This is a genomic window from Actinocorallia populi, assembly GCF_002995495.1.
In the GTDB taxonomy this organism is placed as follows: domain Bacteria; phylum Actinomycetota; class Actinomycetes; order Streptosporangiales; family Streptosporangiaceae; genus Actinocorallia; species Actinocorallia populi.
Map to the genome: position 1 here is coordinate 446,044 of NZ_PVZV01000001.1, position 55,006 is coordinate 501,049.

The 55,006-nt window shown below is 71.2% G+C and carries 57 protein-coding genes and 2 pseudogenes (2 of these 59 running past the window's edge); 27 read left to right on the forward strand and 32 right to left on the reverse strand.

What is annotated here, in order from left to right; translation table 11 throughout:
* Positions 1-169, forward strand: the 3' end of a protein-coding gene (gene wecB, locus C2865_RS02220) for a non-hydrolyzing UDP-N-acetylglucosamine 2-epimerase (RefSeq protein WP_198652825.1). Its footprint begins 965 nt before the window's first position; 169 of the gene's 1,134 nt are visible here — the last part of the coding sequence; its start codon lies off the left edge, out of view; the stop codon is at positions 167-169.
* Positions 170-195: 26 nt separating this feature from the next.
* Complete coding sequence (locus C2865_RS02225; protein ID WP_198652826.1) at positions 196-882, forward strand: 3-keto-alpha-glucoside-1,2-lyase-like domain-containing protein; 687 nt, start codon at positions 196-198, stop codon at positions 880-882.
* 62 nt (positions 883-944) lie between these two features.
* On the opposite strand, the gene C2865_RS02230 is transcribed toward C2865_RS02225, so the two are convergent.
* The 3 genes from C2865_RS02230 to C2865_RS02240 form a co-directional block, all read right to left on the reverse strand.
* Positions 945-1,436, reverse strand: coding sequence for a carboxymuconolactone decarboxylase family protein (locus tag C2865_RS02230; RefSeq protein ID WP_106396576.1), 492 nt, complete (start codon positions 1,434-1,436; stop codon positions 945-947).
* Between the two features lie 219 nt (positions 1,437-1,655).
* On the reverse strand, positions 1,656-2,039 hold the full coding sequence (locus C2865_RS39185; protein ID WP_157963522.1) for a hypothetical protein: 384 nt from the start codon (positions 2,037-2,039) through the stop codon (positions 1,656-1,658).
* A gap of 44 nt (positions 2,040-2,083) precedes the next feature.
* A complete protein-coding gene (locus tag C2865_RS02240; protein ID WP_157963523.1) occupies positions 2,084-2,977 on the reverse strand; it encodes a hypothetical protein in 894 nt (297 codons plus the stop codon).
* Positions 2,978-3,161: 184 nt separating this feature from the next.
* Here C2865_RS02240 and C2865_RS02245 point away from each other — a divergent pair, with 184 nt between their 5' ends.
* The 3 genes from C2865_RS02245 (at position 3,162) to zwf (ending at position 6,737) form a co-directional block, all read left to right on the forward strand.
* The gene (locus C2865_RS02245) at positions 3,162-3,569 is read left to right on the forward strand and encodes a RidA family protein (RefSeq protein WP_106396578.1); all 408 of its coding nucleotides are present in this window, start codon (positions 3,162-3,164) and stop codon (positions 3,567-3,569) included.
* 97 nt (positions 3,570-3,666) lie between these two features.
* Positions 3,667-5,373 (forward strand): glucose-6-phosphate isomerase, encoded by a 1,707-nt coding sequence (gene pgi / locus C2865_RS02250; protein ID WP_106396579.1) that lies wholly within the window; start codon positions 3,667-3,669, stop codon positions 5,371-5,373.
* A complete protein-coding gene (zwf, locus tag C2865_RS02255) occupies positions 5,370-6,737 on the forward strand; it encodes a glucose-6-phosphate dehydrogenase (protein WP_106396580.1) in 1,368 nt (455 codons plus the stop codon). The genes pgi and zwf overlap by 4 nt, the downstream gene beginning before the upstream one ends.
* Before the next feature lie 58 nt (positions 6,738-6,795).
* Here zwf and C2865_RS02260 read toward each other — a convergent pair whose 3' ends face one another.
* Positions 6,796-8,244, reverse strand: coding sequence for an ATP-binding protein (locus tag C2865_RS02260; RefSeq protein ID WP_106396581.1), 1,449 nt, complete (start codon positions 8,242-8,244; stop codon positions 6,796-6,798).
* 205 nt (positions 8,245-8,449) lie between these two features.
* On the opposite strand from C2865_RS02260, the gene C2865_RS02265 reads away from it, so the two are divergent.
* The gene (locus C2865_RS02265; protein ID WP_106396582.1) at positions 8,450-8,881 is read left to right on the forward strand and encodes a Fur family transcriptional regulator; all 432 of its coding nucleotides are present in this window, start codon (positions 8,450-8,452) and stop codon (positions 8,879-8,881) included.
* A 32-nt stretch (positions 8,882-8,913) separates the two neighbouring features.
* Complete coding sequence (katG, locus tag C2865_RS02270; RefSeq protein ID WP_106396583.1) at positions 8,914-11,142, forward strand: catalase/peroxidase HPI; 2,229 nt, start codon at positions 8,914-8,916, stop codon at positions 11,140-11,142.
* A gap of 122 nt (positions 11,143-11,264) precedes the next feature.
* Here katG and C2865_RS02275 read toward each other — a convergent pair whose 3' ends face one another.
* Positions 11,265-11,699: a hypothetical protein gene (locus C2865_RS02275; RefSeq protein ID WP_106396584.1), complete on the reverse strand. Its 435-nt coding sequence runs from the start codon at positions 11,697-11,699 to the stop codon at positions 11,265-11,267.
* Between the two features lie 26 nt (positions 11,700-11,725).
* Positions 11,726-12,544, reverse strand: a complete 819-nt coding sequence (locus C2865_RS02280) for a protein phosphatase 2C domain-containing protein (RefSeq protein WP_232835298.1) — start codon at positions 12,542-12,544, stop codon at positions 11,726-11,728.
* A gap of 130 nt (positions 12,545-12,674) precedes the next feature.
* Between C2865_RS02280 and C2865_RS02285 the strand changes: the two genes are divergently transcribed.
* The 4 genes from C2865_RS02285 (at position 12,675) to C2865_RS02300 (ending at position 15,737) form a co-directional block, all read left to right on the forward strand.
* On the forward strand, positions 12,675-13,520 hold the full coding sequence (locus tag C2865_RS02285) for a metalloregulator ArsR/SmtB family transcription factor (RefSeq protein WP_106396586.1): 846 nt from the start codon (positions 12,675-12,677) through the stop codon (positions 13,518-13,520).
* Positions 13,517-14,119 (forward strand): dihydrofolate reductase family protein, encoded by a 603-nt coding sequence (locus C2865_RS02290; protein ID WP_106396587.1) that lies wholly within the window; start codon positions 13,517-13,519, stop codon positions 14,117-14,119. The genes C2865_RS02285 and C2865_RS02290 overlap by 4 nt, the downstream gene beginning before the upstream one ends.
* Positions 14,120-14,245: 126 nt before the next feature.
* Positions 14,246-14,563, forward strand: coding sequence for a GNAT family N-acetyltransferase (locus C2865_RS02295; RefSeq protein WP_198652828.1), 318 nt, complete (start codon positions 14,246-14,248; stop codon positions 14,561-14,563).
* 250 nt (positions 14,564-14,813) lie between these two features.
* On the forward strand, positions 14,814-15,737 hold the full coding sequence (locus C2865_RS02300; protein ID WP_157963524.1) for a hypothetical protein: 924 nt from the start codon (positions 14,814-14,816) through the stop codon (positions 15,735-15,737).
* Positions 15,738-15,749: 12 nt separating this feature from the next.
* Here C2865_RS02300 and C2865_RS02305 read toward each other — a convergent pair whose 3' ends face one another.
* Entirely contained in the window at positions 15,750-16,235 is a 486-nt protein-coding gene (locus C2865_RS02305; RefSeq protein WP_232835299.1) for a GbsR/MarR family transcriptional regulator, read from the reverse strand.
* 86 nt (positions 16,236-16,321) lie between these two features.
* On the opposite strand from C2865_RS02305, the gene C2865_RS02310 reads away from it, so the two are divergent.
* Together C2865_RS02310 and C2865_RS02315 are read left to right on the forward strand one after the other, a co-directional pair.
* On the forward strand, positions 16,322-17,251 hold the full coding sequence (locus tag C2865_RS02310; protein WP_106396590.1) for an ABC transporter ATP-binding protein: 930 nt from the start codon (positions 16,322-16,324) through the stop codon (positions 17,249-17,251).
* A gap of 32 nt (positions 17,252-17,283) precedes the next feature.
* Positions 17,284-18,129, forward strand: coding sequence for an ABC transporter permease subunit (locus C2865_RS02315; protein WP_198652829.1), 846 nt, complete (start codon positions 17,284-17,286; stop codon positions 18,127-18,129).
* 139 nt (positions 18,130-18,268) lie between these two features.
* On the opposite strand, the gene C2865_RS02320 is transcribed toward C2865_RS02315, so the two are convergent.
* The 14 genes from C2865_RS02320 to C2865_RS02385 all read right to left on the reverse strand — a co-directional run bounded on the left by C2865_RS02320 (position 18,269) and on the right by C2865_RS02385 (position 31,192).
* Entirely contained in the window at positions 18,269-18,730 is a 462-nt protein-coding gene (locus C2865_RS02320) for a spore-associated protein A (protein ID WP_232835300.1), read from the reverse strand.
* 81 nt (positions 18,731-18,811) lie between these two features.
* Complete coding sequence (locus C2865_RS02325) at positions 18,812-19,789, reverse strand: NBR1-Ig-like domain-containing protein (protein ID WP_106396592.1); 978 nt, start codon at positions 19,787-19,789, stop codon at positions 18,812-18,814.
* Between the two features lie 256 nt (positions 19,790-20,045).
* A complete protein-coding gene (locus C2865_RS02330; protein ID WP_106396593.1) occupies positions 20,046-20,810 on the reverse strand; it encodes a hypothetical protein in 765 nt (254 codons plus the stop codon).
* Positions 20,783-21,049, reverse strand: a complete 267-nt coding sequence (locus C2865_RS02335; RefSeq protein WP_106396594.1) for a hypothetical protein — start codon at positions 21,047-21,049, stop codon at positions 20,783-20,785. The genes C2865_RS02330 and C2865_RS02335 overlap by 28 nt, the downstream gene beginning before the upstream one ends.
* 242 nt (positions 21,050-21,291) lie before the next feature.
* Complete coding sequence (locus C2865_RS02340) at positions 21,292-22,071, reverse strand: hypothetical protein (protein WP_157963525.1); 780 nt, start codon at positions 22,069-22,071, stop codon at positions 21,292-21,294.
* A 272-nt stretch (positions 22,072-22,343) separates the two neighbouring features.
* Positions 22,344-23,243 (reverse strand): helix-turn-helix domain-containing protein, encoded by a 900-nt coding sequence (locus C2865_RS02345; RefSeq protein ID WP_106396596.1) that lies wholly within the window; start codon positions 23,241-23,243, stop codon positions 22,344-22,346.
* A gap of 117 nt (positions 23,244-23,360) precedes the next feature.
* Entirely contained in the window at positions 23,361-24,179 is an 819-nt protein-coding gene (locus C2865_RS02350) for an SAM-dependent methyltransferase (RefSeq protein ID WP_232835301.1), read from the reverse strand.
* Positions 24,180-24,531: 352 nt separating this feature from the next.
* Positions 24,532-25,557 carry a hypothetical protein gene (locus C2865_RS02355; protein ID WP_106396598.1) on the reverse strand — a complete coding sequence of 342 codons (1,026 nt, stop codon included), beginning with the start codon at positions 25,555-25,557 and terminating at the stop codon, positions 24,532-24,534.
* A gap of 149 nt (positions 25,558-25,706) precedes the next feature.
* The gene (locus C2865_RS02360) at positions 25,707-26,255 is read right to left on the reverse strand and encodes a hypothetical protein (protein ID WP_106396599.1); all 549 of its coding nucleotides are present in this window, start codon (positions 26,253-26,255) and stop codon (positions 25,707-25,709) included.
* Positions 26,252-26,704 (reverse strand): hypothetical protein, encoded by a 453-nt coding sequence (locus C2865_RS02365; protein ID WP_106396600.1) that lies wholly within the window; start codon positions 26,702-26,704, stop codon positions 26,252-26,254. The genes C2865_RS02360 and C2865_RS02365 overlap by 4 nt, the downstream gene beginning before the upstream one ends.
* 28 nt (positions 26,705-26,732) lie before the next feature.
* Positions 26,733-27,512, reverse strand: coding sequence for a hypothetical protein (locus tag C2865_RS02370; protein WP_106396601.1), 780 nt, complete (start codon positions 27,510-27,512; stop codon positions 26,733-26,735).
* A gap of 25 nt (positions 27,513-27,537) precedes the next feature.
* Positions 27,538-28,068, reverse strand: coding sequence for a hypothetical protein (locus C2865_RS02375; RefSeq protein WP_106396602.1), 531 nt, complete (start codon positions 28,066-28,068; stop codon positions 27,538-27,540).
* Positions 28,069-28,109: 41 nt separating this feature from the next.
* Positions 28,110-29,654, reverse strand: a complete 1,545-nt coding sequence (locus C2865_RS02380) for a phenylacetate--CoA ligase family protein (RefSeq protein WP_106396603.1) — start codon at positions 29,652-29,654, stop codon at positions 28,110-28,112.
* Positions 29,651-31,192, reverse strand: coding sequence for a pyridoxal phosphate-dependent decarboxylase family protein (locus tag C2865_RS02385; RefSeq protein WP_106396604.1), 1,542 nt, complete (start codon positions 31,190-31,192; stop codon positions 29,651-29,653). Before C2865_RS02385 ends, C2865_RS02380 begins: the two co-directional genes overlap by 4 nt.
* 733 nt (positions 31,193-31,925) lie before the next feature.
* On the opposite strand from C2865_RS02385, the gene C2865_RS02390 reads away from it, so the two are divergent.
* Complete coding sequence (locus tag C2865_RS02390; protein WP_106396605.1) at positions 31,926-32,114, forward strand: hypothetical protein; 189 nt, start codon at positions 31,926-31,928, stop codon at positions 32,112-32,114.
* 188 nt (positions 32,115-32,302) lie between these two features.
* Here the strand turns inward: C2865_RS02390 and C2865_RS02395 are convergent, their stop codons facing one another.
* Positions 32,303-33,058 carry a helix-turn-helix domain-containing protein gene (locus tag C2865_RS02395; RefSeq protein WP_106396606.1) on the reverse strand — a complete coding sequence of 252 codons (756 nt, stop codon included), beginning with the start codon at positions 33,056-33,058 and terminating at the stop codon, positions 32,303-32,305.
* 221 nt (positions 33,059-33,279) lie between these two features.
* Between C2865_RS02395 and C2865_RS02400 the strand changes: the two genes are divergently transcribed.
* The 4 genes from C2865_RS02400 (at position 33,280) to C2865_RS02415 (ending at position 36,742) form a co-directional block, all read left to right on the forward strand.
* The gene (locus tag C2865_RS02400; protein WP_106396607.1) at positions 33,280-33,939 is read left to right on the forward strand and encodes a DUF4097 family beta strand repeat-containing protein; all 660 of its coding nucleotides are present in this window, start codon (positions 33,280-33,282) and stop codon (positions 33,937-33,939) included.
* 28 nt (positions 33,940-33,967) lie between these two features.
* Positions 33,968-34,906, forward strand: coding sequence for an ATP-binding cassette domain-containing protein (locus C2865_RS02405; RefSeq protein WP_106396608.1), 939 nt, complete (start codon positions 33,968-33,970; stop codon positions 34,904-34,906).
* Positions 34,903-35,676: an ABC transporter permease gene (locus tag C2865_RS02410; protein WP_106396609.1), complete on the forward strand. Its 774-nt coding sequence runs from the start codon at positions 34,903-34,905 to the stop codon at positions 35,674-35,676. Before C2865_RS02405 ends, C2865_RS02410 begins: the two co-directional genes overlap by 4 nt.
* 139 nt (positions 35,677-35,815) lie before the next feature.
* Complete coding sequence (locus tag C2865_RS02415; protein WP_157963526.1) at positions 35,816-36,742, forward strand: PfkB family carbohydrate kinase; 927 nt, start codon at positions 35,816-35,818, stop codon at positions 36,740-36,742.
* A 15-nt stretch (positions 36,743-36,757) separates the two neighbouring features.
* Here the strand turns inward: C2865_RS02415 and C2865_RS02420 are convergent, their stop codons facing one another.
* The 3 genes and pseudogenes from C2865_RS02420 to C2865_RS02430 all read right to left on the reverse strand — a co-directional run.
* The gene (locus C2865_RS02420; protein WP_106396611.1) at positions 36,758-37,192 is read right to left on the reverse strand and encodes a hypothetical protein; all 435 of its coding nucleotides are present in this window, start codon (positions 37,190-37,192) and stop codon (positions 36,758-36,760) included.
* Between the two features lie 34 nt (positions 37,193-37,226).
* Positions 37,227-37,940: an ABC transporter permease gene (locus C2865_RS02425; RefSeq protein WP_106396612.1), complete on the reverse strand. Its 714-nt coding sequence runs from the start codon at positions 37,938-37,940 to the stop codon at positions 37,227-37,229.
* 59 nt (positions 37,941-37,999) lie between these two features.
* Positions 38,000-38,647 (reverse strand): annotated as a pseudogene (locus tag C2865_RS02430) (ABC transporter ATP-binding protein); the annotation flags it as partial.
* 112 nt (positions 38,648-38,759) lie between these two features.
* Between C2865_RS02430 and C2865_RS02435 the strand changes: the two are divergent.
* Both C2865_RS02435 and C2865_RS02440 read left to right on the forward strand, forming a co-directional pair.
* Complete coding sequence (locus C2865_RS02435; protein ID WP_198652830.1) at positions 38,760-39,824, forward strand: sensor histidine kinase; 1,065 nt, start codon at positions 38,760-38,762, stop codon at positions 39,822-39,824.
* Positions 39,821-40,477 (forward strand): response regulator, encoded by a 657-nt coding sequence (locus C2865_RS02440; protein ID WP_106396614.1) that lies wholly within the window; start codon positions 39,821-39,823, stop codon positions 40,475-40,477. Before C2865_RS02435 ends, C2865_RS02440 begins: the two co-directional genes overlap by 4 nt.
* Positions 40,478-40,495: 18 nt before the next feature.
* On the opposite strand, the pseudogene C2865_RS02445 reads toward C2865_RS02440, so the two are convergent.
* Positions 40,496-40,747: pseudogene (locus C2865_RS02445) on the reverse strand (permease-like cell division protein FtsX); the annotation flags it as partial.
* Positions 40,748-40,885: 138 nt separating this feature from the next.
* On the opposite strand from C2865_RS02445, the gene ggt reads away from it, so the two are divergent.
* On the forward strand, positions 40,886-42,676 hold the full coding sequence (ggt, locus tag C2865_RS02450; RefSeq protein WP_106396616.1) for a gamma-glutamyltransferase: 1,791 nt from the start codon (positions 40,886-40,888) through the stop codon (positions 42,674-42,676).
* Here the strand turns inward: ggt and C2865_RS02455 are convergent.
* The 3 genes from C2865_RS02455 to C2865_RS02465 form a co-directional block, all read right to left on the reverse strand.
* The gene (locus tag C2865_RS02455; RefSeq protein WP_106396617.1) at positions 42,663-43,823 is read right to left on the reverse strand and encodes an FAD-dependent oxidoreductase; all 1,161 of its coding nucleotides are present in this window, start codon (positions 43,821-43,823) and stop codon (positions 42,663-42,665) included. The two genes, ggt and C2865_RS02455, sit on opposite strands and share 14 nt — an antisense overlap.
* An 81-nt stretch (positions 43,824-43,904) precedes the next feature.
* Positions 43,905-44,495, reverse strand: a complete 591-nt coding sequence (locus C2865_RS02460; protein ID WP_106396618.1) for an NADPH-dependent FMN reductase — start codon at positions 44,493-44,495, stop codon at positions 43,905-43,907.
* A 171-nt stretch (positions 44,496-44,666) separates the two neighbouring features.
* Positions 44,667-45,290 carry a TetR/AcrR family transcriptional regulator gene (locus C2865_RS02465; protein WP_110554864.1) on the reverse strand — a complete coding sequence of 208 codons (624 nt, stop codon included), beginning with the start codon at positions 45,288-45,290 and terminating at the stop codon, positions 44,667-44,669.
* A gap of 280 nt (positions 45,291-45,570) precedes the next feature.
* Between C2865_RS02465 and C2865_RS02470 the strand changes: the two genes are divergently transcribed.
* Positions 45,571-47,064, forward strand: coding sequence for an LVIVD repeat-containing protein (locus tag C2865_RS02470; protein ID WP_106396620.1), 1,494 nt, complete (start codon positions 45,571-45,573; stop codon positions 47,062-47,064).
* Entirely contained in the window at positions 47,061-47,684 is a 624-nt protein-coding gene (locus C2865_RS02475; protein WP_106396621.1) for a DUF305 domain-containing protein, read from the forward strand. The genes C2865_RS02470 and C2865_RS02475 overlap by 4 nt, the downstream gene beginning before the upstream one ends.
* Before the next feature lie 57 nt (positions 47,685-47,741).
* On the opposite strand, the gene C2865_RS02480 is transcribed toward C2865_RS02475, so the two are convergent.
* Positions 47,742-48,335 carry a TetR family transcriptional regulator gene (locus tag C2865_RS02480; RefSeq protein WP_106396622.1) on the reverse strand — a complete coding sequence of 198 codons (594 nt, stop codon included), beginning with the start codon at positions 48,333-48,335 and terminating at the stop codon, positions 47,742-47,744.
* A gap of 110 nt (positions 48,336-48,445) precedes the next feature.
* Here C2865_RS02480 and C2865_RS02485 point away from each other — a divergent pair, with 110 nt between their 5' ends.
* Complete coding sequence (locus C2865_RS02485) at positions 48,446-49,867, forward strand: MFS transporter (RefSeq protein ID WP_232835302.1); 1,422 nt, start codon at positions 48,446-48,448, stop codon at positions 49,865-49,867.
* Positions 49,868-49,916: 49 nt separating this feature from the next.
* Positions 49,917-50,594 carry a response regulator transcription factor gene (locus C2865_RS02490; protein WP_106396624.1) on the forward strand — a complete coding sequence of 226 codons (678 nt, stop codon included), beginning with the start codon at positions 49,917-49,919 and terminating at the stop codon, positions 50,592-50,594.
* Positions 50,595-50,598: 4 nt separating this feature from the next.
* Here the strand turns inward: C2865_RS02490 and C2865_RS41290 are convergent, their stop codons facing one another.
* On the reverse strand, positions 50,599-51,138 hold the full coding sequence (locus C2865_RS41290) for a superantigen-like protein SSL4 (protein ID WP_157963527.1): 540 nt from the start codon (positions 51,136-51,138) through the stop codon (positions 50,599-50,601).
* A gap of 58 nt (positions 51,139-51,196) precedes the next feature.
* Here C2865_RS41290 and C2865_RS02500 point away from each other — a divergent pair, with 58 nt between their 5' ends.
* Positions 51,197-52,558, forward strand: coding sequence for a sensor histidine kinase (locus C2865_RS02500; RefSeq protein ID WP_106396626.1), 1,362 nt, complete (start codon positions 51,197-51,199; stop codon positions 52,556-52,558).
* A 98-nt stretch (positions 52,559-52,656) separates the two neighbouring features.
* Positions 52,657-53,634: a lytic polysaccharide monooxygenase auxiliary activity family 9 protein gene (locus C2865_RS41295; RefSeq protein ID WP_106396627.1), complete on the forward strand. Its 978-nt coding sequence runs from the start codon at positions 52,657-52,659 to the stop codon at positions 53,632-53,634.
* Positions 53,635-53,720: 86 nt separating this feature from the next.
* On the opposite strand, the gene C2865_RS40460 is transcribed toward C2865_RS41295, so the two are convergent.
* On the reverse strand, positions 53,721-55,006 hold the 3' portion of the coding sequence (locus tag C2865_RS40460) for a serine/threonine-protein kinase (RefSeq protein ID WP_232835303.1). Its footprint extends 163 nt past the window's final position; 1,286 of the gene's 1,449 nt are visible here — the last part of the coding sequence; its start codon lies beyond the right edge, outside the window; the stop codon is at positions 53,721-53,723.

Consider the following 55,006-nt stretch of genomic DNA (forward strand, 5'->3'; position numbering starts at 1 on the left):
CGACGCCGCCGTCCTCTACGATGAGGCCACCAGACTGCTCGACGACCACGACCTGTACGCCGGCATGGCCAACGCGGTGAACCCGTTCGGCGACGGAAGAGCCGCCGAACGCATCATCGCCTCGCTGGCCCGCGACCACGGCGCCCTGCCCGCAGGAGCGCTGACCTGATCCGACCACCGACCGTCAGGCGACCCTTGAGCGTCCCCGAAGGCACCCGTCACCGGCGCGCGACGCGTCGGCGCTGGCCTTTCCTCCTGGGGGCGCTGCTGATCCCGGTGGTGGTGTGGCTGCAGCCGTTCACCCGCGACGACGGCCCGCCGGGGGCGTTCACCCGCTGGACGGACGGCACCGTGCACGGGCCCTGGCGGTCGGTCTTCGACGGCCACGGCCGCAACGGCATCCGCGACGGCGTCATCGGCATGCGGCCGATGCCGCCGACCCGGCCCGACGAGACCCACGCGGGCCTCGTCGTCTCCGTCGCGAGCCACGCCGACCTCGACTTCGAGCTGGAGACCCGGACGATCGAGGCGCTGCGCAAGCCGCAGGGCAACCCGTGGGAGGTGTCCTGGGTCGTCTGGGCCTACACCGACCCCGAACACTTCTACTACCTGGCGCTGAAGCCGAACGGCTGGGAGCTGGGCAAACGCGACCCCGCCTACCCGGGAGGGCAGCGCTTCCTCGCGACCGGCCACCGCGCCTTCCCCCCGGGCGACTGGTACCGGGTGAGGATCGAGCAGCGGGGCGCCACCATGAAGGTCCACGCCGAGGGCGACGAACTGACCTCCTTCACCGACGGGGAACGCCCCTACCCGTCCGGCTCGGTCGGCATGTACACCGAGGACGCGGCCGTGGAGTTCCGGAACATGCGGTTCGGCGACTGAGAGCCGCGGCCTCGCACGGAGGCGGGAGCGGAGCACGTGCTCCGCTCCCGCCTCCGTCCGGGTCAGTCCCGCCACTGCTCGGCGGGGGACACGCCGGGAAGGGGCCTGCCGATGAGGGCCAGGGGCAGGAAGAAGCAGACCTGGCCGATCGCCATGATGAGCGTGGCGAGGGCCTTGTCGTCGTAGTGCTCGCACGCCTGGGCGTACAGCTCGTCGGGGACGCGCTCGCCGTGCGGGGCGGGGGTGAGGACGGCCTCCACCAGTGCCAGCGCGACGCGTTCGGCGTCGGTGAAGTAGGGCGCGTCCCGCCAGGAGGCCACGGCGGTGATGCGCTCCTCGCTCTCTCCGGCCTTGCGGAGGTTGCCGGTGTGCAGGACGGTCAGGTAGGTGTTCGCGGCGATCTGGCCGGCGCGCAGCTGCACCAGGCTGACGGTGGTCTGCGGGATGGAGCCGTTCCCGGTGGCCTTGAACAGGGCTCCGGCGACCTGCCCCAGTTCGGGGACGAGCACGGCGGGGTTGGGCAGGCGGGACTGGAGGGTCTTCTGCGCGGTCATGGTGTCTTCCTTTTCACTGTCTCGGTCGGTGTCACTGCTCTGACGGATCCCGTGGAGCGGATGTGACCGGACGGCCCCGACCCCTGCGGTTTTTTTGGAATCCGCTGGGCACCTCGTGCGGCCACGACGAAGGCGGGCGGCGTCCGGTCACCTGACCGCGCCGTCCCGCCTCGTCGTGCCGACGCGCCCGCGGCGGATGCCGTGGGCGTCTTCCCCGCGCTACTCGGGGCTGTCCGCGCTGTTCGGGCTGTCCGCGCTCCTGGGCGAGTCGGCGCTGTCCGGCCCCTCGGGCGAGGCGGCGCTGTCGTTCCCCGCCGGGGAGTCCGCGGACGCGGTGGAGGCGGCCGAGTCGGCGGACGTGGTGGAGTTCGCGGAGGCGGTGGAGTTCGCGGAGGCGGTGGAGTTCACGGACGTGGTGGAGGTCGCCGAGGCCGGGGAGTCCGCCTGCTGCTGGTGGTCGACCAGCTGGATCTGGGCGGGGGCCTTGCTGTCGTTGAGCGACACGTCGTCGGCCGAGGCCGAGGCGGCCATAGCGATCACGCCTCCCGCACCGGCGGCGACGGTCGCGACGACGAACCAGGAGCGCTTGTTCTCGGGAGCCATCGTTCGGGGTTCCTTTCCTTGGGGTTCTTCGGGGTTTCTCGGGTTCATGCCGCGAGGAGTCCTTCGCCGCGGCACCAGCGTCCGGCGAGCGCGAGCCGTCGCCCGAGCACCGCACGCCAGTCGGGGTCCTGCACCCGGTGCGCGCCGGTGGCCAGCGAGAGCACCACCGCGTCGGCGACCGCGTGCGCGGTGGAAGCCGCGTCGGGCAGCACGCGGGACACGACGTCGGCGTAGTGCCGTGCCTTGTCCGCCCAGTCGGGCCGTACCGTGTGCTCGGCGAACGCCGCGGGCAGCTCCCGCAGCACGGCCACGAGTTCCGCCGGATCGAGTTCGTCCGGGTCGCCCTCCAGCAAGATCCGCCGCAGCGGCCTGCCGCCGAGACCGGCCAGCACGAGCAGGCCGTCGTCGGTCCAGCCGAGGCTTTCCGGGGCGCGCCCGCCGGTGGCGGCGCGGTGCAGCCGGTGCACCGCCTCGACCCGTTCCGGACGCAGCACCTTCACGAACACGCTCGTGCGCGGCGTACGGACCTCTATCACCGCCCGGCGCAGCGGCCGGTACGCGCGCACCGACAACCGCGGCTCGGCGGCGTCCAGGCCGAGCCGCGTGAGCAGCGAGCGCATGCGCTCCGCGTCGAACGCCCTGGGCAGGCCGGGCAGCGCGGGGTCGTACGGGAACCGCCAGACGCCGATCTCGTGCACGCCGTCCGACATGCGCAGTGCCCCACGCGCCCGGCTCGACGTGCCGGCGCCGAAGGTCTCGGCGGTCCGGCGTCCGTCGGGCCACTCCACGTCGACCTCGGCGGCGACGGTGGTGGCCGCGCGCTGCACGTCGAGATACGTGGTGCGGGCCCCGCGGGCGGCGCCGCCCGCGGCCTCGGCGGCGGCCGCCCACAACCGTCCGAGTTCCCCGCCGTCCGGCGCCCATCGCGTTTCGTCCATGGACCAAACGATGGCGGCGCGGGGTGAGCCCGCCGTGAGGCGGCGATGAGGGCGCTCTCATGGTCCGCTCCCCGCGCGAATCAGGAGGTCAGCGGCCGTGGCCCCGTCCGGTGGCACCAAATTGCATAGCATTGCTATGGTTTAGTGGAGCGCGCGCCCGCGGGCTCGGAGACGAGGAGGAACCATGGCCGTCACCCTGATGAACCCCGACGGGCTGCCCAAGCCCGAGGTCTACCGGCAGCTGTCCGTCGCCACCGGCTCGAAGCTGGTGTTCGTCGCCGGCCAGGTCGCCCGCGACGCCGACGGGAACAGGGTCGGCGAAGGCGACCTCGCCGCCCAGGTCGAGCAGTGCTACCTCAACATCGCCACCGCCGTGGCCGCGGCCGGCGGCTCCTTCGACGACGTGGCGAAGCTGACCGCCTACGTCGTCGACTGGACCCCCGACAAGATGCCCCTGCTGGGAGAGGGGGTCGCCCGCGCGGCCGCGAAGCTGGGAGTCGACCCGACCAAGCCGATCACGCTGCTGGGCATCGCCGCGCTGGCCGAGCCCGACCTCATGGTCGAGATCGAGGCCACCGCGGTCATCGACTGAACGCGGCGCGGTCCGCTCCCGGCCGGTGCCGGGAGCGCCTCACGGCGTCCGGGCGCACGGTGGCGCATGGTGGCCTGGTTTCCGAAGATGACCCGTGATGAAGTCGGGTAGGAGATCATGGCGATCTATCGGGAAAAGACGCCGGTCCGGACGAACGGGCGCGAGGGGGGAAGCCGTGGACGACATCACCCGGAGCAAGGAATGGGCGGGGTTGCGGGAGCACCACCGGCAGATCGAAGGGAGGACGCTGCGCGAACTGTTCGACGAGGACCCGGGACGCGCGGAGCGGATGACCGCGACCGCGGGCGACCTGTTCCTCGACTACTCCAAGCACCGGGCCACCGGGGAGACCATCGGGCTGCTGATGGGGCTGGCCGAGCGGGCCGGGCTGCGGGAGGCCGTCGACCGGATGTTCCGCGGCGACCACATCAACGTCAGTGAGGACCGCGCCGTCCTGCACACCGCGCTGCGGCTGCCCGCCGACGCCGTGCTGAACGTCGACGGGCAGGACGTGGTGGGCGACGTCCACGCCGTCCTGGACCGGATGAGCGCGTTCGCCGAGCGCGTCCGGTCGAAGGAATGGCGGGGGGCGACGGGCGAGCCCATCGCCACCGTGGTCAACATCGGGATCGGCGGCTCCGACCTGGGGCCCGCCATGGCGTACGAGGCGCTGGCCGACTACGCGGACGCGGGCGTCGAGGCGCGGTTCGTCTCGAACATCGACCCGGCCGACATCGAGGGCAAGCTGCGCGGGCTCGACCCGGCCACCACACTGTTCGTCGTCAGCTCCAAGACGTTCACCACGATCGAGACGCTCACCAACGCGCGGGTCGCCAGGAAGTGGCTGGTCGGCGCGCTGGGCGAGGACGCGGTCGGCAGGCACTTCGCGGCCGTCTCCACCAACGCCGAGAAGGTCGCCGAGTTCGGCATCGACACCGCGAACATGTTCGGCTTCTGGGACTGGGTCGGCGGCCGCTACTCCTATGACGGCGCCATCGGGCTCTCCCTGATGATCGCCGTCGGGCCGGAGCGCTTCCGGGAGATGCTGGCCGGGTTCCACGAGATCGACGAGCACTTCCGCACCGCGCCGTTCGAGGCGAACCTGCCGGTCCTGATGGGCCTGCTCGGCGTCTGGTACACCGACTTCTTCGGCGCGCAGACGCGGGCCGTGCTGCCCTACGCCCAGCGGCTGCACCGGTTCCCCGCCTACCTGCAGCAGCTCACGATGGAGTCCAACGGCAAGTCGGTGCGGGCCGACGGGACGCCCGTCACCTGCGACACCGGCGCGATCTTCTGGGGCGAGCCGGGCACCAACGGCCAGCACGCCTTCTACCAGCTGCTCCACCAGGGCACCCGGCTGGTCCCCGCGGACTTCATCGGCTTCGCCGAGCCGTTCGCCGACCCGGCCGGCATGCACGACATCCTCACCGCCAACCTGCTGGCCCAGACCTCGGCGCTGGCCTTCGGCAAGACGGCCGAGGAGATCGCGGCCGAGGGCGCTCCGCCCGAGCTGGTCCCGCACAAGGTGATGCCGGGCGACCGGCCGTCCTCGACGATCCTCGCGCCGAAGCTCACCCCGCGCGTCCTGGGCCAGCTCGTCGCGCTGTACGAGCACATCGTGTTCGTCGAAGGGACGATCTGGGGCATCAACCCCTTCGACCAGTGGGGCGTCGAGCTCGGCAAGAAGCTGGCGCTCGGCCTGGAGCCCGCCCTCACGTCCGGGGAGCCGGCCTCGGGCTTCGCGGACGCCTCGACCGAGAACCTGGTCCGCCACTACCGGCGACTGCGTGGGAGACGGATATGAACCAGCAGCGAGCGGACGCGCTCGTCCTCTTCGGCATCACCGGCAACCTCGCCTACAAGATGGTGCTGCCCGCCCTCTACCACCTCACCGCCGCCGGGGTGCTCGACCTTCCGATCGTGGGCGTCGCCAAGACCGACCTCGACCTGGCCGGGTTGCGGGACCGGGCCCGGCAGGCCTGCGGCGACCGGGTGGACGAGGCGGCGTTCGCGAAGTTCGCCGGGAACCTGAGGCTCGTCGCCGGCGACTACGGGGACGCCGCCACCTTCGAGGCGGTCCGCGCGGAGACGGAGGGCGCCGGGTTCCTCACCCACTACCTGGCGATCCCGCCGTCGCTGTTCGCGACCGTGGCCGAGGGCCTGGCCGCCGCCGGACTCCACCGCGACGCCCGGCTCGTGGTGGAGAAGCCGTTCGGCCGCGACCTGGCCTCCGCGCGCGCCCTCAACGCCGAACTGCTCCGGTACTTCGACGAGGACCACCTCCGGCGCGTCGACCATTTCCTGGGCAAGGAGCCGATCGAGGACCTCCTGGTGTTCCGGTTCGGGAACATGTTCCTGGAGCCGATCTGGAACCGCCACTACGTGCGCAACGTGCAGATCACCATGGCCGAGGACTTCGACGTCGCCGACCGCGGCTCGTTCTACGACGCCAACGGCACCGTCCGCGACGTGGTGCAGAACCACCTCCTGCAGATCCTCGCCATCCTCACCATGGACTCCCCGCCCTCGACCGACGCCAGGGCGTTCATCGACGAGAAGTGGCGCGTCCTGCGGGCGGTGCGGTCGATCGACCCCGCCGAGACCGTCCGCGGCCGGTACTCCGGCTACCTCGAAACCGAGGGCGTCCGCCCCGGCTCGACCACCGAGACCTATGTCGCGACGCGCCTGCACATCGACAACTGGCGCTGGGCGGACGTGCCCTTCTACATCCGCTCGGGCAAGGCCCTGCCCGTGACCGACCTGGAAGTGGTCGCCGAACTCGCCGCCCCGCCGGTCGCCCTCTTCGAGGGCGACCTCCAGCCGAACCTGATCAGGTTCCGCATCCAGCCCGACGCGGGCATCACCCTGGACGTCCTGGTCAAGGAACCCGGCCGCGACACCACCCAGCGCATCCCCCTCCACGTCGACTTCACCAAGGTCCTCGGCCCCATGGAAGCCGCCTACCAGCGCATCCTCGCCGACGCCGTCAGCGGCGACCCCCGCCGCTTCGTCCGCTTCGACCTGGCCGAGGAGTCCTGGCGCATCGTCCAGCCCCTCCTCGACCACCCCGCCCCGCCCCTCCCCTACGAGAAGGGCACCTGGGGCCCCGAGGCCGCCGCCGCCCTCGTCCCCGACGGCTGGCACTCCATCTCCACCACCTTCGACTGAGCGGCGTGGTCGGCGCATACGGCATTCCACCCGAACCAGGAGCGGCGGTCCTGAGACCTCAGGGCCGCCAGGCGCCGATGACGTCCTGCGGCGTCCAGAGGAGATCCACGGCGTCGGTGTCGACGTCGGGGCTCAGGCCGTTGAGGGACGCGACCACCAGACCGGTCGTGGCCGGATCGTGGCCGGGGACCTGGGGAGCAGTGCGGTGCAGCGCGGCCAGGTCGTGGGCGTCGAAGGGGGACGCCAGCCATTTGATGGAACCCGCGAAGAAGATCCGGGTGGCGAGGGGCGCACGGTCGGCGCCGATCAGGTCGATCTCGGGATCGAACTGGCGGTTCCACCAGCCGCCGACTGCCTCCGCCTCCGGCCAGGGCAGGTGTCCCGACAGTGCGGCCAGCTCGAGGGACTGCCTGATCAGTGGTTCCACGGCGCGCCCCCGCCATGCCGTCCAGCGCCGATCGATCAGTCGGCGCCCTCCTTCGGGCCTTCCTCTGCGGGCCTGTTCCTGTACGGCCCGCAACATTCCGAGGTAGAGCCGGAGGTTGCTGTCGGCCAGATGGTAGAGCGCCGGTCTGCCCGGCCTGGTCGATACGGGCTCGTTCAATACCAGGACACGCTTCTCCTCTGTCAGGCGGCGGAGCAGCGGCGAGAGGGATCCCGACGGCAGAGCGCCCTCTCGGCCGCCTGCCGCAGAGGCGATGTTGGCATGGGTCCTGTCACCCGCTCCGACCGCTTCCAACACTCGCCGGGAGGCGTCGGGGTTGGGAAACTCCGACATCAACGCGGTCTCCGGGATGCTGAACACGGCAGCGGCAGGATCTTCGGCTTCCCGGCGCAGGAAGTCCAGTGCCGGTGTTCCGCGCGGCCAGGTCCGGACGATACCCGGCAGGCCGCCGGTGACCAGATGCGCGTCGATCGCGCCCGGGGCGTCGAGCTCGAGGGCTTCCGCGACGTCGGCGGGCGTCAGCGGACCGAGGATCATGTTGTCCGCGCGGCCGAAGAACGGGCGGTCGTAGGCGGTGAGCCGCTCCATCATGTGCAGGTCGCTGCCCAGCAGGAGGAGCAGCACCGGGCGGGACGACAGCAGACGGTCCCAAGCGGTCTGCAGCGCGCCGTCGAACAGCCCGTCCTGCTCCGAAAGCCACGGAAGCTCGTCGAGGACGACCACGCAGGGACACGCCGGCAGAGCCGCGGCCAACACCCGAAACGCGTCCGGCCAGCTTCCCCCGACCGATGTGGGCACCATGCTCGACTCTGCCGGAAGCGCCGACTCCCTCAGGTCCCTCAGGAACGACCCCACCGCCTCGACTGGCGAGGCTCCCTTGGTCGCAGACGAGAACATGTAAGGGACCCCGGCCCGGTCGCAGAATTCCTGCACCAACCGGGACTTGCCCACCTGGCGGCGTCCACGCAGAGCGACGGCGACTCCCGACCCCGCGTCCTCCACCCTCCGCAGCCGTTTCGCCAGCAACGCCAGCTCTGGTCCTCTGCCGAAGAAGCCTCTCACAACGCCCCCTGTCTATGTAGATGCAATCTACATAGACAGATTCTACATAGATGAAGGCTACATAGACGGGATCTACATGGATGGTCCGTTGTCGTGGTCGACGGCGCGCGGCGGGTCAGGGGGTGGGTCTCGATCGGTACGGTGGCCAAACTTGGCTCGTTCATTGTCTTGTGTAAGTCGTGTTTGTGGGGATAGGTTCTGCGCCATGAACGCATTCCGGGCCTCGTCCGTCGCCGAGGAGCTGCGCGGGGCGGGCCTTCGGGTCACGGCCGCGCGTGTCGCACTGCTCGAGACGGTCCGGGAAGGGGGCCACCTCGATGCCGAGGTGATCACCTCCGGGGTGCGTGAACGGGTGGGGCACATCTCCCGGCAGGCGGTGTACGAGGCGCTGAACGCGCTCACCGCCGCGGGGCTCGTGCGCCGCGTCGAACCGCCCGGCAGCCCCGCCCTGTACGAGGGGCGCGTCGGGGACAACCACCACCATCTGGTGTGCCGGTCGTGCGGCGTCGTCGTCGACGTCGACTGCGCGGTCGGCCACGCCCCCTGCCTGACCGCGTCCGACGGCCGCGGCTTCTCCATCGACGAGGCCGAGGTCGTCTACTGGGGCCTGTGTCCCGACTGTTCCAGCGCCCCCTGAACACAGTCATCCCTCCTTCCGGAAGGACCCCCATGTCCGAGAACCACGACGCGATCGTCACCGACGACCAGCCCCAGGAGACCGGCGGCTGCCCGGTCGTGCACCGCACCCCGCACCCGACCCAGGGCGCCGGGAACCAGCGGTGGTGGCCGGATCGGCTCAACCTGAAGATCCTCGCCAAGAACCCGGCCGTGGCCAACCCGCTCGGCGCGGACTTCGACTACGCCGAGGCGTTCCAGAGCCTCGACCTCCCCGCGGTGAAGCGGGACATCGCCGAGGTGCTGACGACCTCGCAGGACTGGTGGCCCGCCGACTTCGGCCACTACGGGCCGCTCATGGTCCGGATGGCGTGGCACAGCGCGGGCACGTACCGCATCTCCGACGGCCGCGGCGGCGCCGGCGCCGGCCAGCAGCGCTTCGCGCCCCTCAACAGCTGGCCGGACAACGGCAACCTCGACAAGGCGCGCCGCCTGCTGTGGCCCGTCAAGAAGAAGTACGGCCAGAAGATCTCGTGGGCCGACCTCCTGATCCTCGCCGGCAACGTCGCCCTGGAGTCGATGGGCTTCCAGACCTTCGGTTTCGCCGGCGGCCGCGAGGACGTGTGGGAGCCCGACGAGGACGTCTACTGGGGCCCCGAGTCCGTCTGGCTCGCCGACGAGCGCTACACCGGCGACCGCGAGCTCGAGAACCCGCTCGCCGCCGTCCAGATGGGCCTCATCTACGTCAACCCGGAGGGCCCGAACGGCAACCCGGACCCGCTCGCCGCGGCCCGCGACATCCGCGAGACGTTCCGCCGGATGGCGATGAACGACGAGGAGACCGCCGCGTTGATCGCCGGCGGCCACACCTTCGGCAAGACGCACGGCGCGGGCCCGTCCGAGCACGTCGGCGACGACCCCGAGGCCGCCCCGCTCGAGCAGATGGGCCTCGGCTGGAAGAGCACCTACGGCACCGGCAAGGGCGGCGACGCGATCACCAGCGGCCTCGAGGTCACCTGGACGAACACGCCGACGACCTGGGACAACAGCTTCCTCGAGATCCTGTACGGCTACGAGTGGGAGCTGTTCAAGAGCCCCGCCGGAGCGCACCAGTGGCGGCCGAAGGACGGCGCCGGGGCGGGCACCGTCCCCGACGCGCACGACCCGTCGAAGAGCCACCAGCCGACGATGCTGACGACCGACCTCTCGCTGCGCTTCGACCCGGCCTATAAGCAGATCACGCGGCGCTGGCTCGACCACCCCGAGGAGTTCGCGGACGCGTTCGCGCGGGCGTGGTTCAAGCTGACCCACCGCGACATGGGCCCGATCGCGCGCTACCTCGGCCCGGAGGTCCCGTCCGAGGTCCTGCTGTGGCAGGACCCGCTGCCCGCGCTGGACCACGAGCTCGTCGACGCCGCGGACGTCGCCTCCCTCAAGGAGCAGGTCCTCGCGTCGGGTCTGACGGTGTCGCAGCTGGTGTCCACCGCGTGGGCGTCGGCCTCGTCGTTCCGCGGCAGCGACAAGCGCGGCGGCGCCAACGGCGCGCGCATCCGTCTCGAGCCGCAGCGCGGCTGGGAGGCCAACGACCCCGACCAGCTGGCGTCGGTGCTGCGTGTCCTGGAGGGCGTCCAGGAGACCTTCAACGCCGCCCAGACCGGCGGGAAGCGGATCTCGCTCGCCGACCTGATCGTGCTGGCGGGCGGCGCGGCCGTCGAGAAGGCCGCCAAGGACGCCGGTCACGACGTCCAGGTGCCCTTCACGCCGGGCCGCGTGGACGCGTCGCAGGAGCAGACGGACGTCGAGTCGTTCGCCGCGCTCGAGCCGACCGCCGACGGCTTCCGCAACTACCTCGGCAAGGGCAACCGCCTCCCGGCCGAGTACCTGCTGCTCGACAAGGCGAACCTGCTGAACCTCAGCGCCCCCGAGCTGACCGTCCTCGTCGGCGGCCTCCGCGTCCTGGGCGCCAACCACCAGCAGTCGGCCCACGGCGTCCTCACGGACACGCCCGGGACGCTGACCAACGACTTCTTCGTCAACCTGCTCGACATGGGCACGGAGTGGAAGTCGACGTCCGCGGACGCGACCGCCTTCGAGGGCCGCGACTCGGCCACCGGTGAGCTCAGGTGGACCGGCACCCGCGCCGACCTCGTCTTCGGCTCCAACTCCGAGCTGCGCGCCCTCGCCGAGGTCTACGCCAGCGACGACGCGAAGGAGAAGTTCGTCGGCGACTTCGTCGCCGCCTGGGCCAAGGTCATGGACCTGGACCGCTTCGACCTGTCCTGATCCCCATGTCCAGGCCGGCCCGGCCCGGCGACCTGACGGCGCCGTCCCCCGCAACGCACTCCGCGGGGGACGGCGCCGTCCTCGTTGCCGCGCGTCTGCTCACCGTCGATTCCGGTTTCTCGCTACGAAACCCTCGGCGGTCGTGGTGGCGCCGCTTCGTAGGAGCGGATCACCCGGGCGGTCGGATCCGGGGCTTCGGGGTCTCGCAGGCGGTCGGTGCACAGGAAGTCGTCCAGTTCGAGCGCGTGCTCCCGTTCGCTGATCAGGAAGGTCCCGCCGACGAGCTGCGGATCCCAGCCCTGCGACAGGGCGTAGTCGATGATCGCCCGTATGTGCCGGGGCTCGGGATAGGCGTTGTCGGTCGCGCAGGCGCCCCAGGGGGTGCCCCAGGCCTTGGACAACAAATCGACCTGCAGTGCGCGGCTGTTCTTTCCCGCGCCCCATATCCGCACGCGGATGCATCGGTGGCAGTCGCCCTCACCCTGTACGTGAAGGATCTGCGCCCGCCACACGTACTCACGCCCGTGGGCATGCAGCTTCCTCAACCTCGTACGCATGTCGCATCACCTTGTCCGTGCCGAAATCAGTCCTGGAGCGTCCAGTGAACCGCGGTCGCGTCATCGCGCCTCTTGGGCCGCGGCCACCGTTTTCCGTCCGGGTCGGTCGCCTCCGCCTCGCGGGTTCGCCGGATCAGTCCGGCCGGTCCTTCCCGTGTGAGCACGTCCAGTGCTCCCGCCCAGGTGCACAGGCCGAACAGGTCGACCAGCCGGGTCGCTCCGTCCGTCATCGCCGACACCGAGACCACGTCCGCCAGAGGCAGCGCGCCGGTGACCGCCTCCCGGGCCGCCGCCGGTTGCGTACTCGCGACCCAGAACCCCTCCGTCCGGTTCCGGTAAGCGGCGAATTTCTCCACTCGTGACAACGACGCGAAGGAACGTACGTCACTGCCGATCGGCGCGATCTCCTCGCCTGTATCGATCCGGCGCCGCAACACCTCCAGCCGATCGTCGATGACCGCCAGCGGCTCACCGGAGGCGCGCCCCAGGAGAACCATCGCGTCCGCCAACACCAGATATTCGAGTCGGTCGCCGGTCGCTCTGGCGACGGCGACCGTCGCCGACGGCGAATGCGGACTTCCGACGTCGCACGTGTCGCCGTGCGCCAGGACGACACGCTCGATAGCGCTCTCCAACGCCTCGGCCAGCGTCGACGACCGGTCGGTGACCGCCCCTGCCAGGAGCCCGCCGAGGGTCCGCGCGTACCAGGCGACCGAATGCGAGCATCCCGACTCCCATCCGGCCGGTGCGCTGGCCCCGTCGATGACGACCACCGCACCGGGCAGCACGGCCGCGAAATCCTCGTTCTCCCGGTCCGGCTCGCCCGGCTCGGTCCCTACCGCCACTCTCACTCCGGCCACTCCCGTCGGTCGTGCCTGCGCCCCCGCCCAGCCTGCCCGAGGCGCGTACGACACGACGGGGACGGGCCCTACATATTCCTTGACACGAATATTCTCCATGGAGAATACTTTCCGCATGGACGCACTCCTCACCGCACTGGCCGACCCGGCCCGCTGGCGGCTCGTGAGCCTGCTGGCCGAGCGGCCCCGCCCGGTCGGCGTCCTCGCCCGGCTCGCGGGGGCCCGCCAACCGCAGACGACCAAGCACCTGCAGGCCCTCGAACGCGCAGGTCTCGTCGTCTCCCAACGCACCGGCCAGCGCCGCATCTACGCCCTCCAGCCCGGCCCCCTGCGGGAACTGGCGGCCGTGCTCGACCGGCTCGCCGACACCGCGGACCAGGCCGGCGGCCCGCGCGAGACCTACGACCGCTACGGGCTCAGCCTCCACTCCGAGCGGCTCGCCGCGGAGGAGGCCGGATGGGCCGACGGCCGTTCGTTCGGTTTCCTCCGAACGCTGCCGGGACGCCCCGAACCGGTCTGGCGCCACCTGACCGAGGCCTCGCTGCTCGCCCGGTGGTGGACGCCCGACGGCCTCCGCGTCTCCGAGCTCGTCTTCGAGGCGCGACCGGGCGGGCGGATCGTCCACGAGTACCGCGATGCCGAGGACATCGACGGCTCCGACCCGGTCGCCGGGCGCGCCGAGGGAGTCGTCGAGGACGTGCGCCCCGGGGAACGCCTGGCCTACCGGCTCTCCCCGCTGCTCCCCGACGGCGGGCTCGCCTTCACCTCCCACATCGACATCGGACTCCGGCCCGCCGGCACCGGCACGGACCTCGACGTCCGCTGGCGGATCACCGACAGCACCGTCGCGTCCGCGGACTTCATCGCGGGCATCGAGATCGGCTTCGGCCAGAGCCTCGACAAGCTCACCGCGGCCCTCGCCGCGGACCCCCACGACACCGGCACGAGGAGCACGCAATGACGGAGCAGACCACCGGCCGCAGGGTGACCGCGAACATCGGCCTCTCCCTCGACGGGCGCTACAACGGACCCGGCGGGGCCGGCGACGCGGGCGCGATCGTCCGGTACGCGACCACCGACGTCGCGCGAGACCACCTCACCCGCATCTGGGAGGGCGCGACGACGGCGCTGCTCGGCCGGGTCAACGCCGAGGGGTTCCTGCAGTACTGGCCGTCGGTCGCCGTGGACGAGAACGCCGACCCGCGCGATCGCGGATACGCGAAATGGCTGGTCGACGTGGAGAAGGTGGTCTTCTCGACCACCCTGGCCGAAGCGCCGTGGGAACGCGCCCGCGTGGTGAACGCCCCCGTCGCGGACGTCGTCGCCGAGCTCAAGGCCACCGGCACCGGCGACATCCTCGTCAACAGCAGTGCGAGCCTCATCAAGGCGCTCCTGTCGGCGGACCTGCTCGACCGGCTGCATCTCATGATCACCCCCGAGATCGCCGGGGGCGGGCGGCGGCTGTTCGACGACGGCCTGCCCGCTTCGGGGTGGACGCTCGCCCACCAGGAGACCGGCGGGCTGGGCGAACTCGTCATGGTCTACGACCGGGCCCGCTGAACCGGCCGGTCGGGGCGGTCGCCCGCCCGCTCCCGCGGGGAGCCCTCCCGTACGGACCGGGGCCGCCGTGCGTCATCCCGGCGGGAGGGGGCAGGATGGTCGTTGTCGTCGTGAAGGAGAGATCAGTTGACCGACAACACCGGTGACGTCGTCATTTCCGACGCTCCCGAGCGGAACCGTTTCGAGGCGCACATAGACGGGGCCCTGGCGGGATTCGCCGAGTACATGCGCGGGCCGGAGCTGGTGGTCTACCCGCACACCGAGGTCGGCGGCGCCTACGAGGGGCGCGGCGTCGGCGGAAAACTGGCCCGCGCCGCGCTGGACGACGCCCGGACCCGGGGCCTGCGGGTGCTGGCCACCTGCCCGTTCATCGCCGCCTGGATGCGCCGCAACCCCGGTTACGCCGAGCTCGCCTACCAGTCGCGAAGCCACGTGAGCGACTGACAGAGCACCGCCGACGCGCGCCCGGCCCGCACAGTCCGTGCCCGCACCCGTCCTCCGGCACCCGTAAGAGCACCCGCTCAGCCGGAGGACGGCGATGTCCCGCCCAGAAGGCACAGTTCGTCGGCTACCCGTGGACCCGGTACCGGTCGATGCGACCTCTCCTTACCGACCCCTTGCCCCATGTTTCAGGCAAGCGTCATAAATCGAATACCCAGTGTAATACAATGCGTGCGCAAAGTAATGTTCGGTTGTGCCTACTTCTCACCACGAGGCGTTGCATCGCATCTTCCAGGAGGACACCCGGCTGCTCGGCCGCATCCTGGTGGACGTACTGCGGCTGAAGCTGCCGACGCCGGACAAAGTCGAGATCCTCAATGTCGACCTGACCGACCTGGAGCCGGTGGCCCGATGGCCCGACACCCTCCTGCGCGTCGAGTCGGCGGATGGACCACTCATCGTGATCATCGAGGCGCAGACGGATTCCTCGGAGACCAAGCGTCGCAGGTGGGCCAGGTATATCGCCCACCTCCAGGACGTCTACGACTGCGACGTCTCCCTCGTCGCCATCTGCCGCAAAGCGGCCACGGCCCGCTGGGCGGCCGAACCCTTCGCGATCGGACCGCGGGCCTGGCCGTCCATGGTGATCTATCCCATCGTCCTGGGGCCCGACAACATCCCTCTGATCACCGAGTTGGCCGAGGCGTCCCGCGACGTGCCCCTGGCCGTCCTGTCCGCTCTCATCCACGGCCGGTCCCCGCACGCGGATGCGATACTGGAGGTCCTGGCGACCGCGCTGACCACCATCGACACCGCCCAGGCCGTTCACCTGGCCGAATTCATCGAAGGCGGCCTCGGCAAAGGCCCGTCCCGTCAGAAGTGGAGGACTCTCATGGCCACCAAGCACTACCCCTACATCTCCGAAGTCCGCGCCCAAGGCCGTGAGGAAGGCCGTGAAGAGGGCCGTGAAGAGGGCCGTGAGGAAGGCCGCCAGGAGGAGGGGGTCAGGGTGCTTCTCCGGGTGCTCGGCAAGCGTGGGATCACGCTGTCCGGCGAGGAACGGGAGCGTGTCACCGGCTGCACCGACATCGAGCAGATCGAGGAGTGGCTGGACCGTGCCCTGGACGTCTCCACCGCCGCCGAACTGTTCGCCGGGAAGTCCTTCTCCCGGGAGTGATCCGCCTCCTCTTCAGTTCTGGCGCGGCTCCGGACGGGCGGTCCGCCGCGGGGGCCGTCCGGCCTGCCAGCGTTCCACCAGGGCGGGGAGTTCGCGGAACATGAAGCCGTAGAAGTCGCGCATCTCGGTCAGGCGGTGGGTGGCGGGGGAGTCGGGGCCCGCGGCGGCCATGCCCTCGTCGGCGGCTTCGAACATGGTCTGCACGACGGTGTTCTGCGTCGACATCAGGACGGCCCAGGCGCCTTCGCGCAGCCGGTAGTGCTCGCGGCGGCTGCCGGGGGCGGGCACCCGCTCGATCAGGCCGACGGTGGAGAGCATCTTCAGGGCTCCCGACACCGAGCCGGAGCTGATGGCCAGCTGCTCGGCCAGGTCGGGAGCGGTGACGCTGTCCGCCTCGGCGAACAGCAGCGCCGAAAGGACCCGGGCGGTCGCCTTCTGCATCCCGTTCTGGGACAGGATCAAAGCCATCTGCTCGGCGGCGTGGGCGATGTCCGCCAAGGTCGTCCTCCTCTTCATCGGTCTTGACGGAAGTCTAACGCCTCAGAGTCTTCAGAAATCTCTGAAGACTCTGATACTTTCGCGGTATGAACACGGCGATCGAGCTGACCGGCCTCACCAAGGACTACGGGTCACGGCGCGGCCTGGACGACTTGTCCCTGCGGGTGGCGGCCGGGGAGGTGTTCGGCTACCTGGGTCCCAACGGGGCGGGCAAATCCACCACCATCCGGCTGATGCTGGACCTCATCCGCCCCACCTCCGGCACCGTCCGGGTGCTGGGGATGGACCCGCGCGCGGACGCGGTACGGCTGCACCGCCGGATCGGCTACCTGGCCGGGGACTTTGTGGTCGACGGCCGCCAGCGGGCCGGCGAGTGCCTGTCCTTCCTGGGCGACCTGCGCGGCGGCGTCCCGGCGGCGCGCGTCCTGGATCTGGCCGACCGGCTGGAACTGGACCTGTCGGCCCGGGTCAGGAGCCTGTCCAAGGGAAACCGGCAGAAGGTCGGGCTCGTCCAGGCGTTCATGCACCGGCCCGAACTGCTGATCCTGGACGAACCCACCTCGGGTCTCGACCCGCTGGTGCAGCAGACGTTCCTCGAGATGGTCGCCGAGGCCAAAGCGGCCGGGCAGACGGTGTTCATGTCCAGCCACATCATGAGCGAGGTGGAGGCCGTCGCCGACCGGGTGGCCATCATCCGCGAAGGCCGCCTGGCGGCCGTCGACACCGTCACCGCCCTGCGGGAGCGCTCGCTCCTGCGCGTGCGGATCGACTTCGCCGAAGCCGTCACCGCCGAGGAGTTCGCGGCCCTGCCCGGCGTCACCGACCTGACCGTGACCGGTGCCGAAGGCGGCGCCACGCTCACCTGCCGCCTGGACGGCCGCCCCGACGCCCTCGTCAAGGCCGCGGCCCGCCACACCGTCACCGACCTGCGCGCCGAAAACCAGGACCTGGAAGAGCTCTTCCACGCCTACTACACCGGCGGACGCCCCGGCGCCGCGACCGGCCCCACCCGCTGATTCCTCTCCTTCACTCCCGTCGAGGACACGACATGACCGCTACCCGGCACGCGACCTCCTCCCCTGCTCTGCCCGGTGCCTCGGGCGCCGCCCGCGCGTTCGGGCGCTCGATGTTCACCAAGACCCTGTTCGACAACCGGCGCATCTTCACCGTCTGGGCATTGGCCACCGGCCTGCTGGCGCTGATGTACGCCGGCTTCTACCCGCAGATCACCGCTGACACCGCCGCCAGTGTGCCCGAGGCGATGAGCGGATTCGGTTTCGACGACATGGGGTCGGCCGCCGGATACCTCCAAGGCGCGGTGTTCGGGCTGCTGGTGCCCTTGCTGGTCACCTTCTACGGCGCCGCCACCGGTGCCCGCATGATCTCTGCCGACGAGGAATCCGGCTACCTCGACCTGCTGCTGGCCCACCCGATCAGCCGCACCCGCCTGCTGCTGCAGCGTTTCGCCGCCCTGGCCACCGGAGCCGTGCTCATCGCGGCCGCGGTGCTGGGCGCGATGCTGGCCATCCGCGCCGGCGCCGAACTGGACACGATCTCCGCAGGGGGGTTCGCCGCACAGGCCGTCACCCTGGCGCTGCTCGCCCTGGTGTTCGGGGCGCTGGCCACCGCCATCGGCGCGGCCACCGGCAAGGGCCGCGCCACCGTGTTCGGCGCCGCCGCCGGAATCGGCGTGCTGGCCTACGCCGTCAACGGATTCGCCCCCCAGATCGGCGCCGACCGGCTGCGCCGCCTCACTCCCTTCCACTACTACATCGGCGGCGAGCCGCTGAAGAACGGCCTCCCCCTCGCCGACGTGTGCGTGCTGGCCGCCGTCACCGCCGTGCTCCTCGGCGCGGGGACCTGGCGGTTCGCCCGCCGCGACCTCGGCCGCTGAGCAGACGCGCGCCCGGCGTCACCCGGACATGGAGATGGCCCCCAGCGGATTACCGGAGAGTGGCTGGGGGCCTGCCGGGACGGGTGGCCGTCCCAGGTCGTGCGGCCGTCGGTGCGGCCGGTGCGCGGGCGTCCTCGCGTCAGCCGCAGTTGGTCTTGCGCTTGCCGCCTTCGGTGCCGGAGATGCGGCCCATCCAGTCGACGCACTTGCCCGGCGCGTACAGGTAGACCGGACCGGCATAGGACCTGAACTGGCCGCCCTGGAACGCCGGCCAGTGGCTGCCGACCGGGTTGGCGCCCAGGCCGACCTCGATGAGCACGGGCGAGCCGGCGGTGTTGCGCTTGGCGATCGCGCAGTTCTTGCCGGTGGACGCGTTGTAGGTGAGGAACACCGTCCCCTTGGTGCCGATCGCGTCCTTGTTCACGACGGCGTAGCCGGAACCGCATTCACCCGCATAGGTGGCGGCGGACGCGGGGGCGGCGGTGGCCACGGCCCCCGCGGTCGCGGCGACCGCCGCAAGTCCCAGCGTGGTGATCTTCTTCGCGATGCGCACGGCGAGGTCTCCCTTTGCGTTGCGGTCGTAGTGCGACCACGCTGGCACGGGGCCTCCGGCGCCGTCGAGCGTTCTTTGTCCGCTGGACGTCCAAGAGCCGTTGGACAAATGAATCCGCAGGTCAGCGGCCTAACCGACGCGGACGTCCAAGAAGATCGGGCGCTTGCCGGGGAAGAGCGTGCGGCCCTGGCGGTCGACCATCTTCCAGTAGATCCGGCAGCTGCCGCTCTCCTTCGGCGTCCGCACCCGCACCCGGATGTCGACGCTCTCCCCCGGCCTCGTCCGGGGGATCTCCACCCGGTCCGGGGCGGCGCAGATCGCGTCGTTCGCCCGCATGAGGAAGCGGCCTTCCCACTCCACCGTCCCGGCGTTCCGGATCCGCCACACCTTCTCGAACTCCTCGCCCTGCCGCACCAGGGTGCCGTCCGGATAGGTGATGTCCCCTTCGAAAACCGAATCGTCCACTTCGAACGAAGGCCGCGCCGCCGGGGGCCTCCCTGCGGGGTCGTCTTTGAGGAGGAACGCGGCGCCTCCGACGACGACGGCCAGCACCGCGAACGCGATGACGGCGGCGACGGCACCCGTGTTCAGCCGGAGGCGCCGCATCCGGACGACGTGCGGTGCCGTCACCACGTCCGGCTCCGGTTCCGCGGACCTGGCCTCGGGCACCACAGCCTCGGGCACCGCGGTCTCAGGCGCGGCAATCCCGGGCGCTGCGGCCTCGGGCGCGGCGGCCTCGGGAGCAACGGTCTCCGCCGCCCCCACGACGGATTCCGTCCGCTCGGCCGCGACGTCGGCGTCCACGAGATCGGCGTCATCGAGTTCCGCGAGCGCCTTCGTCCGGCGCCAGAGCTCCCGCCACTCCCGCTCGGTCTCCGCGGCATCGCGCCCCAGCCGCTCGACCGCCAGGACCCGGACGAACTCCCAGGTCGTCCCCCAGCTCGCCAGCGTCCGCCCCTGCGCCGCCGCGGCCAGCGACGACTTCGAGGCCGCCGCCCCCAGCCGGGAGGACATCTCCGCGAACGACGGATCGCCCGCCTCCACCTTGAGCCGCCACAACCGGTCCGCGAACGCCGCGACCGGCCCTTCGGCAGGATCGGGCCGCATGGGTCTCCGTCCGCGCTGCCCGCGCCCGCCAGCCTGTGCTGCTTCCCGCACCTGACCCCCCGACCTGGATCCCGCACGACACAAAGAAAGAGGTGGAATGCCCAGGGGTCGACGATACCGAGCCGGATGACGCACCCGTCTCCGCGTTTCGACCCGTCTACGGGCAGATCACGCGGCGCTGGTCCGTCCATCCCGAGGAGTTCGCGGACGCGTTCGTCTGGAGCCGGTCCGAAGCGCAGGCCTGGACCGGCGCGGGTCAGCCGGCCAGCGGCTCGTCTCCGGGAGGCTCCTCAGACTCCAGGAACGAGGTGGCGTCGAGCAGGAGTTGTGACAGGCCCGCGCAGGTCGAACCTCGGAAGGGGGGGTCGGGGCGCGCGGAGTGGTCCGTGGTGAGGTGGTAAGGGTGGTGGAGCCATGCGACGGCGCTGGTCTCCTTCACGTGGACCTTGACGTCCAGGTACTCGCGGGGGTCGATGATCTCGTAGCTGGTGGCGTAGCGGTGGACCGCGTCGGAGATGACGAGGGCCAGGTCGCCCGGCATGGCCTTCGCGCACTGCTTGAGGACGGGTGCGTCCAGCAGCCGGTGGAGGTGGTTGACGTCCTCGCCGACCACTCCGTTGTCGTCGCGCTGGTACCAGCCGATGTGGATGGCCATGCGCAGCTGGAAGCGCGTCTCCTTCGGCGCGGTCCGGTTGTGTCTGCGCAGCTCCTTCACGATCTCGCCGACGAGTTCCCTGACGACGGCGGCCGACTTCGTGTCGGCCGGGGCGAGCATGAACATGCCGTCGCCCCGGTCCTCCCGGTGGCCTTCCGAGCCCTGCCAGGACAGGTCGACGGCGGTGCAGGCCCGGCGGAGGATCAGGTAGAGGGCTTCGCGGATCAGGGCCTGCCGGAGGGAGGTCCGGGTACCGAACCCCGGGACGTCGACGGCGAACATCACGCTGTGCCGGGGAGTGGACGGCCCGGACTGCTCGGGGCCCAACCGCCTGATGATCACGAGCAGCCGGTCGTAGAGACGCACTTCAGTCCTTTCTTCGAGCCTTGCACGGTTTCGTCGAGGTGGTCGTCGGCCCAGAAGTCGATCAACGATGCGGCGCCGAGGCCGTGCAGGACCGGGCGGTGGCCGAGCAGCCGGCCGGTGATGAGCATCCACTGGGTCGTCAGGGTGACCGCCAGGAGGAGTTCCTCCTCGTTCTGCGGGCCCTCCCGCGAGCCGCCGGACACCGGAGCGGTGACCCGCGCGGGGCAGAGAGAGGGCATGGCGCATCGGCTTTCGTTCGCACGACGGGATCGGCGGGGCGGTGAGCCCTCGCGTCATGAACGATTCCGCTTGCGAGCGGCCCGCGGGAGAGAAACCGGCAGGCAGAACGTGCGATGGCCGAAAAACTACGAAAGAAAACACGGCACCGGGACGAGACCGACAGCACCCGGCCGGTGGATACGACAACGCCCCGGTCCCGTCGGTCGACGGGGCCGGGGCGCCGGGGGACGGCGGGCGTGGATCAAGGGGGCGGCTGCTCCTGTGCCTGGTTGTCGGGGGATTCGAGGGGCTCGGGCCGGGTCAGCCCCTCCAGCAGTTCGACGCACGTGGAGAAGGCCTTGGCGGCTTCGGTGTGGCCGGACTCCTCTGCCAGGACGGCCAGGCGGAACGCGTGGTCGCGGGCCGCGAACCGGTCGATCCCGTGTGGGTCGGCCTCCAGGAGCTCCATCGCCTCCTCGTGCTCGACGGCCCCGGACGCGATCAGCAGCTCGGTGATCTTCTCGTCGTCGGCGGCACGGACCGTCAGGAGAAGCGCGCTCTGGTAGAACGCGTGCGGATCGCGCCGGCGGACACGCTGCAGGAGCGCTTCCCCGTAGGAACCGTAACCGGCGATCGCATCCCGCTGCTCGCCGGTCAGCTCCCGGGGCTCGGCCGAGGCCAGGTCGCAGGGCACGGCCGAGTCGGTCGAGCGGAACCAGATCTGTTCCGGGGAGTAGCGCCTGACCCCGGGCCGGTACCCGCGCCAGACGAACAGCCCGTCCGCGTGGGCGTCGTCGGCGAACTTCTGCAGCTTCTTCTGCAGCTTCTCCAGCCGTTCGCGCACCGCGTCCGGCCCCAGGTCGGGCCGGCCGTTCTCCCGGCCGATCGCCAGGCAGCACAGGATGTAGGTCCGCACGAGTTTGGGGGAGGGCAGGCCTCGGGACTGTCCGTTGAGCAGGTTGCCGAAGGTGGACTTCGTGTGCCCCGGGGCCTTCTTCGCCTGGTAGAACTCGGGATAGATCCGCGGGAGACGTTCACACATCTCGACCAGCTCGGACAGCGATGTGACCGCGCACTCGCGATAGAGCTCCTGCAGCAGTGCGGCGAACGCATCGCGATAGGGATGTTCCGGATACCTACTTATCATGATGGATCACTTGTCCATGAAATATCAGCATATGACACTAGATGCCGTTGGCGATCGGTGAAACGTCGGATCCGTCCAGGTGAAGAAAGGCACCCGCCACCCGAACGTGCCCAGTGTGCCAGCCGAACGAGTGACGAATGAGGCAATTGACACCTTTGCCACAAACCTCACAGTTTACTGATGGCTTCCCACAGGATGCGAGGAGTTTCCGCGGGCGGATGCGCCATGGTCGCGAGCGAATGCAATACCAATCGGTAATATTCGACGTCCCGGGGATCATCGAGATAGAGCGCGGTGGTGAGCTGCTCCAGATACACCACGTCCGGTCGGCTCCCGCCCTGCGGCGACAGCAGGATGATCGGCCTGCCGCCCGTGATGTGCCCTCCCGCCGAGAAGGGGAGCACCTGGATCGTCAGTTCCGGCAGGTCGCACAGCTGCTCCAGGTGGCGGAGCTGGCGGAACATGGCCATCCGGTCGCCCACCCGCCGGTACAGGACCGTCTCATCGATGATCGCCCAGACTTTCGGCGGGTCGTCGGAGTCGTGCAGGCGCCGCTGGCGCGCCATCCGCAGCGCCAGCCGGTGCTCCAGCTCGTCGGGATGGCACCGGTGCCCGCCCAGGCCGATCACGGCCGAGGCGTAGTCGCGGTGCTGCAGCAGACCCGGCACGAACTGCGGGTCGTAGGAGCGGATGCCCTCGGCGGAGTGCTCCAGGCCGAGGAACGGCCCGAACCAGTCCGGGACGACGTCCGCGAACGCCGACCACCAGCCCGGCACGCTCGCCTCCCGGGCCAGACTCAGCAGCGCGGCCCGTTCCGCCAGGTCATCGATCCCGTACAGCTCGCACAGTGCTATGACGTCCCGCAGCCGGGCGGGGACCTGTCCCAGTTCCAGGCCGCTGAGCGTGGCCGCCGGGGCGGAGATCGCCACGGCGGCGGCCGGGCGGCTGATGTTGCGGCCCTCGCGGTGACGGCGCAGGGCGAGTCCGAGCCGGATCCGCGCCACCACCGGGCCCGCTCCCGTCTGCAGTGCGGGGCTGCCGGAGTGGTCGCCTGCCCGTGCGCCCATCGCTCACCCCCCGTCGGCCTCGCCCGACCCTAACCGCCGGACGACGCCCGCCTTCCCTCAGATCCGGCAATGGACGGAGGGTCTTCTCCGACCGGACATCCCCGCTTCTCCCACAGGTCAGGGTTTGCGGCCCACTCCGCAGTACTGGTCGGACGGCTGGATCTCCGAGAGGCCCTCGGCCTCCTGGCGCCACAGCGGGCAGGACACGATGCCGGGTTCCACCAGCTCCAGGCCCTCGAAGAGCGCCGCGATCTCGGCGGGGGTGCGGGACCGGCCCTCAGGGGTGCCGTACGCGTTCCACTGGTCGATCGCGTCGGCCATCTGCGCGCCGGTCACCTCGAGCGTGGGGTGCGTGACCGCCAGCAGGCTTCCCGGCGGCATGGCCTCCATCAGCGTGCCGATGATGTCGCGGGCGGTCTCGTCCTCCAGGACGTGCCACAGGACGCCGAGCATGGTGACCGCCACCGGCTGCGAGAGGTCCAGCGTCTCGGCGGCCTGCTCCAGGATGCTCCGCGGGTCGTACAGGTCGACGTCCAGGTAGTCCGTGACGCCTTCGGGGGTGCTGGTCAGCAGTGCCCGGGCGTGGGCCAGGACGAGCGGGTCGTTGTCGACGTACACCACTCGTGCCGCCGGGTTCACCCGCTGGGCGACCTGGTGGGTGTTGTCGACCGTCGGAAGGCCCGTCCCGATGTCAAGGAATTGAGCGATTCCTACCTCACCCGCCGCATATCGCACGGCTCGGCCGAGGAACAACCGGTTGATACGAGCCTGGGTGACGATGTCAGGAAGGATCTGCTCGATCTGGTCGCCCAGTTCCCGGTCGACCGGGTAGTTCTCCTTGCCGCCGAGCCAGTAGTCCCAGATGCGCGCCGAATGCGACCTGGTCGTATCGATCTTCGGGGTCGAGGGCAGCGGTCTCTGGCGGTCTGAGGGCACGGAATCCTCCCGGGGCGGACAGGCTGCGAGTGGCTCCAACATAGAACAAATATGATCTTTAATGCAGGAAAGAACGCCTATCTATCCGCTTTGGACATTGCATGGCGTGTCGCATGACACACCCATCGCGCCCAAAAAGCTAACTTTCAGCAGCAAACAGTAAGAATTACCTGGGATTCATGGACGATCCTGAATCAGACGACCCGTCCGGAAAATTTTTCGCAGTTCGTCGACGTCCACGGACACCGGGCCGCGAACGGCCCTCGGGTCCGGGAGGGCCGGTCTCCGCCCGCACCGGGAACGTGGAGAAGCGCCCTCCGCCCCGAGGCGGAGGGCGCAGGTGCCGCGGGGGTCAGCGGACGGCGAAGGGAACGCTGACGACCCGGCCGAGCCAGGTCGCGGTGATCCTCGTCGTCTCGCCGGCCTCGGCGAGGGAACCGACGGAGACCGTGAAGGCCGCACCGGGGACCCCGCCGGGAAGCTTCACCGTGGCGGGCACGGTCACGTCGGGGTTGCTGCTGGACAGCTTGACCGTGGCGCCGAGCGGGTTCCAGGTGGTGCCGATGCCGACGGCCATCTTCGTCGTGGATCCCCGGTCGGCTCCTTCATAGGAGAGGGTGAGCCTGTTGCTGCGCACGGTCACGAGTTCGGCGGTGGACTCGGAGGTGCCGAGGCTCGCGGTGACCGGGACGAGGTTCGCGTAGGGGACCTCGGCGACGTCGATCGGGAAGGTCGCGGTCCTGCTGCCGTTGGGGATGGTCACGAACGAGGGCGCGTGCAATGTCGAGTCGGTGGGGGCGGGTCCGCCTACGCCGCTTTCGGGAAGCAGGATGTTCACGGTGATGCCGTCGACCGGAGCCGGCTCGGCCAGCGTCACCGTCCCGGTGACGTCGGTGCCCTCGTGCACCGCGTTCTCGTCCAGGGTCACCGACGTCACGGCCCGGTCTGCCGGATCCGCCGGGAGGAGCTTGAGCCGGGCGACGTCGTTCCACTGGCCGGCGGTCGGGCCGGAGTTCAGCACGGCCTGGATCCGGACGGCCTTCTCGGTCTCCGGCGCCACCACGTGGAAGGGGACGCGCACGCTCGTGGCGCCCGCCGGGATGCGGACCGTGTGGATGTCCTCGCCGTCCTCGTAGATCACGCTTCCGCCGTAGGCGACGCCGCGGAGGCCGACGGAGACGCCGGTGGCCGGAGCCGGCTCCGACAGGGTGATGGTCTTCACGCCGCTGTCGCCGCCGACGATCTCGGGCGAGGACAGGGTGACGGACACCGCCAGCGGCTCGGCCGCAAAGGCCTGGACGGGAGCGAGCAGCCCCACCGCGAGCGGAGTTGCGGCCAGCAGGACACGGGCGGCGGAAGCCCTCGAAGACTTGATCATGCAGTTCAGAAAAGCGGATTCACCAGCACAGATCCAGACAGATCCCTGATGCGTCAGACCTCCGTAAGATCTTCCCGGACTCGGGGGACGACTCGCGGACGGCGGTGCCGGGGGCGCAGCGTGCACGCCCCCGGCACCGTGATCGGAGGTCAGACCTCCAGGACCCGCAGGGCGGGGTAGCGGGGGGAGTTCAGGTAGAGCTTCTCCGTGCCGTGCTCCTTCTCCAGTTCGAGGACGAAGCGGTAGCGGTAGAGGCCGGGGCGCGCGGTGCTCATGACGGCGCCGGCCCAGTAGTAGTAGACGGCCGTGTACTTGTCGCGCATGCGGTCGGGGCCGCCGTAGACCTTGAGCTCGGTCATCATGCGGCGCTCGGCGGGGTCGTCCTCGTCGCCCTTCTCGATGTCGAGGAAGACCAGGTTGTTGATCTTCGGCATGGGGGGCCAGGTGCCGTCGGGGCGGCGGTGCATGTCGATGGGGCGGATGATCCAGTTGACCACCTGGCCCTGCTTGCAGACGGTCTCCAGGCGGTCGGTGCCCTGGCCGACGCCGCCGATGCTGTTGTCCATCATGTACAGGCAGCCCTCGAGGGAACCGGTGGCGGCGGCCTTCTCCATGTCGACGAGCGTGACGACGTTGAGCTGCACCGAGTTGAGCTGGCCGCGGTCGGCGAAGTCCGCGGCCTCGTACGACTGGGTCACTTGTGCTCCTTCACTTCGGCGGAACCGACCAGGAACTGGGAGGTGTCGGCGATGAACGGCTCGGCCACGGCGCCCAGCAGGAACGACAGCCGGTAGGGGACCGGCCTGGTCGGCTCCTGCTTGACGGTCGCCGTCCAGAACACGATGTCGGTGCCGGGGTAGACCTTGCGGACGGGCTCGGCGACCCGCCGGTCGATGTCGATGCCGACGAGGGCGACGAACGTCTCGCACTCCAGCGGGAGCGCGTTCCACAGCAGGGTGTCGCCCTTGCGCACCCGGGTCCGCAGCTCGAGGGTGCCGAACCCGGTCGAGCCCGAGGTCCGGTTGGTGTCGTAGAGGTAGAGGCTGTCGTTCAGGGTCCCGGCCGCCAGCCCGGCGACGGGGTCGACGACCGCGGTGATCGTCACGGGCCGGGCCGTGCGCTGTTCCGGCTTGGTCCTGGGGGGCATGGTGCTCCTCCGATCGTTGGGCTCGTGGTCAGGGGGCGGGCGGGAACGCCGGCATCGGCAGCAGGCCCACCCCGGAGCCGGTGAAGGCGTTCCGCTTCGGATCGGTGATGACCTCGAGGGCCGACTCGCAGGTGAAGTCGACCGACTCCCAGACCAGCTCGCCGTCGCGGTCGACCAGCTCGTGCAGCTGGATGTGCATGGTGTAGGGGTAGGTCCCCGGGCGGCTGGTGTCCACGGTCGCCGCCCAGTACCAGCCGTCGTAGATCATGTCCGGCGAGCCGTACTGCGCCGGGTACATGATCTTCTCGGTGACGGCGGGGCCGGTGATGTCGGTGATCACCGGGGCGGGGAAGTTGTAGGTCTCCGCCGCGTCCGCCCCGGCCGCCTGGCCGGTCACGTCCAGCACCTTGCTCGAGGCGAGGCTGCGGCTGCTGCGGGTCCGCTTGGCCCGCCGCCCGACCTGCTCCTGGATGCGCCCGACCTCGGCGCCGTCGCTCCCGTCGAGGGCGGCGATCCCGGCCAGCGCCTCCCGGTCGATCTGCCGCGCCTGCTCGGCGTGGTAGTTGCGCGGCACCGTCGGGGGCACCGCGCCGAGCGCGGCGGGCAGCCAGTTCAGCACCTGCTCGGTCGCCTGGGAGCCGTCGAGGAAGTAGGAACCGGGGACGATGGTCGTCAGGTTCCCGGTGCCCACTCCGGTGGAGCCGAGGAACTTCATGTTGTCGAACCAGTACGCGTTCCCGTCGAGGGAGCGCTCCTTGAGCGCGTTGTCGACGTCGATGAGCACGATGATCCCGTGTTGCTGGGCCATGAGTCCGCCTTCCGAGTCGAGGGGTTCACACGCGCAGCAGCGCGGGCGAGTCGAGGTGCAGCACGCTGTTGGGGCCGTCGTGCATCTTGATGGAGAGCCGGTAGTGGTAGGGGACGCCCGGCGCCATGGTGGGGGGCACGATGCCCTCCCACACCAGCAGGTCGTGGTTCTCGATCCCGTTGGAGCCGACCGCCTTGGGGGCCGCTCCCCCGTGGGCGGCCTCCGCGGCCGCCGGGGCGCCCGCCCCGTAGACGGGCTGCGCGGCGTACCCGGGGTCGGTGACGGTCTGCGGCGGCGCGGACGGCGACACGGCCTCCGGGCTCCCGCTGAGGAACTCGATGTTGTGGATCTCGACGGGCGTCTGGACGTCCACGTGGATGGCGGTCCACTGGACGACCTGGCCCGGGAGGACCGCGGTGACCAGGTCGGTCGAACCCTGGTGCCGGCTGCCGAGCTGGCCGTCGTCGACCAGCGAGAGGTTGCCGTCGTGCAGGGTCCTGTCGGACAACGCCCCGACGGCGTCCACCATCACGACGATGTTGACTTTCGGTTTCACTGCGTCTCCCATCGGTATCGGGAACTGCGGGGGGTGTGCGATCACATGCGGTCCCGCACCAGCGGGACCTTTCCGACGGACGTCCGCTCGATCTCCTGGGACGAGCGGGGCACGAACGCCAGCCGGAAGTCGTATCCGGAGTGCTCGATCGACTCCGGGGTGGCCTCGCGGTCGTTGAACAGCGAGAGCGAGCGCGGCAGCGCCGCGGCGAACAGGCCGCGCCAGCCGCCGGGACCGAGGGCCTGCTCGGTCTTCTCGGCCAGGCGCTCGGCGTCGTCGGCCGCCACCAGCAGGACGAGGAGCTTGTCGCCGCGGTGGTTGACGAACTGGACGTCCAGGGCGACCCGGTCCAGGTCGACGCCGGTGACACGGTGCAGTTCGGCGCGCAGCGCCGCCTGGGCGAGCACCGCCGAGTACTGGCTGTCGTTGAGGTGCAGCGTGTCGCCGCTGCGCCCGGCGAACTCGAACCGCCCGGTCCTCAATCCGGGCCCGTCCAGGGGCGACCTGCGGATCACCCGGTCGCCGAGCTTGAGCCGCAGCAGCGGGGCCTCGTGGGCGTGCAGGCGGGTGACGACCAGCTCGCCCTCCTCGCCCTCGGCGACCGCCCGCCCGTCCTCGTCGACGATCTCGACGAGGTGCAGGCCGGGGACCACGGCGTGGTCGGGCCTCTCGTGGTCGAGCTGCAGCCCGATGCACTCGGCCTGGGTGGCGGCGAAGTAGCTGAGGATCGACACGTTCGGGTAGACCGCGCGCAGCTCCTCCTGCTTGCGCTGCGGGATCAGCCCGCTGCCGTACATGGCGACCTTGAAGCTCTCCCGGGCGGGCGCGGGCATGGCCGCGCCCAGCTCGCTGAGGAACCCGATGCCCGCGGAGATGCCCATCAGCGCCTTGGAGCCCGGGTAGGAGAACATGTGCTCCAGCACCGGCGCGGTGACCGGGCCCGCCCCGATGTAGTTGATGCCCGGCACCTGCGCCAGGACGCCGCCGACCATCGTCCCGCTGCTCCACATCTGGTAGTCGGCCAGCGTGGTGTACAGCCAGCGGGGGCCGGCGCCGCCCAGATAGCGGCTGAGCTGGTAGGCGCCCATGAACGCGCCGGAGATCCGGTAGGTGTCGCGCAGCTCCCGCAGCGAGTAGACGATCTCCAGCGGCCTGCCGTCGCTGGTGCCGCCGCTGGCCACCACCTCGAACCCGCCGTACTCGATCGGCACGACCATGCCCGCGCGCGCACCCATGAACATGTCGCGCTGGACGGTCTTGTCCGACAGCGGGATCCGCTCCCACTCCGCCAGGTCGGCGGGCGCCTCGGTGACGCCGAAGTAGTGCAGGCGCTCCCGCCACAGCGGGTTCAGCAGGACGGTGTTGACGATCTGCTGGAGCCGGCGCAGCACCAGCGCGTCCTGGACGTCGTGCGGCGCCTCGCAGTAGGGGACGCCGACCCGGCGCGCGCACTCCTCCAGCTTGTCGGCGAAGGCGGGCAGGGTCGCGACCTGCGCGGCCGAGCGCGGCTGCAGCTCCTCGTCGGGGATCAGCCGTGCGGCCAGGTCCGCGGCGGCGGACGCGTTGCTCGTCAGTGTCATGGTCATCGTTGACTCCCGTTCTTCCGGTCGTCGCGGGCCGTGTCCTCGCACAGCACCCGCCGACCGGTCGTTCTGATCTCGTTGATGAGTTGGGCCAGGTGTTCCGCGCCGATCCGGTGGTTCATCAGCACGACGCGCAGCGCCGCGACGCCGTCGATGTCGACCTTGGAGATGAAGAAGCGCCCGTCGGCGCGCAGGCGGTTGCGGATCGCCAGCTGGAACCCGTGCAGTGCCTCGCGGCCGAGGCCCCCGGGGTCGTGGCGGAAGCACAGGATGTTGGCCTCGGGCTCGTGCAGGACGGTGAAGTCCGGCTCGGCCGCCAGCATCCGGTGCGCGTGCACGGTCATGGCGCACAGGTGGTCGATCTTCCGGGTGAACAGCGCCGGGCCGTACACCGACCAGAGCGTCCACAACGGCATGATCATCGGGCGTTTGGTGCATTCGAGGTTCTTGTCGCCGCTGTCGAAGGCGCTGTAGACGTCCGGCTCCTCGTCGAAGACGTAGCTGGCGCGCTGCCGGAACGCCCCGCGCGCCGCGTCGCCGTCCCGGTAGAACAGCAGCGTGCACGGGGCCGGCACGAACAGCATCTTGTGCGCGTCCCAGGTCAGCGAGTCGACCTCGGCGATGCCGCGCAACCGGTCGCGGTGGCGTTCCGACAGCAGCAGGCTCGCGCCGTGGGCGCCGTCCACGTGCAGCCAGATGCCGCGTGAACGGGTCAGGGCCGCCAGTTCGTCGAGCGGGTCGAACGCGCCCATCGAGGTCGTGCCCGAGGAGGCGACCAGGCAGAACACCCGCAGGCCGCGCCGTTCCGCCGCGTCGAGGACGGGGGCCACGCCCTCGGCGCGGATGCGGCCGCGCCGGTCGACGGGGAGCCGGACGATCTGCTCCTCGCCGATGCCCAGCACGCCGGCCGCCCGGCTCACGCTGTAGTGCGCCTCCTCGCTGATCGCGACGGCCGGCCGGCCGCCCTCCTCCGCGACGCCGCGGGCCCAGATGCCGGGGAACGCCCGGTTGCGGGCGGCCAGCAGCGCGGTGAGGTTGGCCATGGAGCCGCCCGAGGTCGTCACCATCGCGAACCGCTCGGGGTCCCAGCCGATGAAGCGGTTGAGCTCCTCGGCCATGAGCCGTTCCGCCACGTTCGGCAGCTGGCCCGCCTCGTAGAACGACGACGGCTGGTTGGCCACCGAGCTCACCAGGTCCACCAGGCCCGCCAGCGGTACCACGCCGGAGAACTGCCGTCCCATATATCCGGGGGAATGCACCTGAATACCAGTATTCAGGTAAAGGTCCATAATTTGCCCGAATCGACCCTCGTCATAACCGGCGACGTTCTCGCGCTCGGCCGTCATCAGCTCCCGGGCCGCCTTCATCAGCACCGCCGGCTCGACCAGATCGAGCCCTCTGATGCCGGGATCGTCCAGATACCGCCGCAGTCTCAGGGCGCACTGCTCGGCGGTCCGGCGAAACCCCCCGGAGTCGAAGGCCGCGGCCAGACCCGCGTCGACCGAATTCGGCTCCTCGCCGTTCACCGAATTGCCGGCCACCTTTTGGACACTGGCGAGTGATTCCGTCACAGGCGGAGACCTCCCTAACGGCCACGTGCACGGGAATGCGAATCGAGTCGAATCCTAGGCACCCGGGAACCGGTCCCGACATGCCCGTGACCGGGTGTGGACGCGCAGTCAAATGGGCTGACCGCAAAGAAGTTTCGGAGAATCGTCACCCCGCGTGAACCAATCACTTGAACAGCGACATACCCGAAAAAACCCACTGGGACAAAATAGTCATAGCGAATAATTCACCCAGCCGACCGCCCTTTTCGGCCTTCAAGGTCACTGAGACTCTCACTCCACACGCACCGGAGAGGTGATTCCCCCGCCCGACCGCCCTCTGCTAAGCACCGGCCGGGCCGTTCCGTTTCCTTCATTCACCGCACTTCTGCGAAAAGGATGCGGAGGACGGAAAATAGGCTGGGCGGGAACATTCACGAAAGCCGCCCCCCGCCTATCCCGCCCCTTTCATCCACCTCCGCCGCGCCGACGCGCGGCAACGTCACGCCGAACACGGACAGAAACGTGAAACGTCGGCCCCCCGCCGACGGACACCGGCACCCCGCACCCCGCCCGACCCGGCGGCGCCAGCCAGGGCACGGCGGCACCCCATTTCCGGAACCCAGGGAATGCTCCACAAAAGAGAGACCGAAGTCTCCCGTTTAAGCGTGGAAGGCGACATTTCTCTAACGAAAGGCAGAGATTCCCGCTTTCGCAGGCGGCGTTCGTGGAGGGCCGATCGGGCGCACGGTTCATCAGCAGGATGAACAGCCCCACCCGGATCGATGGGGTCAAGGGGCTCACCAAGGCCCGCGGCGGACGCGCCGATCGTGTGGGCCGTCTCAGCACCGGTGAGTTCTACGCCGCTGGCGTCGGCCTCACCGAAGCGGGGGTCCTGCAGCGCGCCCGGCTCTGAGGCGTCCGGCCGCCTCGGGGGTCTCCTGGCCGCCGTGAACCGGCCGGAAGCTCACGGCACATGGATCGGCGGCCAGGAGAGGGCATGGCGCAGGGGACGTCCGGTCTCGCGGGGGGCGTCCTTGGAGGGGTTTCAGGTCAGGGTGGTCGCCTGCCCGGACCGGCGCGCGAGGTCGCGGTGGGGCGTGGTCACCGGGGCGGCTGGTCCGGGTCGGTGGTATCGTTCCGCGGCTCTTCGGGTTTGGTGTGGAGGATGTCGCGTGCCTGTTCCGCAGCGCGGAGCATGCTCTCGGCGACGAAGTCGAGGAAGCGGGCGACGTTCTCCAGGCGGGCGCCGGCCGGGGTGCCGGGGCCGAGGACGCCGACGCCCTGCCGCGAGGTCTCGACGACCTGGGTGAGGGAGCGGGCGCTGGCGAGCATCGACTCGTACCAGATGTCGTCGTCGACGACGTAGCGTTCGCGGCGGCGCTCGTCGCGCTGCCGGCGGACGAAGCCCTGGCCCTCGAGGAACGTGATGGCCTTGGAGATGGACGCCGGGCTGACCTGCAGGTGTTCGACGAGCTCGGACGCGGTGAGGCTGCCCGAGTCGGTGATGGTCAGGCAGGCCATCACCCGGGACATCATCTTGGGCATGCCCGACTGCATCATGACGGTCGTGTAGGTCTCCTCGTACTCGCGCACGGCCTCGGCGTCGCGCCCGTGGGCCTGCGCGGGCGCCTGCGCCCCCCGGGGCGCGGCCTTCCTGCGCCGGTGGGTGCGGCGTTCGGTGGCGCGGTGGGCCAGGTCGGCGCGGTAGCCGGCGGGGCCGCCGTTGCGCATCACCTCACGCGTGACCGTCGAGGTCGGGCGCTCCAGGCGCCTGGCGATCTCCGCGTAGGCCAGTCCGTCGGCCAGCCCCAGCGCGATCTGCTGCCGTTCCTGCTGGGTGAGCCTGCCTCCCGGCATCGCTGCCCCCTTCCTGTTCGTCGATGCCCCCAGCATAGCGTTCACTCTCAATACATTGCAACAGACACACCACGTCCGTTGCGTTAAATTCAAAAGCGTTGCAACGATCTTTCGGCTCTGACCTGCATTGATTCTATGTATGCGCAACGAACTTCTTGCATAGATTCGGAAAGCAACGTAGCGTTTGCGATGTCAGAAACGACGAGGCACAGGAGGCCACGATGCAGTTCCCCACCCCCGCCCCGATCTCCACCGTCCTGGACATCCCCGCCGGGCGCATCCAGCTCATCGCCGCCGACCGGGCGGACACCACGGTCGAGGTCCGTCCCGCCGACGCCTCCCGGGGCCGTGATGTGAAGGCCGCGGAGCAGACCACGGTCGAATACGCCGACGGCGTCCTGCGGATCGCGACCCCGGTGAAGAACCAGTACCTCGGCCCGTCCGGATCCGTCGAGGTGACGGTCCGGCTGCCCGCCGGCTCCCGTGTCGAGGCGAAGGCGGCCGGCGCCGAGTTCCGGGTCGTCGGCCGGCTCGGCGACGTCGCCTTCGAGGGCGCCTACCGCCGGATCAAGGTGGACGAGGCGGCGAGCGTCCGCCTCACCGCGCTCGACGGCGACGTGGAGGTCGGCCGGCTGGGCGGCCCCTCGGAGATCAGCACCCTCCGGGGCGACATCCGGATCGCCGAGGCCATGGGCGGCAAGGTCGTGCTCAGCACCCAGTCCGGCGACATCTCGGTCAGCGCCGCCGCCGGTGTCTCGGCCTCCCTGGACGCCGGGACCTCCTACGGCCGCGTCAGCAACGCCCTGCGGAACGACGGCACCGCCCGGCTCGACATCCGCGCCACCACCACCCAGGGCGACATCACCGCCCGCAGCCTCTGACCCGCAACCCCCCTCTGAGGAGCCCCCCATGACGAACCTGGCCATCGCGGCGAACGGGCTGCGCAAGTCCTACGGCGACAAGGTCGTGCTCGACGGCGTCGACCTGACCGTCCCCGAGGGAACGATCTTCTCCCTGCTCGGTCCCAACGGGGCGGGCAAGACCACCACCGTCCAGATCCTGTCCACCCTGACCCGGGCCGACGGCGGCACCGTCCAGGTCGCCGGTCACGACCTGGCCCGCCGTCCGGACGACGTGCGCGGCGCGATCGGCGTCACCGGGCAGTACTCGGCGGTCGACAAGCTGCTCACCGGCGAGGAGAACCTGCTCCTCATGGCCGATCTCAAGCACCTGCCGCGCGGGGAGGGCAGGCGCAAGGCCGCCGAGCTGCTCGAGCGCTTCGACCTGGTCGAGGCGGGGCGCAAGCCGGCGGGCACCTACTCCGGCGGCATGCAGCGCAGGCTGGACCTGGCGATGACGCTGGTCGGCGACCCCCGCCTGATCTTCCTGGACGAGCCCACCACCGGGCTCGACCCGCGCAGCCGCCGCTCCATGTGGCAGATCGTGCGTGAACTCGTCGCGGACGGCGTCACCATCTTCCTCACCACCCAGTACCTGGAGGAGGCCGACGAGCTCGCCGACCGCATCGCCCTGCTCGACCACGGGCGGCTGATCGCCGAAGGCACCGCCGAAGAGCTCAAGCGGCTCATCCCCGGCGGCCACATCGAGCTCACCTTCGCCGACGCGCACCTGCTCGACGCCGCCCGCCGCCTCCTCGGCACGGGGGTCGCCGACCCCGAGGCGCTCACCCTGCAGCTGCCGAGCGACGGCAGCGTCCGCGCGATCCGCGAACTGCTCTCCCTCCTCGACGAGCACTCGGTGGACCCGACCGAGATGAACGTCCACACCCCCGATCTCGACGACGTTTTCCTCACCCTCACCGGCCAGCAGAAGGAGACCCTCCGATGAGCACCCTCACCCTCGCCGTGCGCGACTCCTCCACCATGATCCGGCGCCAGCTCAAGGGCCTGCTCCGCTACCCGTCCATGACCGTGCAGCTGGTCATCACGCCCGTCGTCCTCCTGCTCCTGTTCGTCTACGTCTTCGGCGGCACCCTCGGTGCCGGCCTCGGTGGCGGCCGCGACGTCTACGTCAACTACGTCGTCCCGGGCATCCTTCTCATGGCGGTGGCCACGGCCGCGACCGGAACCGCCGTCATGGTCGCCACCGACATGACCGAGGGCATCATCGCCCGCTTCCGGACCATGCGGATCTGGCGGGCCTCGGTCCTCACCGGGCACGTCGTCGGCGCCGTGATCCAGCAGCTCCTCGGCATGGCCGTCCTGATCGGCGTCGCGCTGGCCATCGGCTTCAGCCCGAACGCCACCGCCGTGGAGTGGCTGGCCGCCACCGGCCTGCTCACCCTGTTCGTCGTGGCCATCACCTGGCTGTCGGTCGCCCTGGGCATGAAGTCCCCGACCCCCGAGGCAGCCAGCAACGCGCCGATGCCCCTGATCCTGCTGCCCTTCCTCGGCAGCGGCTTCGTCCCCACCGACTCCATGCCCACCGTCCTGCGCTGGTTCGCCGAATACCAGCCCTTCACCCCGATCATGGAGACCGTCCGCGGCCTCCTCCTGGGCACCCCGATCGGCAGCAGCGCCGCCATCGCCACCGCCTGGTGCGTCGGCATCGCCGCCGTCTCCTACCTCTGGGCCAAGAACACCTTCAACAAGGCGTGACCATGAACCGGCCGGACAGGGCCGTCGGACCACGGGTCCGACGGCCCTGAGCCTTTTCACCCGCGGACTTTCCGCGGAGCGCGGTGGGCGCGCCCGGACGCGGGTAGGTCAGGGTTCCACCCTGCGGAGGGAGCGGGCGGTGACGGGGTACGACGTGGTGGTCGTCGGCGGGATCGGGGTCGACGTCAGCCTTCTGGTGACGGAGCCGCTGCGGCCGGGACGGGACGTGCCGGCGCGGGAGGAGTGGACGGGGCCGGGCGGCAAGGGCGCCATGACGGCGGTCTGCGCGGCTCGTCAGGGCGGACGGGTGGCGCTGGTCGGGCGGGTGGGCGCGGACGCCGCCGGGGACGAGGTCCTGGACGGGCTGGCCGGTGCGGGCGTCGATACCAGGTATGTCTCGCGGGACGAGGACACGCCCACCGGGCGGGTCTTCATGGTCGTCCGGCGGGGGGACGAGAGCCTGCGCGTCGTGCGGCGGGGCGCCAACGCGCAACTGCGACCCGAGCACGTGCTGGCCGCGGCCGCCGCGCTGGCGTCCGCGGGGATGGTGGCGGCCCAGCTGGAAGTGCCGCAACCCGCCGTGCAGGCGGCCTTCGAACACGCGAAGAGCGCCGGTGTCCCGCGCTTGCTGGACCCCGCGCCCGTCCAGCCCGTCGCCCCGGACCTGCTGGCGCTGGCCACGGTCGTCCGCGCCAACGCCGACGAGGCGGAGCGGCTCACCGGCGTCTCCCCGGACGGCTGGGACGGCGCCCGCCACGCGGCGGGCCTGGCCCGGCGCCGAGGCCCGTCGACCGTGGTCTTCCAGGCCGGTGCGGAAGGCGACCTCGCCGTCTGGCACGAGGACGAACTGCGGCTCCCGCGCCGGAAGATGCCCGTGGTCGACCCGACCGGCGCGGGAGACGCCTTCACCGGCACATTCGCCCTCGAGCTCTCCCGGCGCGCCCCGCACCGCCGAGCCGCCCGGCGCGCGGCGGCGGCCTCGGCCCTGGCCACCACCGCCCTGGGCGCGCTGCCGTCGCTGCCGACCGCCCGCGAGATCGACGCCCTGCTCTCCTCGGACCCGTGACGAACGGATCGCGGATCAGGTGGGAGTACAGCCGAGGCCCCAGGCCTTCAGCATCTTCCTCGGGACTTCGACGCAGAGGCTGCCGCCGGTGTCGCCCCGGTAGACCCAGTGGCCTGCGGCGCCCTTCTTCCGCCAGATGTGCGGTCCGTCCTGTGCGCTGCCGGGATTGCAGCTCAGCCGGATGTCCCCGAGGGCCCAGTAGACGGCGGGCTCCCCCTTGGCGACGATCTTGCCGTAGTGGAGATCTTCGGGTCCGACGACCTTCGAGCGCTCGGCGCAGGCCAGCCGATGGGCGTAGGACGTGTAGTAGGTGTCGGCGAGCCGCTTCTTGAGCTCCTTCGAGGCCTTCAGCTTGATGGCGTCGGAGGACGGGACGGACTGCGCCGCGGCGGTACCCGCCGGAGCCAGCAGCGCGGCCGTCGTGAGGCCCGCGATCAGCAGTGTTCTCATAGGGGGTTTCTTACCCCCGGTTGTCACTTCCGCCTCAAATGTCTCTGTAAAGGGTCGCGGCGACCCCGGCGGTCAGGGCCGCGGCGGCGTAGGCCGTCATGGCGGCGACCGCCGGGAGGGCGGGCAGCGCGGCGAGGTTCGGGAGTAGATAGGGGGAAATGTCCCAGGGGAGGAAGGACACCAGGGACGGGAGGACGAAGATCAGTGCTGCCAGGGCCGTGAAGGCGCCCGCCGTGGCGCGGATCAGGGCGCCCAGGCCCAGGCCGACCAGGGCGGTCGTCGCCAGGAGGAGGCCCTGGAGCAGGGCGTCGGCGGGGGTCGCCGTCGACGCTATGGGGGCGGGGCGGTCGCCGGTGATGAGAGAGCCGGCGGCCAGGGTGGCCAGGGCGATGGACAGGCCCGCCGCGAAGGCCGCGGCGGCGGTGACCGCGGCCTTGGCCAGGAAGAGGACCCTGCGGTCGGGGACGGCCACGGCGCTCGTGCGGATCATGCCGGTGGCGTGTTCGCCCGTGATCACGAGTGCGCCCAGGGCGGCCAGGCAGAACTGGGCGAACGGCAGGACCAGGACGCCGGGGTCGGCGCTGGCGAAGACCGCCTGCTCCTCGGGCGGGGAGGCGTCCCAGTCGGCGACCATGAGCGCGGAGATCAGCGCCGCGGGGACGAGGACCGCGGCCGCGGCGGCCAGGAGGGCGAAGGTCGAGCGGAGCGTGCGGAGCTTCAGCCACTCCGAGGCGATCACGTCGGTCATCGGTACTCCACTTCGGTGCCGGTCAGGTGCAGGTATGCCGCTTCGAGAGAGCCGAAGCGCCCGGCCAGGTCGGTGACGGGCGCGTCGGCGATCAGGCGGCCCCGGCCGATGACCACGATGTGGTCGGCGGTGAGGGCGAGCTCGCTGATCAGATGGCTGGACATCAGGACCGTGCGGCCCTCGGCGGCCAGCCCGCGCACGAGGTCGCGGATCCAGCGGACGCCGTCGGGGTCGAGGCCGTTGACCGGCTCGTCGAAGATCAGGACCCCGGGGTCGCCGAGGAGCGCCGCGGCCACCCCGAGGCGCTGCCGCATCCCGAGCGAGAAGCCCTTGATCCGCTTCCCGGCCACGCCGCCGAGGCCCGTCAGCTCCAGTACCCGTTCCACCCTGGCCGTCCCGATGCCGTTGCTCCTGGCCAGGCAGCGCAGGTGGTCGAACGCCCGGCGCCCGCCGTGGACGGCTCCCGCGTCGAGCAGGGCGCCGACCTCGTGCATCGGGCGGGGCGAGGAGGCGTAGGGCCGGCCGTTGACCAGGGCCTCGCCCGAGGTGGGGGCGTCCAGGCCGACGACGGCTCGCATGGTCGTGGACTTTCCCGAGCCGTTGGGGCCGAGGAAGCCGGTGACCCGGCCCGGAGCCACCTGGAAGGACAGCCGGTCGACGGCGAGCGCGGCGCCGTACCGTTTGGTCAGTTCGTTCACTTCGATCACGCGGCACAGACTTCCCCGGCGGGGGGCCTCGGCGGATCGGAGCCAGGGCTGAACCCGCAAGTCGGACCACGGTCTGATCCGGCGCCCGGCCGTCCGGACTACCTTCGAAGGCGTGCTCCTCACCCCACGCCGCCTCGTGGCGGTCGACGCCGTGGCCGCGGCGGTCCTGGTCTGCTCCGCCTTCCTTGCCGTCCGGGAACCGCCCGCGCCCGAACCGGTGGCAGTCTCCCTGGCCCTGGCGGTCGCGCTCGGCGCGCCCGTGGCCTTCCGGCGGCACCGGCCGCTGATCGCGTGCACGGTCGTCGTCTGCGCCGCGACCACCGCCTTCGCGGCGCAGATGATCCCCGATTACGCGGCTCCCGCGCCCTACGCCTGCCTGGCCGCGGTCCTCTACACCGCCGCGCTCTCCGGGCGCTGGGAGCCGTTGGCCGCGGCCCTGGCCGCCGCGGCGTTCCTCACCGGGCGGATCGGCCCGTGGCCGCTCGTCCTGCTCGCCGTCGCCGCGCCCTGGGCGATCGGCTTCTACCTCCGGGAGAAGCGGGCGTTCGCCGCCAGGGCGGCGGCGCAGCTCGCCGAACAGGCCGTCGCGGAGGAACGGCTCCGCATCTCCCGCGAGATGCACGACATCGTCGCGCACAGCCTGAACGTCATCACGGTGCAGGCCTCGATCGCCGCGCACGTGGCCGAGGCGCGCCCTTCGGAGGCCGGGAAGGCTCTCGGGCTCATCGAGGAGACGGGCCGCAGGGCGCTGGCCGAGATGCGCGCCACGCTGGGCGTCCTGCGGGCTCCGGCCGACCTCGCCCCGGCACCGCGCCTCGCGGACCTCGGCGCCCTCGCCGACCGGGCCGCCTCGGCGGGAGTGGAGGTGCGGCTGGACGTCGCCGACCTGCCGCCGCTCTCCCCCGGTCTGGAGCTCGCCGTCTACCGGATCGTCCAGGAGTCGATCACCAATGTGATCAAGCACGCGGCACCGGCGACCTGCGAGGTCACCGTCACGCGCGACCTGCGGATCACGGTCGTCGACGACGGACCCGGAGCGCACGGCCACGTGCCGGGGCACGGCCTCACCGGCATCCGCGAAAGGGTGCACATGTACGACGGCGAGTTCTCCGCGGGCCCGCGCCCCGAAGGCGGCTTCGCGGTCTCGGCCCGCCTGCCCCTCGGGGCGGCCCGGTGATCCGCGTTCTCGTCGCCGACGACCAGGCCCTGCTGCGCGGGAGCTTCCGGCTGCTCGTGGAGACCTCGCCGGGGATGGAGGTGGTCGGCGAGGCCGCCACGGGAGCCGAGGCCGTCGAACTCGCCGCCTCGGAGCGACCCGACGTGGTGCTCATGGACATCCGCATGCCCGAGATGGACGGCATCGAGGCGACCCGGCGCGTCACCGCGGCCCTGCCCGCCACCCGGATCCTGATCCTCACCACCTTCGACCTGGACGAGTACGTCTACGCGGCGCTCCGGGCGGGCGCCAGCGGCTTCCTCCTCAAGGACACACCGCCGCCCCGGCTCCTGGAGGCGATCCAGGTCGTCGCCTCGGGCGACGCCCTCCTGGCCCCGTCGGTGACCCGGCGCCTGGTCGCCGAGTTCGCGCGCCGCCCGCCGTCCGCCCCGGCGGCCCGCGGCCTGGAGGGGCTGACCGGCCGCGAACGGGAGGTTCTCACGCTCATCGCCCGCGGCCTGTCCAACGCCGAACTGGCCGGCCACCTGACCCTGAGCCCCGCGACGATCAAGACGCACATCGGCCGCCTGCTGGCCAAACTCCACGCCCGCGACCGCGCCCAACTCGTCATCGCCGCCTACGAGACCGGCCTCGTCACGACCCGCCCCCGCTGACTCCGCACGGAAAGGCCGTCACGGGGTTCTGACCGGTTCGGCGACGACCCGGTCGATCCCCGAAAGCCCGTCCAACGCCGCGTCGATCGCCGACACGGAATCCGGCGCGGCCTCTACGCGGAAGGAGTCGGGGACGTCGCCGGGGTCCGTCCCCGCGACGAAGCCCGGAGTGTTCCCGAAGAGCTCCCGGAAGCGGTCGTAGGCCTCCGCCTGCGACTCGTAGACCACGCTTCGGACTTCGGGAAGGGACCGCAGGCGCTCGGCGACGGCCTGGCGCTGGCGGGGTCGGGGTTGCTCGGGTGGGGGAGGAGAACGGGGCGGGTGTGCGGCCGGGAGTGGTCGGGTAGGTGGTCATTGGTCGAGAAAATGTCAGTGTGGAACTCTCTCGACTGAATGGGGAGGGTTCGCATGGCGGGTCGGCTGGTGGCCGGAGTGGCGCTGGTGGCGGTTCCTCTGCTGGTGGGCTCGGTGCTGGTGGCGCCGGGGGCCGGGGCGGAGCCCGGGGCGCGGGCGGTGGCCACGGGGACCGGCGGAGCGGTGTCGACGGTCGATGCCGATGCCAGCAAGGTCGCTGTCGATGTGCTCAAGCGGGGCGGCAACGCGGTGGACGCCGCGGTGGCGTCCGCTGCGGCGCTCGGGGTGACGGAGCCGTATGTCGCTGCGCTCGGTGGGGGCGGGTTCTTCGTCTACTACGACGCGCGGACCCGCAAGGTGCACACCATCGACGGGCGGGAGACGGCGCCTGCCGCCATGCGGGCGGACTCGTTCGTCGATCCGGAGACGGGAAAGGCGATTCCGTTCGCCGAAGCGGTGACCAGCGGGTTGTCCGTGGGAGTGCCGGGAACGCTCGCGCAGTGGGATCAGGCGTTGCGGCGGCACGGCACGCAGAAGCTGAGCAAGCTGCTTGAGCCGGCCATCAAGCTCGCGGAGGACGGATTCCGGGTCGACCAGGAGTTCTACGACCAGACCGCGCTCAATGCCGAACGGTTCGCCGACATCACGCCTACGAAGGAGTTGTTCCTGCCCGGCGGGGCTCCGCCCGCGGTGGGGACGGTCTTCCGCAACCCTGATCTGGCCGCCACCTACCGGGAGATAGCCGACCGCGGAGTCGACTGGTTCTACGAAGGCGAACTGGCCAAGGAGATCGTCCAGACGGTGCAGAAACCGCCGGTGACGGATGGAGCGACGCGCAAGGTCCGGCCGGGGCTCATGGAGGCCGCCGACCTCGCCGCGTACAAGGCGCCTTTCCGGGCTCCTACGCGTGTCGATTACCGGGGCCTGGAGGTCTACGGAATGGCTCCGCCGTCGTCCGGTGGGTCCACCGTCGGCGAGGCGCTGAACATCCTGGAACGCTTCCCGCTCTCCAAGCGCGATCCCGTGCAGGCGTTGCACTACTACCTGGAGGCGTCCAAGCTCGCCTACGCCGACCGAGGCGCCTACGTAGGCGACGTTCCCGAAGTGCCGTTGACGGAGCTCCTCTCCGACAAGTACGCCAAAGAACGCTCCTGTCTCGTGAAAGCCGACACCGCGTTGAAGGCCCCGGTCGCCGCGGGTTCGCCTGACGGCTCATACGAGAAGTGCCCCAGGGCCTCCGAGGACGGACGGCCGCTGTCCTACGAAGGCCCGCAGACCACCAACCTCGTCGTCTCCGACAAGTGGGGCAACGTCGTCGCGTACACGTTGACCATCGAGCAGTTCGGCGGCAGCGGCCTGACCGTTCCCGACCGGGGCTTCATCCTCAACAACGAGCTGACGGACTTCAGCCTCACCCCCGCCGAAGGCGACCCGAACACCGCGGGCCCGAACAAGCGTCCGCGCAGCAGCATGGCGCCCACGATCGTCCTGAAGGACGGCAAGCCCTTCCTCGCTCTGGGCTCCCCCGGCGGTTCGACCATCATCACGACCGTCCTGCAGATCCTGCTGAACCGCCTCCACCTCGGCATGGACCTCCCCGAAGCGGTCGCCGCGCCGCGCGCCACCCAGCGCAACACCGCCGCGACCCTCGCCGAGCAGGCGTTCCTCGACCGCTACAAGTCCGCGCTGACCGCCAAGGGCCAGACCCTGGAGCTCTTCCCAGGCCCGCCGCCGGTCATCGGCGCCGCCACCGCCCTGGAGTTCCTGCGGCCGCACCTCGTCCAGGCCGTGGCCGAACCCACCCGCCGTCACGGTGGCAGCGCCATGGTGGTCAGGACTCGTTGAAGCCGTAGAGCCAGTCGACGTGGGTGTAGTCGTGCAAGGCGCGCTGCCGGAAGAGCGCGTTGCGCAGCAACCGGCCGACGCCGTCGATGTGCCAGATCTCGCCCCACAGGCGGGAGGTGGTCTGAACGTGGGCGGTACGGGCGGTGCGGGCGGCCTCGTAACGCTTCAAGGCCACGGACCAATCCGGGTCGGCGGCCAGCTCGGTGGCCAGGCAGTGGGCGTCTTCGATCGCCTGGCAGGCGCCCTGGGCCAGGTATTGCAGCATCGGATGGGCGGCGTCGCCGGTCAGGACGAGGCGGCCTTCGGTCCAGTTGGGGATCGGCAGGCGGTCGTACATCGGCCAGCGGCGGGTGAGGCTCAGGGATTTCAGGCCTGCGCGGACTTTCGGGCCGCAGTCCGCGAAGGCCGCCTCCAGTTCTTCCGGGCCGCCCCAGTCCGCTTCACCTCTGTCGTAGGCGGGTGACTTGAAGACCGCGACGGTGTTGAACATCCGTCCGCCGCGCAGGGGGTACTGGATGAGGTGGCAGCCGGGGCCGACGTAGCCGACCACGGTCTCCAGCGCCTCGGGCTCCAGGTCGATCTGCTCGACGGGGAAGGCCCCCCGGTAGGCCGCGTAGCCGGCGCAGACCGGCTCGTCGTCGCTGAATCTGGCGCGCAGCCGCGAACGCAGCCCGTCCGCGACGACCACGAGCCGGGCGTGGTGTTCGCCGAGGCCGCTGTACGCGACGGCCCCCTCGTCGGTGGTCGCGGCGTCGTGGACCTCGCAGCCGGGAACCAGTTCGGCACCGGCGCGGACGCAGGCGCGGACCAGGACGTCGAGCAGGTCGCTGCGGTGGATGACGACGTAGGGGGCCTTGTAGCGCCCGGTGAACTCGCCGTCGAACTCCAGGCGGGTCAGCTCCTCTTCGTCGACGGCGTCCCGGAGGACCAGCCGGCGAGGTGAGACGCCCCGCCCGAGGACCTCGTCGAGCAGTCCCCACTCCCGGAGGACCCGGGTGGCGTTGGGCGCCATCTGCAGGCCCGCGCCGATCTCCCCGAACTCGGGCGCGCGCTCCAGTACCCGGACGGAGTAACCGGCTCCGGACAGGGCGCAGGCGTTGGCGAGGCCCCCGATGCCGCCTCCGATGACCACGACGTCGACCGGCATGCCGTCCCCCTCCGTCGACCACCCCTAGATGATCTTCGTTTCCTGGGGATTCCTCCGGTAAACGGACGGGGCCGCGCGCCGTCAGCGGTTCTCGCCGCCTGCGGCCGGGAGCTGCAGCGGGATCAGCCGGTCCACGATCAGCAGCAGCTCGTCGAGCATCGCCTTGGCGCCGCCGACGGCGGCCTCTCCCGCCTCGAACCGCCCGTCCCGGATGCTCTGCCCGACGAACGGGATGTGCACGGCGTCCGGGATCGGGAACATCTTCACCGTGGTGAGGACCTGGCGGAGCTGGCCCACGGCCCTGGTGCCGGCCGAGACGCCGCCGTAGGAGACGAAGCCCACCGGCTTGTAGCGCCACTCGCGGTTGAGGTAGTCGATGGCGTTCTTCAGCACCGCCGGGTATCCGTTGTTGTACTCCGGCGTCACCATCACGTACGCCTGGGCCCGGGAGGCCAGGGCGCTCCAGCGCCTGGTGTGCTCGTTGACGTAGTTCCCGGTCGCCGGGTGGTTCGGCTCGTCGTACATCGGCAGGTCGAGCTCGGCGAGGTCGACGACCTCCACCTCGAAGCCGCCGTGGTCCCGCGCGTACCCGGCGAACCACTCGGCGACCGGGCCGCCGGCCCTGCCGGGGCGGGTGCTGCCGACGATGACCTGCAGGCGGGGAAGGGACATGGGAGCTCCGTTTCTCTGGCTGTCGGGCCGCGCCGTCCGGCACGACGGTGTCGAAGGTACCGGTCTGCCCGTTCCGTGCCGGTCACGCCCTTCCCGAGCCTCCGCGCCGGCGGGCCCGGGGCCCGCCGTCCGTACCGGGCCTGCGGGGGCGGGGCGGCCCGTGGCCGCGGGTCACGCCTCGGGGGTGTCCCGCATGAAGCCGTCCTGGAAGATCAGGTCCTGGAGCCGGTGCATGTGGGAGCGGAACCTGCGGCGGGCCCCGGCGCTCTCCGGGCCGGGTGCGTCCTTGTCGAAGGGCAGGAGGCCGCCCTGGACGAACCCGAGGATGCAGTAGCTGAAGATCAAGGACACCAGTTCGAAATCCGGGTGCCCGATCACCTCCGGGCCGAGGATCTCGGTGGAGCGGCGGAAGACGGGAACCTGGAAGCGCTCTTCGAGATCCTGGAAATCGGCGGCGTCCGACAACCTCCGGTGCTGCCATATGGCCGCCCCTTCGGGATGGTCCACATAAAAGTCGATGATGTGGTCGAGATAAACGCGCACACCTTTCCTGTCGGGTGTGAAAACCCGCTCCACCTCGTCCATCATCGCTTGCTGCTCCCGGTAGAACTTCTCCATGACGAGCAGGTAGACACCACTTCGGCCACCGATCTCGGAGAGCCGGTCAGGGCTGACCCCGGCGGAGTCGGCTATCATTACCGCACTGGTGCCGTCATAACCGAGAGCAGCGAAGAGTCGCTGCGCCGAATCGATGATCCGGCCCCTCTCCGCCATTTCTTCCGGCGATTCCGTCATGATTTGATTTTATGGAGGCACGGGTAGGCGCGGCCGTTCCCCAGGAAGATCGTTGGCGATGTCCGCCGCGCGGAGGTCAGCGCTCGGGCCGCCGGAGCCCATCGGCGCCCGGACCCCTTCGCGCACCGTCGCCCCGGGCCCGTGCCCCGTCAAGACCCGGACAAGCCCCCGGGACGCGGCGTTCGCCCGCCACCGGCGCCGTGGAAAACCGGGTCTTGTCGCGAGGTAAGGGAAGCCTTATGTTACTCGCGAGAAACCTACCTGGAAGCAGGGCGGGACGATGGCGGAACAGGTTCAGACCGCTGCGAGGCGGGGCTCGGGACTGCGCGCGGCGGGCGGCCTGGCCGCGGTCGTGCTGGCCGTGTCCCTGTCGGCCGCCCTCGCCGGGCAGGCCACCGCCGGCGGCGGGGTGAGCACGAAGGTGGCGCGCGCGGACTGCGGGCCGGGCTCCTCGCCGGAGACCGGGCTGCAGGGGCAGGTGCCGCTCGAGGACCGCAGGAGCGGGCGCAGCCGGCAGGGCTACTCCTGCAACCTGGAGCTCGTCAGCCGCTACCAGAGCCAGGGCCAGGCCACGGTCGGCGCGTCCTACGGCCACTGCCAGTACCTCGGGACGATCCTGCCGGGCGCGGTGACGTCCAAGCGGCCCGGCGTCAACGTCATCGACATGTCGAACCCCCGCAAGCCCCGGATGACGGACTCCCTGGTCAGCCCCGCCACCCTCGGCGGCACCTGGGAGACCCTGAAGGTCCACGAGGGGCGCGGGCTGCTGGCGGCGGTGTCCGTCGGCGCGCTCAGCGGCGGCTTCTTCGTCTCGGTCTACGACGTCAAGACCGACTGCGCCCGGCCCCGCCTCCTCAACGGGATCAAGGGCACGAAGCTCACGATGCCCGGCGCCTTCCCCGGCCACGAGGCGTCCTGGTCGCCCGACGGCCGCACCTACTGGACGACCGGGACGGTCGGCGGCACCATCGCCGCCCTGGACATGACGAACCCCCGCAGACCCAAGGTGATCTACAACGGCACCACCGGCCTGGTCAACCACGGCGTCGGCGTCAGCCCCGACGGCAGCCGCATCTACGTGGCCGACATGCCCGCCGGCTTCATCACCTTCGACGCCCGCGACGTCCAGCGCCGCAAGGCGCGCCCGCAGCTGCGCCAGATCGCCAGGACGACCTGGACGGACGGCCTGGCCACCCAGCACGCCATCCCGTTCACCGAGCGCGGCAGGCCCCACCTGGTCGTGGTCGACGAGCTGGGCTCCGGCGGGGCGCGCATCTTCGACATCTCCGACGAGCGCAGGCCCAGACTGATCCGCAGGCTCAAGCTGGAGGTCAACCGGCCCGAACACCTGAAGCTGCGCTCCGCCGACCTGGCGAGGAACGGCATCTTCGGCTACGACGCGCACTACTGCACCCTCGACCGGCCCGCCGACCCCACCGCGATGGCCTGCGGATGGGCCCAGTCCGGCATCCGGGTCTTCGACGTCCGCGACCTCCGGAAGCCGCGCGAGATCGCCTACTTCAACCCGCCCGCGCAGGTCGGGCAGCGCCACCGGCTGACCAACTCCGCGCACGCCTTCGTGCCCTTCGGCGCCTACTTCTCCGACGTCCTGCAGGGCGGCGCCGAAAGCGGCCTCTACACCGGCGAGACCGACATGACCGCCGACTGGTGCATGTCGCCGCCGCGCTTCGACGGCGGCAGGCTGTGGGTCTCCTGCGACGACAACGGCGCGCTGCTGCTGCGTTTCACCAACGGTGCCTACCCCCTGCGATGAACCTTCCCGGACGCCTGTTCCAGGCCGTCGCCCTCCTGGTGATCGGAGCGACGGCGGCGCTGCTGCTGGACGGCGTCACCGGCTCCGACACGGGGCCCGGCGAGCCGGGCCGCGTCGACATCGGCTTCGCCCAGGACATGATCGTCCATCACCAGCAGGCCGTCACCATGGCGCAGACCGTCCAGGACGGAGCCGGTGATTCGGTGCGGCGGCTCGCCGTCGCGATCGAGCTCAACCAGCTCCGGGAGATCGGCCACATGCAGGGCTGGCTCGCCCTCTGGGACGCGCCTCAACTGCCTTCCGGCCCGCCCATGGCCTGGATGGGAGAGCACCCCGAGCACGCCTCCGCCGGGGAGGGGATGACCGGACTCGCCACCCAGGACGAGCTCGACCGCCTCGGCGGGCTCGAAGGCGAGGACCTGGACGCGCTGTTCCTCCGGCTCATGATCCGCCACCACGAGGGCGGCCTCCTCATGACCGCCGCCGCCTCCCGTGACGCGGCGGTCCCCCACGTCCGCGCGTTCGCCAAGATCCTGGCCACCGAGCAGCGCCGGGAGACCGCCACCATGGCCGGCCTCCTGGCCGCCCTGGACCGCCCCGCCCCGCCCGCCCCGAACTGAGCCGCCGCGGCCGAGCACGTCGACCTCGTCGCGGCCTCCTGACGCGGCCCGCCGGGATCAGCGCGGGGTGAGCGCGGCGAAGGCCTCGTCGAGGAGCGCGGCGAGGTCGAGGGCGCCGTCGGAGGACGTCCAGCGGTCGATGGCCAGGGAGAGGCAGTCCAGGGCCGCGGCCGCCCGCACCAGGGGTGCCAGGGGCAGGGGCTGCGAAAGACCCGCCCGGTCGGCGAGGGCCTGGGCCAGGTGGGGCCGCCAGCCGGACTGCTTCTCCCGGCGGCGGGCCTGGAGGGCGGGGGTCTGCTGGACGAGGCGGGTCATGGCCAGGGTGCCGGACGGGTTCTCGCGGTAGTCCTCGATGAGGACGTCGAGCGCGCGGCGCAGGGCCGTCCAGTCGTCCTCGCCGGCGGGCCGGGCGCGCAGGGCCGCGGCGAGCTGCCTGCCGTGGGCGTCCAGGGCGCTGAGGACGGCCTCCTCCTTGCTGCCGAAGTACCGCAGGAACGTGCTGCGCGAGACCCCGGCGGCGGCCGCGACGTCGTTCACCGTGACCTGGTCGAAGCCCCTGCGGCGGAACAGGTCGAAGGCCACCTGGGCGAGCTCGGCCTTCACGGCGGCCCGCGCGATGTCCCTGGTGCTGCCGTGCGCCATGCCCTTCATCCGATCATGATATAAGACAACATGCTGAGACTCAGTCTCATATTTAACATGATGATCCAATCATGGGTATTCGGTTCACATGCCCGGGGACGGGCGTTCGGGGGTGGTGCGTGAAAGAGTCGCAGTCCAACAGGATCGTGGCGGTGCTGGCGTTCGCCGGCACCGTCGGGGCGATCATGCAGACGCTGGTCACCCCGCTCATCGGCGAGCTGCCGACGATGCTGCACACCTCCGCGTCCAACGCCTCCTGGGTCATCACCGCGACGCTGGTCTCCGCCGCGGTGTTCATGCCGATCAGCGGGCGGCTGGGCGACCTGTACGGCAAGCGGCGGGTGCTGCTGGCGTGCTGCGTGCCCCTGACCGGCGGCTCCGTCCTGTGCGCGCTCGCGTCCTCGGCCCCGCTGATGATCGCCGGACGCGGGCTGCAGGGCGTGGGGATGGGCCTGGTGCCGCTGGGCATCAGCCTGCTGCGCGACGTGCTGCCGCCGCGGCGGCTCGGCTCGGCGATCGCCGTCGTGAGCGCGTCCATGGGCATCGGCGGCGGCATCGGCCTGCCGATCTCGGCGGCCGTCGCCGAGTACGCCAGCTGGCGCGCCCTGTTCTGGGGCTCCGCGGCCCTCACCGTGCTGATCGCCGTGCTGATCTGGTTCCTGGTGCCCGCCCCCGCCACCCTGACGTCCGGGGAGGGGTTCGACTACGTCGGCGCCGTCGGCCTGGGCACCGCGCTGGTCTGCCTGCTGCTTCCCGCGACCAAGGGCGCCGACTGGGGATGGGGCGATCCGCTGACGCTCGGCCTGTTCGCCGCCGCGGCGGCGCTGCTGCTCGTGTGGGGCTGGTGGGAGCTGCGCATCGCCCAGCCGCTGGTGGACCTGCGGGTGACGGCCCGCGCGCGGGTGCTGCTGACCAACGTGTCCTCGCTGCTGATCGGCTTCGCGATGTACGCGCAGGCGCTGATCGTCCCGCAGCTGATGCAGCTGCCCGAGGCCACCGGGTACGGGCTGGGCCTGTCGATGCTGGAGATGGGCCTGTGGATGGTCCCGGGCGGACTGACGATGATGGCCGTCTCCCCGGTGGGCGGCAGGCTGTCGGCGGCGCGCGGCCCCAAGTTCACGCTCGTCGCGGGCGCGCTGGTCATCGCCGCCGGCTACGGATCCTCGATGTTCCTGCTGTCCACGGCCTGGGGGCTGATGATCGTGGCCATCGTGTGCAGCGGCGGCGTCGGCCTCGCCTACGGCGCGATGCCCGCCCTGGTCATGAGCGCGGTCCCGCCGTCGGAGACCGCCTCCGCCAACAGCTTCAACACCCTCATGCGCTCCCTGGGCACCTCCGCTGCCGCCGCCGTCGTCGGCGTCGTCCTCTCCCAGCTCACCGTCACCATCGGCTCCCACGTCCTGCCCTCGGAGACCGGTTTCCGCACCGGCATGCTCGTCGGCTGCGTCCTGTCCCTCATCGCCGCCGCGGTCGCCGCCACCATCCCCGGCCCGCGCCCCGTCGGAGCCGCCGCCGAGGCCAAGGTCGGAGCCTCCGTCTGAAGAACCCTTTCCGGAGTCCGGAAGGAACCTTTCCCGTATCGTCCGTTCGGTGGCTACGGTTCTGCTGGTCGAGGACGACGACTACGTCAGGCAGGCGCTGCTGCGCGAACTGCGGGCGCTGGGGCACGTCGTGCGCAGCGCCGGGCGGGCGCTGGACGCGCTGCGAGAGGTCGCGGCGCAGCCGCCCGAGGTCGTCGTCCTGGACCTGGGGCTGCCGGACCTCGACGGCGGCGAGGCGCTGAAGATGATGCGGGCCGTCTCGGACGTGCCGGTCATCGTGGCCACCGCGCGGGACGGGGAAGAGGAGATCATCCGGCTGCTGGGCTCGGGAGCCGACGACTACGTGGCCAAGCCGTTCTCGGCCGGGCATCTGCACGCGCGCATCGAGGCCGTGCTGCGGCGCGTCAGGGGAGCGCCGCAGCCGGAGGCCCTCGTGGTGGGCGGCCTGCGGGTCGACGCCGACCGGCGGCAGGCGAGCCTGGACGGGGCTCTTCTGCAGCTGTCGCGCAGGGAATTCGACCTCTTGGCGTTCCTGGCGCGGCACGCAGGGCGGGTCGTGCGCCGCAAGGAACTGCTCGCCGAGGTCTGGCGGCAGCCTTACGGGGACGACCAGACCATCGACGTGCACCTGTCCTGGCTGCGGCGCAAGATGGGCGAGAAGGCCTCGTCGCCGCGTTACCTGCACACCGTGCGGGGCGTCGGCGTGATGCTGATGGCGCCGGAGTGACGGCTCAGTACTCGTAGACCTGGACGAGCGGGGCGTGGCCGTTCCATTTCGCGAACACGGCCGAGCCCTTGACGCCGTCCGTCAGGTCGACGCGCAGCCACTGGTCCTGGCGCCACACCTTGGCCTGGAAGCCGCTGTTGGGCGTGGCCGAGACGAGGCGCGCCGAATCGGCGGACAGGGCCAGCACCACGCGCCCAGATTTCACCACATAGGTGCGCACGTCGCCTTGTGCCGTCGAGGGGGGTGCGGACGGGCGGGGCGTGGGGCGTTCGCTGGAGGGCTTCGGCGTGGACTTCGGCGTGGGCCTCGGCGCGGGCTTCCGGGTCGGCGGCGCCTCGGTGGCCACGGCGGAGAGCACGGGGACGGGGGTTCCCGCCGGTTCCGACGCGGGCGGGCGCCCCTCGTGGACGGGGACCTTGGCGGCCAGGTCCTGGGTGGGCAGGGCGGTCCCGCGCAGGGCGTCGCCCACGCCGGCCCAGCTGATCGCCATGCCCGCCGCGGTGGTGGCCACCCACACCGCAATGAAACCGATTCGTCCCTGCATGCGGCCCATTATGGTGATTCGCCGGTGAACGGTCGGCGAAACGACTGCGGAGGTGGGCATGCGAGGAGCGCTGGCGCGCGTCGCGACGGCCGTGACGGCGATGGTGGCGCTGTCCTTCGTCGTCCCGCTCGGACTGCTCACCGGCCAGATGGCCCACGACCGGGCGCTGACCTCGGCCGAACGGCAGGCGGCCTCGCTGGTGCCGGTGCTGACGGTGACGGACGACCCCGACCAGCTCGCCGCGGCGATCGGCTCGATCCCCGCCGGAGCCGCCGGACGCCTGGCGCTGCACCTCCCGGCCGGCGAGGCGATCGGCTCCCCGCACGCGCCGCCCGGCGAACTCGCCGAGGCGCGGCGGCTCAGCCGCACCTTCACCGCCGAGGCGCCGGGCGGGACCGTGCTGCTGCGCCCGGTGCTGATGGACGCCGAACGGCCCGCGGTCATCGAGGTGTACGTGCCGGAGGCGGAGCTCACCCAGGGCGTCGCGAAGTCCTGGACGATCCTCGCGCTCGTGGCGATGGCCCTGGTCCTGGTGTCGGTCGCGATGGCCGACCGGCTCGCGATCCGCGTCGTGCGGGCCGCGGACCGGCTCGCGCAGGCGGTGACGCGCGTCGCCGGAGGCGACCTCTCCGCGCGGATCTCCCCGGACGGGCCCGCGGAGCTGCGCGGCGCGGGCGAGGCGTTCAACCACATGGCCGACCGGCTCGCCCGGCTGCTGGCCGCCGAACGGGAGGCGGGCGCCGACCTGTCGCACCGGCTGCGCACCCCGCTGACCGCCCTGCGCGTCAACCTCGACGGCCTGGCCGAGCACCCCGGCGACCCCGCGCGGCTCGTGCAGAGCCAGGACGCCCTCGGACGGCTGGAGGAGGCCGTCGACGACATCATCGCCGCCGCGCGCAGGCCCGACCGGGAGACGGCGGGCTGCGACGCCGCCGCGGTCGTCCGGGAGAGGCTGGAGTTCTGGTCGGCGCTCGCCGAGGACCAGGAGCGCCCCTGGAACCTGACGGCCCCCGCCGGGCCCGTGCCCGTCCCGGTCGCCGCCCCCGAACTCGCCGCCGTCATCGACGCCCTGCTCGGCAACGTCTTCCGGCACACCCCGCACGGGGCCGCCTTCCAGGTCACCCTCCACCGGGGAGGCAGCTCCACCGGCCTGCTGCTCGGCGACGCGGGCCCCGGCATCGCCGACCCCCGGGCCGCGCTGCGGCGCGGGACCAGCGGCGCCGGATCCACCGGCCTCGGCCTCGACATCGCCCGCCGCCTGGCCGAGTCCACCGGCGGTTCGCTGCGCGTCGGCACCTCGCTGCTCGGCGGCGCGCAGATCGAGGTGTGGCTGCGCACCGCGCCCCGGCCCGCCGCCCGCAGGACGGTCCGCCGCACCGCCCGACGCGCCCGGGGAAAGTGGAGGCTTAGGCCTCGCTGATGCCTTCCTTAAGAGCTCCTGAAGAGCATTTTCTGGCCTTTCGCCGCGGCTTAGCGTCGGGAACGTCGCCCCGCGCACCCCCCCTTTTGGAGCCAGAGATGAACAACCGCGTGAAGACCTTCGGCCGTACCTCCCTGGTCCTCGCGGCCGCCGTCGCCCCCGTCGCCGGCCTCGCCGCCCCCGCCTCGGCCCACGGTTCCATGGAGCTCCCGCTCAGCCGCGTCCTCGCCTGCTACCAGGAGAATCCCGAGTCGCCCAAGTCCGCGGCCTGCAAGGCCGCCGTCGCCGCGGGCGGAACCCAGGCCTTCTACGACTGGAACGGCGTCCGCATCGGCGACGTCGCGGGCCGCCACCGCCAGGTCATCCCCGACGGCCGGCTGTGCAGCGCGGGCAACCCCGCCTTCCGCGGCCTGGACCTCCCCCGCGCCGACTGGCCCGCCACCGACCTGAAGGCCGGCACCGACTACACGTTCCGCTTCAAGGTCACCGCCGTCCACCGAGGCGGCTTCCAGCTCTTCATCACCAAGGACGGCTACGACCCCACCAAGCCCCTCACCTGGGCGAGCCTGGAGACCGAGCCCTTCCTGAACGCCCCCGACCCCACCGTCTCCGGCGGCTACTACAACCTCTCCGGCCGGATCCCCGCCGCCAAGAAGGGCCGCCACCTCATCTACGCCATCTGGCAGCGCACCGACAGCCCCGAGGCCTTCTACTCCTGCTCCGACATCGTCCTGGGCGGCGGCGGCACCACCGCGCCCACCACCCCGGGCGACACCGCGGCCCCCCAGCCCACCAAGACCGCCGCCCCCAGGCCCACCCCCACCAGGACCAGGCCCACCAGGCCCGCGAAGCCCACCCCGTCCTGCCACCCCGACACCACCGCCCACTCCTCCCACCACTCTGACCCGACCCACACGAACCTGCACAGCACCCCCGTCGCGGGCGTCACCGACACCCCGGCCCAGTCCCCCTCCACCACCGCCCTGATCGGCGCCATAGCCGGCCTCACCATGGGCGGCCTCGCCGGCCTCCTCCTCACCTCCCGCCGCCGCGGCACCCGCCGCTCCCACGTCTGACCCGCTCGACGGAAGTCGGCGGCCGATCAGCCGTCAACAGCTGCTCGGCGGTCCGGGAACAGCCCACCGCGCGGCCATGCGGTGGGCTATCCGGGGGTCTCCAGGGTGAGGCCCTTGAGGGTGCCGGAGAGGTCCTTGCCGGGTTGCCAGTCGAGGGTGAAGGGCTTGGTGAGCCGGGGGTGGAGGGGGAAGACGGCGTGGTCGCGGAAGCGGTCGCCGCGGGCGACCGTCCAGGTGCGGCTGGGGTGGCGGGAGCAGTAGGTGCTCTCGGAGGGGAGGGACCTGCCGTCGGCGAGGAGGATGACGTTGAGGTCGTGGGTGTCGTACTTGCAGGTGAGGGAGCGGGCGGTGCCGCGGGGGCGGTAGTCGACGTAGGCGGTGAGGGTGTCCTCTTCCACCTCGATGTGGGCCAGGGTGAGCTTCCACTCCTCGTTCTGGAAGAGCGTGCGGTCGAACCGGTAGGTGCCGGCGGCGGGCCGGGTGGGGGAAGGCGTTCCCGTCGGGGTGGGCGCCGCGAGGGTCTTCCGCGTTTCGGGGTCGTCGCCGGAGGTGAGGGCGAAGGCGACGGCCGTTCCGACCAGGAGGACACTGCAGGCGGCGGTGATGACGGCGGTGGGCCGGCGGCGCCCGGCCGGAGGCTCGGTAGGGGGTTCGGGCAGGGGCTGACGGTGGAGGTCCAGTTCGGGAGCGAGTGACGGAGGCGGCCAGTCGACGGCGGTGGCGGCGTTCCCGGCGGTCAGGGCGTCGATGAGCTCTCTGACGGACGGGCGGGCGGCGGGGTCTCTCGACAGGCAGGAGCCGACGGCCGGGAGGAGGTCGTCCGGGCAGCCGGTGAGGTCGGGGGCGGAGTGGACGATGCGGTAGAGGACGGCGGCGGGGTCGCCCTCGCCGAAGGGGGTGCGGCCGGTGGCGGCGTAGTAGGCGGTCGCGCCGAGGGCGAAGACGTCGGCGGCCTCGGAGACGGGCTCGCCGAGAGCCTGCTCGGGTGACATGAACTGCGGGGAGCCGATGCGGGCGCCCGCGCGGGTCAGGGGGGTGCTGTCGGCGGCGCGGGCGATGCCGAAGTCGATGACCCGGGGCCCGTCGGGCGCCAGCAGGACGTTGGACGGCTTCAGGTCGCGGTGCACGACTCCGGCGGAGTGGATGGCCTGCAGCGCCTCGGCGACGCCGGCCATCAGCACCCGCGCGGTGTCGGCGGGCAGCGGCCCCAGCTCGTCGACCGCCCGGTTCAGCGACGGACCCGGCAGGTAGGCCGTCGCCAGCCAGGGCCGCGGGGCGTCGGGGTCGGCGTCCACGACGGGCGCCGTGTAGATGCTCTGCACCCGCCCCGCGGCCTCGACCTCCTGCCGGAACCGGCGCCGGAACTGCTCGT

Excerpts from the sequence above, each read along its gene's own strand:
- C2865_RS02265 (WP_106396582.1), top strand. The coding sequence starts at position 8,450 with ATGAACGCATTCCGGGCCTCGTCCGTCGCCGAGGAGCTGCGCGGGGCG.
- C2865_RS02365 (WP_106396600.1), bottom strand. The coding sequence starts at position 26,704 with ATGCCCCCCAGGACCAAGCCGGAACAGCGCACGGCCCGGCCCGTGACG.
- C2865_RS02290 (WP_106396587.1), top strand. The coding sequence starts at position 13,517 with ATGACGGAGCAGACCACCGGCCGCAGGGTGACCGCGAACATCGGCCTC.
- C2865_RS02240 (WP_157963523.1), bottom strand. The coding sequence starts at position 2,977 with ATGGACGAAACGCGATGGGCGCCGGACGGCGGGGAACTCGGACGGTTG.
- C2865_RS02285 (WP_106396586.1), top strand. The coding sequence starts at position 12,675 with ATGGACGCACTCCTCACCGCACTGGCCGACCCGGCCCGCTGGCGGCTC.
- C2865_RS02335 (WP_106396594.1), bottom strand. The coding sequence starts at position 21,049 with ATGCCCTCTCTCTGCCCCGCGCGGGTCACCGCTCCGGTGTCCGGCGGC.
- C2865_RS41290 (WP_157963527.1), bottom strand. The coding sequence starts at position 51,138 with ATGCAGGGACGAATCGGTTTCATTGCGGTGTGGGTGGCCACCACCGCG.
- C2865_RS02245 (WP_106396578.1), top strand. The coding sequence starts at position 3,162 with ATGGCCGTCACCCTGATGAACCCCGACGGGCTGCCCAAGCCCGAGGTC.
- C2865_RS02425 (WP_106396612.1), bottom strand. The coding sequence starts at position 37,940 with ATGACCGACGTGATCGCCTCGGAGTGGCTGAAGCTCCGCACGCTCCGC.
- C2865_RS41295 (WP_106396627.1), top strand. The coding sequence starts at position 52,657 with ATGAACAACCGCGTGAAGACCTTCGGCCGTACCTCCCTGGTCCTCGCG.
- C2865_RS02395 (WP_106396606.1), bottom strand. The coding sequence starts at position 33,058 with ATGCCGGGAGGCAGGCTCACCCAGCAGGAACGGCAGCAGATCGCGCTG.
- C2865_RS02475 (WP_106396621.1), top strand. The coding sequence starts at position 47,061 with ATGAACCTTCCCGGACGCCTGTTCCAGGCCGTCGCCCTCCTGGTGATC.
- C2865_RS02275 (WP_106396584.1), bottom strand. The coding sequence starts at position 11,699 with ATGCGTACGAGGTTGAGGAAGCTGCATGCCCACGGGCGTGAGTACGTG.
- C2865_RS02310 (WP_106396590.1), top strand. The coding sequence starts at position 16,322 with ATGAACACGGCGATCGAGCTGACCGGCCTCACCAAGGACTACGGGTCA.
- C2865_RS02465 (WP_110554864.1), bottom strand. The coding sequence starts at position 45,290 with ATGACGGAATCGCCGGAAGAAATGGCGGAGAGGGGCCGGATCATCGAT.
- pgi (WP_106396579.1), top strand. The coding sequence starts at position 3,667 with ATGAAGTCGGGTAGGAGATCATGGCGATCTATCGGGAAAAGACGCCGG.
- C2865_RS02370 (WP_106396601.1), bottom strand. The coding sequence starts at position 27,512 with ATGGCCCAGCAACACGGGATCATCGTGCTCATCGACGTCGACAACGCG.
- C2865_RS02345 (WP_106396596.1), bottom strand. The coding sequence starts at position 23,243 with ATGGGCGCACGGGCAGGCGACCACTCCGGCAGCCCCGCACTGCAGACG.
- C2865_RS02380 (WP_106396603.1), bottom strand. The coding sequence starts at position 29,654 with ATGACCATGACACTGACGAGCAACGCGTCCGCCGCCGCGGACCTGGCC.
- C2865_RS02420 (WP_106396611.1), bottom strand. The coding sequence starts at position 37,192 with ATGAGAACACTGCTGATCGCGGGCCTCACGACGGCCGCGCTGCTGGCT.
- C2865_RS02455 (WP_106396617.1), bottom strand. The coding sequence starts at position 43,823 with ATGCCGGTCGACGTCGTGGTCATCGGAGGCGGCATCGGGGGCCTCGCC.
- C2865_RS02470 (WP_106396620.1), top strand. The coding sequence starts at position 45,571 with ATGGCGGAACAGGTTCAGACCGCTGCGAGGCGGGGCTCGGGACTGCGC.
- C2865_RS39185 (WP_157963522.1), bottom strand. The coding sequence starts at position 2,039 with ATGGCTCCCGAGAACAAGCGCTCCTGGTTCGTCGTCGCGACCGTCGCC.
- C2865_RS02405 (WP_106396608.1), top strand. The coding sequence starts at position 33,968 with ATGACGAACCTGGCCATCGCGGCGAACGGGCTGCGCAAGTCCTACGGC.
- C2865_RS02480 (WP_106396622.1), bottom strand. The coding sequence starts at position 48,335 with ATGAAGGGCATGGCGCACGGCAGCACCAGGGACATCGCGCGGGCCGCC.
- C2865_RS02400 (WP_106396607.1), top strand. The coding sequence starts at position 33,280 with ATGCAGTTCCCCACCCCCGCCCCGATCTCCACCGTCCTGGACATCCCC.
- ggt (WP_106396616.1), top strand. The coding sequence starts at position 40,886 with ATGGCGGGTCGGCTGGTGGCCGGAGTGGCGCTGGTGGCGGTTCCTCTG.
- C2865_RS02315 (WP_198652829.1), top strand. The coding sequence starts at position 17,284 with ATGACCGCTACCCGGCACGCGACCTCCTCCCCTGCTCTGCCCGGTGCC.
- C2865_RS02500 (WP_106396626.1), top strand. The coding sequence starts at position 51,197 with ATGCGAGGAGCGCTGGCGCGCGTCGCGACGGCCGTGACGGCGATGGTG.
- C2865_RS02355 (WP_106396598.1), bottom strand. The coding sequence starts at position 25,557 with ATGATCAAGTCTTCGAGGGCTTCCGCCGCCCGTGTCCTGCTGGCCGCA.
- C2865_RS02325 (WP_106396592.1), bottom strand. The coding sequence starts at position 19,789 with ATGCGGCCCGATCCTGCCGAAGGGCCGGTCGCGGCGTTCGCGGACCGG.
- zwf (WP_106396580.1), top strand. The coding sequence starts at position 5,370 with ATGAACCAGCAGCGAGCGGACGCGCTCGTCCTCTTCGGCATCACCGGC.
- C2865_RS02410 (WP_106396609.1), top strand. The coding sequence starts at position 34,903 with ATGAGCACCCTCACCCTCGCCGTGCGCGACTCCTCCACCATGATCCGG.
- katG (WP_106396583.1), top strand. The coding sequence starts at position 8,914 with ATGTCCGAGAACCACGACGCGATCGTCACCGACGACCAGCCCCAGGAG.
- C2865_RS02230 (WP_106396576.1), bottom strand. The coding sequence starts at position 1,436 with ATGACCGCGCAGAAGACCCTCCAGTCCCGCCTGCCCAACCCCGCCGTG.
- C2865_RS02340 (WP_157963525.1), bottom strand. The coding sequence starts at position 22,071 with ATGTGTGAACGTCTCCCGCGGATCTATCCCGAGTTCTACCAGGCGAAG.
- C2865_RS02460 (WP_106396618.1), bottom strand. The coding sequence starts at position 44,495 with ATGTCCCTTCCCCGCCTGCAGGTCATCGTCGGCAGCACCCGCCCCGGC.